Raw genomic sequence first — 57,436 nt, forward strand, 5'->3', positions numbered from 1 at the left:
AACATGATCGTGAGCGGGTTCTGCAAGGAAGTGTTCCGCGAGCTCCCGATGGAGTTCGCCGTCGAGGCGCAGAAGCTCCTCGGCATCTCTCTCGAGGGCAGCGTCGGTTAGGTCGACGCCGTCCGAGTCCCGAATCCCGAGTCCCGAACCCCGATATGTTGCAGATAACGAACCTCCACGCGCGCGTCGAAGACAAGGCCATCCTCAAGGGGATCAGCCTCACGGTGAACCCCGGCGAAATCCACGCCATCATGGGCCCCAACGGCTCCGGCAAGAGCACGCTCGCGAGCGTGCTGGCCGGCCGTGATGCCTACGAGGTGACCGGTGGCGAGGTGCTGTTCGAGGGCAAGGACCTCCTCGACATGGACCCCGAGGAGCGAGCCCGCGAAGGCGTCTTCCTCGCGTTCCAGTACCCGGTCGAGATTCCGGGCGTGAACAACAGCTACTTCCTCAAGGCCGCGCTCAACGCCATCCGTCAGCACCGTGGCCTGCCCGAGCTCGACGCCATGGACTTCGCCCGCCACATGAAGTCGAAGATGCAGCTCCTCAAGATGGACCCGACGTTCCTGCAGCGGTCCGTCAACGAGGGCTTCTCGGGCGGCGAGAAGAAGCGCAACGAGATCTTCCAGATGGCGGTGCTGGAGCCGAAGCTGGCCATCCTCGACGAGACGGACTCGGGGCTGGACATCGACGCGCTGCGAATCGTCTCCGGAGGCATCAACGCGCTGCGCTCGGCGGAGCGGAGCATGCTCGTGATTACGCACTACCAGCGGCTGCTGGAGTACGTGGTGCCGGACAAGGTGTCGGTGCTGGCGAATGGACGCATTGTGAGTACGGGCGGGAAGGAGCTGGCGCTGGAGCTGGAGAAGAAGGGCTACGCGTGGCTGGGCCAGGGCGCGGGCGGCAAGGAGGCGAGGCCGTGACGACGGACGTGGGGCTCCAGCACTACCTCGACCTGGCCGAGCGCTTCCAGGCGGAGCGGGCGGCGGGCGCCCCGGCGTGGCTGCGGGCCTTCCGGCAGGAGGGCATCGCGCAGCTGGCGCGCCAGGGTTTCCCCACGTCGAAGCTCGAGGACTGGAAGTACACGAACGTGGCGCCCATCTCCGGCCAGGCCTTCAGCCCCGTGCGCACGGTGCACGAGGCGGGGGTGGAGGCGGCGGTGGCGCGGCTGGCGCTCCCGGGCCCGGGGCCGCGGCTGGTGTTCGTGGACGGCTGGTACGTGCGCGAGCTGTCGCGGCTGGAGGGCCTGCCCGCGGGCCTCACGGTGCGCAGCCTGCGCGAGGCCTTGCAGGACGGAGAGCCGTTGGAGGCGCTGGTGGGCAGCCGGGCGCGCGCGGACGCGAGTGCCTTCACCGCGCTCAACGCGGCGCTGCTGGAGGAGGGCGCGGTGGTGCGGGTGGCGCCGGGCACGGTGTGCCCCGAGCCCGTGCAGTTCCTCTTCCTCTCGCGCGGTGACACGCACGTGACGCTGGCCAGCCCCCGGGTGGTGGTTCGGGCCGGGGACAACAGCGAGCTCACGCTGGTGGAGAGCTACGTGGGCGCGGCGCCGGGCGTCTCCTTCACCAACGCGGTGACGGAGGTGGTGCTGGGGGCCGGCGCGCGGGTCACGCACCTCAAGCTGCAGGCCGAGTCGGAGACGGCCTTCCACATCGGCGGCCTGCACGCGGAGCTGGGGCGGGACAGCCGCTTCGCCTCGCACGTCATCTCCCTGGGCGGGGCGCTCGCGCGCAACGAGGTGCACTCCGTCTTCGGCGCGGAGGGCGGTGAGTGCACGCTGCAGGGCCTGTACGTGGGCCACGGCACGCAGCACCTGGACAACTGGACGAACCTGGACCATGCGCACCCGCGCTGCTCCAGCCGCGAGCTGTACAAGGGCGTGCTGGACGACAAGGCGCGCGGCACCTTCCACGGCAAGGTGCTGGTGCGTCCGGACGCGCAGCGGACGGATGCGCGCCAGGCCAACCGCAACCTCCTGCTCTCGGAGGCGGCGATGGCGGACGCGCGGCCGCAGCTGGAAATCCTGGCGGATGACGTGAAGTGCGCGCACGGCGCGACGGTGGGCCGGCTGGACGAGCAGGCGCTCTTCTATCTGCGCTCGCGCGGCATCACCCGGGCGGAGGCGGAGTCGCTGCTGACGCACGCCTTCGCCAAGGAGGTGGTGGGCGCCGTTCCCCTGGCGCCGCTGAGAGAGCAGGTGGAGGCGCTGCTGGCGCGCAAGCTCCCGGGAGCGAAGGAGGGCAGGGCATGAGCGGGGCACCTTTCGACGTGGCGCGCGTGCGCGCGGACTTCCCCATCCTCCACCAGGAGGTGCGGGGCCGGCCGCTGGTGTACCTGGACAGCGCGGCGACGACGCAGAAGCCCCAGGCCGTCATCGACGCCCTGGTGCGCTACTACACGCACGACAACGCCAACGTACACCGCGGCGTGCACGCCCTCTCCGAGCGCTCCACGCAGGCCTACGAGGGGGCTCGCGAGCGGGTCCGCCGGTTCATCAACGCGCGCGACACGAAGGAGATCATCTTCGTGCGCGGCTGCACCGAGGCCATCAACCTGGTGGCGCAGACGTTCGGCCGCACCCGGGTGGGCCCCGGTGACGAGGTGCTCATCACCGCCATGGAGCACCACTCGGACATCGTGCCCTGGCAGATGCTCTGCCAGCAGGTGGGCGCCACGCTGAGGATGCTCCCGGTGGACGAGCGGGGAGACCTGCGGCTGGAGCAGCTCGAGCCGATGCTGACGGAGCGCACGCGGTTGCTCGCGGTGACGCACGTGTCCAACGCGCTGGGGACGGTGAATCCGGTGCGGGACATCGTCAAGCGGGCCCACGCGAAGGGCGTGCCGGTGCTGGTGGATGGGGCGCAGGCGCTGGCGCACTTCCGGGTGGACGTGCAGGACCTGGACTGCGACTTCTACGCCTTCAGCGGACACAAGATGTTCGGGCCCACGGGCATCGGCGTGCTGTACGGCAAGGCCTCGGTGCTGGAGCCGATGCCGCCGTGGCAGGGCGGTGGGGACATGATCCTCTCCGTGACGATGGAGAAGACGGTCTACAACCGGCTGCCGTACCGCTTCGAGGCGGGCACTCCGGACATCTCGGGCGCCATCGGCCTGGCGGCGGCGATGGACTACCTGGACGCGGTGGGGCTGGACGCCATCTCGGCGCACGACCAGGAGCTGCTGGAGTACGGGACGCGGGCGCTGGAGGGCGTGCCGGGGCTGAGGCTGTTCAGCCGGGCCCGGGAGCGCTCCGGGGTGCTGTCCTTCCTCATGGAGGACGTGCACGCGCATGACGTGGGCACCATCCTGGACCGCGAGGGCGTGGCCATCCGGGCGGGGCACCACTGCGCGCAGCCGCTGCTGTCGTGCTTCGGGGTGGCGGCCACGGTGCGGGCGTCGCTGGCCCTGTACAACACGCACGAGGACATCGACGCGCTGGTGCGTGGGCTGCACAAGGTGCGGGAGGTGTTCGCGTGAGCTCGGACCTGCAGGACCTGTATCAAGAGGTGGTGCTGGAGCACGGCAAGCGTCCGCGCAACTTCCGCGAGGTGGAGGGCGCCAACCGGCGGGCGGACGGTTACAACCCGCTGTGCGGAGACCAGCTCACGGTGACGCTGCGGATGGACGGCGACGTCATCAAGGACGTGGGCTTCGTGGGGCAGGGGTGTGCCATCTCCCGGGCCTCGGCGTCGCTGATGACGGGGGCGGTGAAGGAGATGTCCCGGGCGGACGCGGAGCGGCTCTTCGAGCGGGTGCACAAGCTGGTGACGGAGGGCCCCGAGGGCGTGGACATGGAGGCACTGGGGAAGCTGGCGGTGCTGTCCGGGGTGAATGAGTTCCCGTCCCGGGTGAAGTGCGCGAGCCTCGCATGGCATGCGCTGCGCGCGGCGCTCGAGGGCAAGGAGTCCTCGGTCTCGACGGAGTAGGGAGGATGCTCGGATGAGAGGATTGCTGACACCGCTCACGCGCGACTGCGAAGTGACGATGATTCCCAGCGGTGAGCGGGTGACGGTGCCCGCGGGCACCGAGGTGCGGGTGCTGCAGACGCTCGGCGGCAACGTGACCGTGCAGGGCGACTACGGGCAGCTCATGCGCATCGACGAGAAGGACGTCGAGGTGCTGGGCGCCGACTATCTCGCGCAGAACCCGAAGTCCGAAGAGCCCCAGGCGCAGGCCGCGGAGGGCGCGTTCGACGAGGAGCGCATCTGGGAGCAGCTGCGCACGGTGTATGACCCGGAGATTCCGGTGAACATCGTGGAGCTGGGGCTGGTGTACGGGTGCAAGTCCACGCCGCTGCCGGAGGGCGGTCACCGGGTGGAGATTCAGATGACGGTGACGGCGCCGGGGTGCGGCATGGGACCGGTGCTGGTGGATGACGTGCGCCAGAAGGTGTCGGGGCTGCCCGGGGTGAAGGAGGCGGACGTCCAGCTGGTGTGGGAGCCGCCCTGGGATCAGAGCCGCATGTCGGACGTGGCAAGATTGCAACTCGGTTGGATGTAGCTTCGTCAGGAGGGGATATGCGAAAGCCAGTCTGGAGTGGTCTCGTTCTCTGTGCCCTGCTCGGATGCGCGGGGCCGAAGTCCTTGATGGGGGGAGAGGAGCCCCAACCCCCGCCGCCTGCTACCGAGAGTCCCGCGGAGGCGCCGGTGGAGGCCCCGCCGGGTGAGCCGAAAGCCCCCGCCGCTCCGGACTCCGCGTCGCAGCCGCTCCAGGTGACGGCGTCTCCGGCGCCCAAGGACGACATCATCCTCAAGAGCGTCGAGCTCCAGGGCGACACGCTGGTGGCGAGGGTGATGCACTCGGGGGGCTGCAAGCCGCACACGTACGAGCTGCTCTGGAATGGCGGCTTCCAGAAGTCCGCGGCGGGCGACGCTCAAGCGGAGCTGGTGCTGGCCCACACCGCGAACGGGGACTCCTGCGAGGCGCTGCTGAACCGGACCGCGAGCTTCGACCTCGCTCCGCTCAAGCAGCGCTGGCGCGAGCAGAACAAGGGCGAGCACGGCGCGGTGGAGCTGCGCTTCTCCGGCTCGCAGGTCACCGGCCGCTACACGTTCTGAGCGGGACCGGAGCACGTCCGGTCCCCGCGTGGGCTCACGGCGTCGCGAGGTCCGGCGCCGGGGTGCCCTCCGGGGCCTCCGGGGTGACGGGCGGGAGGTTCATCGACTCCTCGCGCGGCGGCAGCCCGGTGACGGCGGTGATGAGCTTCTCCATGCCATCGAAGAAGCCGATGGCCTCCAGCGGCCGGTTGAGCCACCCGGTGGTGATGCAGTAGTGGCTGGTGTGGGGCGCGGTGTGGTGCACGTCATGGTGCGCGCGGCCGAGGATGATGCCCCGCTCCTGCAGCCAGGACACCAGGGGCGAGACGTGCTCCATGTGCGACCACTTGTGGAACTGGTTGGTCCCGAAGACGCCCAGGCACAGCATCAGCACGAAGGTGAGCGCGGCCGAGGCCCACGGCGCCTCCGGGCCCGAGGGCAGCAGCAGCGCGAGCGCCAGCACCGGCACGCTCACCAGGCAGTTGTGGCCGTTGGTGGCCACGAAGCCATGGCGGGTGATGTCGAGCGGATCCTCGTGGTGGACGCGGAAGGGCGTGACGAAGGTCTTCCCCAGCACGGGCGTGGTCCGGGAGAACCACGTGTCGAACAGCCAGTGCACCAGCCCGGACACGAGGTCCGCCGTCACGAAGCCCAGCACCGCGCTCACCGCGATCATCACCACCGTCTGGGAGCCGGCCGCCTGGAATACGCGGCGTGCGAGCATGGCGCACAGGACGAAGAAGAGGACGACGCCGAGCTTTTCCTGCCACTGGGCGGGACGGGCCTGGGTGGACGTGGTGACGGACATGCGGGTTCCTGGGGTGGAGGCCAGGTCCCGGAGTGGGCCCTGCCTTGATCGTTGACCAGCCTACACCATCAGTGGACCCGCTGTGCCGAGGACCGGCCGCTCACCCGGGTCACGAGTGGGTGTCGTAGACCTTGGGGCACCCATGACCGTCCGCATCGAGAAGAAGGGTTCCGTCACCACCGTCATCCTGCACCGCCCCGAGGTGCGCAACGCCGTGGATGGGCCCACGGCGGAGGCGCTCGCCGCGGCCTTCCGGGAGTTCGAGGCAAGGAGTCGCTCACGGGCGCGAAGCGCTTCGCGGAGGGCGCCGGCCGCCACGGCTCGTTCGAGGTCGAAAACATCGAGAGTTGAAAGCTGGTTCAGTTTTCAGCCTGTTTTGACGCGCCGCGACTTGAGCGGGGACAGCCGGTGAAAGTCTGTTCTCGCCGCGAGGCCGCCCCTCTACCCCCCCTGGCGGCCCCGGAGGCTGCATGTTCGGTCGAGGCACTCGGCGTCTTGCGTCGTTCACGTCATCTCGTGGGATGCGCTTCGCGGCGCTCCTGCTCACCACCGCCGCGGGCTGTGGTCCGCTCGAGGGAGGCGCTCCCGAGGAGCAATCCGCCGCCGAGGTGGCGCAGGTGGAGAACGGGCTCACGCAGGTCACGGGTTTTGGCACCAACCCGGGCAACCTGCTGATGTACCGGCACGTCCCCGCCAGCATGCCGGCCAGCGCGCCGCTGGTGGTGGTGCTGCACGGCTGTACGCAGACGGCCGCGGCCATGGAGAACACCGGGTGGACGGCGGCGGCGAACGTCTACAAGTTCTACGTCGTCTATGCGCAGCAGCAGAGCGGCAACAACTCCAGCAGCTGCTTCAACTGGTTCGAGCCGGGGGACATCGCGCGGGGCGCGGGCGAGGCGCTCTCCATCAAGCAGATGGTGGACAACATGAAGTCCACCTACTCCATCGATTCGGCGCGCGTGTTCGTCGCGGGCTTCTCGGGCGGTGGGTACATGGTGCCCGTCATGCTCGCCACCTACCCGGACGTCTTCTCCGCGGGCGCCGTCAACGCGGGCGGGCCCTACAAGTGCGCCACTTCCATGACGGAGGCCTTCTCCTGCATGAGCCCGGGTGTGGACAAGACGCCCACCGCCTGGGGAGACCTCGTGCGCGGTGCCTACTCCGGCTACACGGGCGCCCGTCCCCGCGTCTCCATCTGGCACGGCACGAGCGACTTCACGGTGAAGAACTCCAACGCCACCGAGGCGATGGAGCAGTGGACCAACGTGCACGGCATCGACCAGACGGCGGACTTCACCGAGACCGTCGCGGGCTTCCCCCACAAGGAGTACCGCAACAGCGCGGGCACGACGCTCGTGGAGACGTATGACCTCACTGGCATGGGTCACGCGGTGGCGATCGACCCGCAGTACGGCTTCCCGGGCACCTCCACCATGTGCGGCGCCACGGGCGCGTACCTGTCCGACGTGAACATCTGCGCCGTGTACTACCAGTCGAAGTTCTTCGGGCTCACGGGCGGCGGCGGCGGCACGGGCGACACCACCCCGCCCACGGTGAACCTGACGGCGCCGGCCAACGGCGCCACGGTGAGCGGCACCGTCACCCTCACCGCGAGCGCCTCGGACGCGGTGGGCGTCACCCGGGTGGAGTTCTACGTGGATGGCGCCCTGGCCGGCTCCGACAGCGCCGCCCCCTACGAGCTGGCCTGGACCAGCACCAGCGTGGCCAACGGCACCCACTCGCTCAGCGCCAGGGCCTTCGACGCCGCGGGCAACTCGGCCACGGACGCGGACACGTCCGTCACGGTGAGCAACAGCGGCACGAGCACCCCGGTGACGGTGAGCTTCACCAGCGTCGCCGCGGAGGATGGCTACATCAAGGCCAACTCGGACGGTAGCCTGCCGGCGCTCGGCACGCTCACGGGCCTGGCGCTCGGGCGCGGCACGGACGCCAGGTTCAACCGCTCCTTCCTCTCCTTCGACACCTCCGGCCTGCCGGATGGCGCCACCCTCACCCGTGCGTACCTCACCGTCGGCTACTCGTCCGGCTCGGGTGACCCGTGGGCGAGCCCCGCCGGCAATACGCTCGTCCTCGACGTGAAGACGGGCACCTTCAACGCCGCCACCACCGAGACGGCCGACTGGGGCGCCGCCGCCGACGCGAGCGCCGTGGCCAGCATCCCGAGGTTCACTCTGGGTACGGCCCAATCGGCGGATTTCGCCAGCGCCGGTCTGTTGGCCATCAACAAAACGGGGAAGACCCAGCTGCGGCTGCGCTTCACCCAGGATCAGGCGACGACGGCCTACCTGTTCGTCCAGGATGGGGCCAACGCCAGGCTCACCGTCGTCTACACGCCATAGTCGCGGGTTTCCAGGGCGGGAAGGCCGTGGAGGTGTTAGTGTGACCCCACGGCCACGGGTATGAAGCAAGGCCCGTTCGTACGCCTCCTCTCCCTCTGGGCGGGGGGGCGCTTCGAGGCACTCCCGCTTTGGGGGGTTGCCAGCCAGGTGGGTCGCCTGCCGTCCACGTCCCGCTGCATGCCGTACCGTAGATGCCTGCCCCATCTTCACAGGGCGTAGGCCAGGAAACCCCTTTCGGAGGAAGCGCACATCATTCGCGAACAGAGAAGTCCTCGCGGCGGAAGCCGCGATCAGAGAACGAATCGCCGTATCCGCGCTCGCGAGGTCCGCGTCGTGGGGTCCGATGGCGCGCAGCTTGGCGTCATGCCTCTCGAGGCCGCCCTGACGCTGGCGAGAAATGAAGGACTCGACCTCGTCGAGATCAGCCCCATGGCCCAGCCGCCTGTCTGCAAGGTGATGGACTATGGCAAGTTCAAGTACGAGGAGAAGAAGAAGGCCGCGGAGTCGAAGCGTGCCCAGGTCGTGGTCCAGCTCAAGGAAGTGAAGCTGCGTCCGAAGACCGAGGAGCACGACTACGAGTTCAAGGTCCGCAACACGCGCCGCTTCATCGAGGACGGCAACAAGGCCAAGGTCGTCATCCAGTTCCGGGGTCGAGAAATCACCCACAAGGAGCAGGGCACGGCCATCCTCAACGACGTGGCCAACGACCTGAAGGACGTGGCGGTGGTGGAGATGCCGCCGCGCATGGAAGGGCGCCTGATGTTCATGATTCTCGCGCCCACGCCGAAGGTCGCCCAGAAGGCCCGCGAGCTGGTGCGGCAGGCCGCTGCCAACGCCAAGAAGTCTCCTCCGCCGGCGCCGGGTGCCGGAAAGCCGGCTGCTGCTGCGGGTGCTGCCGCTCCTGAGGAGGCCTCCGGCGAGGACTCGCAGGAAGCCCCCACCCCGGCGGCTCCGTAGGCGGAATCACCCGCACGCGGTGGACGCGCTCCACCGCGTGGGGTGGCCCCTCAGCCCGGGGCCTCGAAGCGCCTCGGGCCTCCGTGGAAGTGCTGGTCGAGGAAGGCCTCGGCCCGCTCCCGCGCGGCGCTCGTCTCGGACGAGAAGCCGCCGTCCTCACCCCAGGCCGCGAAGCGGGCCCGCTCCAACACCGAGGCGGGGCCTGGGTCCGTGCCGGGCCCGAGGCTCCGCTCCACCGCCGCGAGCAGGGCGTGCGCCTGCTCCACCACCTGGAGCGATTGCTCGAATGAAACCGAGCCACCGGCCACTGCGTTGAACAGCCGGCAGGCATAGCGGCGGCAGCCCTCCGGGCGCTCCGCGTAGACGGAGCACTGCCGCCCCTTCAGCGCCGTGCAGCCCTGGCGGAGGGCGGGGGCGCCATCCGCGAGCGCCACCACCTCGAGCCCGTTCCGCCGGGCGGCGTCGGCTTCGGCGCGCTGGAGCGGAACGTGGCTGAAGAGGTTGCCGTCGCAGCACAGGCCGCAGCGACGGCACAGCTCGGACAGGGACATGGGGCCCGAGTCTACTTCACCAGCGCCAGGTCCCTCGACTGGACGAGGTCCACCTCACCGGCGAAGTGCGCGAAGTCCTCGTACTGCTTCACGGGGATGCGGGCGCGCTCCACGCGCAGGGTCTCGTCGATGGTGAGCGCGCGGCCCTCCTGCTTCTCCGTGCGCAGCAGGCGCCCGAAGGGGCCCTCCACCTTCAACTGGGCCTGTGGGTCCGACAGCTTGAAGCCCTGCGGCATCGTCAGCGTCACCACCGTGCGGTTCGTCTCCGTGTCGTCGATGTAGAGCGGCGTGGTGCGCGTGCTGAGCTGCACGTACTGACGGCCCAGGCTCGCCGGCATGGTGACGGGCGGCAGCACCAGCTTGTCCTTGTCCGCCCGGGCGAAACCGGCGGCCTTGAAGGCGTAGCGCACCGTGAAGGGGGCTCCGGCCTCCTCCGCGCGCTCCAGCTTCAGGTCCGTCAGCTCCGCCCCGCCGAAGTAGCGGCCCACCGCGCTCTGCAGCGCCTGGCGGCGGCGCTCGCCGGAGATGGCCTCGAAGGCCTCCGCCAGCTGCGCCGCGTCGAAGCCCGTGTACTGCTCCTCGCCCTTGCCCGTCAGGTGGCCGTTCCCGTCGATCTCCAGTGCCAGCTTCACCAGCTTGCCGGGCTGCTGCTTCACCGGCGGCGTCTTCACCTTCTCCAGCGGACGGCCGGGCTCGGGCAGCAGGTACGCGTCCCGCTCGCCCAGCGCCGGCTCGGGCAGCTCGCCGAAGGGGGCGAAGCGCGTGGTGGTGTCCAGCCACACCGGCCCCTCTCCCGGCACCTCCGCCCGCAGCCCCAGGTACGGCAGCAGCGACTCCTCGGGGAAGAGGTACTCCGCGGGGTCCGCCGAGAAGGTGCGCACCGCCACCAGCCGCGCCGGAATCCCCAGCGCCTCCAGGCCCGCCTTCAGCACCCACAGCCGGCTGCCGCGGTCCTGCGCGATGGAGCCCGCCGCCGACTGCGTCAGCCCCGCGTCCCGGCCGGTGAAGCGCTTCATCACCGCCGCGTACAGCGCCTTCACCGCCTCCAGCCCGCGCTTGTCTCCGGCCGCCTCGCGCGCGAAGGCCTCCAACTCCCAGTTGAGCGCGCCCTTGTCCAGGAAGGCGTCCGAGTACACCGCCACCAGCTTGTCGTTGCCCGTGGTGCCCGCGCCCACCACCACGAAGGGCAGGTACTCCTTGCCCGACGGCGGGCCGTCCGGCTCGGGGATGAGGGGCGGCACGTTGCGCACCTCGAAGGTGAAGATCTCCTCGTCTCCCTTCACCACCGGCGGCGGCGCCTTCATGTTGTGCGCGTCCACCTTCATGCCCGTGCCCTTGGGCGCCACCACCGTGTACGTGGCCCGGTGGTCCGGCAGGTTGGCCACGCGGAAGTAGAAGTCCGACGCCGTGAAGCCCGGCTGCGCCGGCCCGCGCGAGCCCTCGGCCAGCAGGTACTCCACCTCCACGTAGTCCCCCACCTGCACGCCCGGCAGGCTGACGGTGTCCTTGCCCTCGATGCTCTCCGGCTCCAGCACCGTGCCGTCCGCCTTGAGGGTGCGCAGCGCCAGCACCTGCGCGCCCGAGGGCAGGTTCACCTCGGCGATCTCCTGCACGCCACTCTGATCCAGCGCCTTCTGGATGCTGTGGATGCGGGTGACCTGCGAGCCGTCCTGCCACACCTGCGTGGCCGCCGCGTCCAGCACGTACACCGCGGCGCTGTCCTGGGGGCCCGGGTTGGCCTCGTAGTCCTTGATGGCCTGCCGGCCGTCGATGGCGTGCGCCTGCAGCAGCTCCTGTCCCGTCTTCGCGCGCACCACGGCGCGGCGCAGGGACAGATTGCTCCCGTCCAGCAGCAGCGACTGCTCGCGCAGCGCCAGCGCCCCGGCCGCGTCTCCGGCCAGCTCGCGCACGTCCGCCAGCTTCTCCAGCACCCGCGGGTTGCGCGGCCAGAGCGCGGCCAGCGTCTTCAGCGTGGCCGAGGCATCATCGAAGCGGCGCAGCGCCACGTACGCGCTCGCCAGCGACATGCCCGAGCTGATGTCACCCGGGTTGCGCACGAGCTGCTGCTGGTAGAGGGCCGCCGAGCGCTCCAGGTCTCCCCGCATCCGCGCGTGCTCGGCGGCACGGACGAGCGCGCCCGGGCAACCGGCCAGCGAGTCGATCAGCTCGTCCGTGCGAGTCACCGCGTCGCGGCGCCGGGCCAGTCCGTAGCGCAGCCCCAGCGCATCACACAGCCCCGGCTGGGCCTGGAGCGCCGCCTCCGCGCTCTCCTCGGCCGCGCTCTCCACCTCCAGCGCCATGGCCGTGCGCGCCTCCAGCAGGTACACGGGCCAGCCCGGCTGCTTCGCCGCGGCCCGCGCCGTCTTGAGCGTCTCCATCGCCGCGGCGTACTGCCCGTCGTTGAGCGACAGCTCGGCGCGCAGCAGCAGCGCCGTCACGTCGCCCGGGTCCTTGGACAGCGCCGCCTCCAAATCCCGCGTCGAGCGCCCGCGCGACACCTTGGTGGGGATGCTCCGGTCCAGCGCGGCCAGCTCGGCGCGCAGCGAGAGCACGGCGGCCGTCTGGGTGGCCTTCTGCAGGCGCGTCATCAACCGCCACGCCCCGTCCGAGTCCCGGCCCATGCCGTCGCGCACCGCGGCGAAGTCCGCCAGCAGCGGGCCCGCCTCACCGGCGAGCGCGGCGGCCAGGTCCTCGGCGCGCGGGTACACCAGCTCCGCCTTCGCGTCCCGGGGCGCCGAGCCCCACGAGGAGGGCGCGGGCCCGCTGGCCGGGCTGTAGCGGACGTTCGACGGGCGCCCATCCGCGCGCGCCAGGGCGAAGGACACGTTGGCGCCGCGCTGCTGGTCCTTCAGCAGCTTGATGAGGATGCGGTGCCGGCCCGCCGCGAGCTGCACGGGACGCGCGGCCACCGTGGACGCGGCGCGGGTGAAGTCGCGGCGCTCCAGCAGGGGCGCTCCATCCACCATCACCTTGAAGGAGGAGGCGGAGACGGCGCGCACCACGTAGACACCGGCCTCGGCCACCTCGGCGTCCACGGCCATGAGGTAGATGTCACCGCTGGCCGGCTCGCCCGCCACGTCCAGGCGGCTGTCCGGGGCGCGCAGGGTGCGCGGCACGAGCTGGCCGAAGGGGCCGGTGAAGGGGCCCGCCATGGAGCCGTCCTTCTCCGGCGGGGTGGGCTCGTCGAAGGCGAGCAGGTGCCAGGGCGAGAAGGGCCCCACCAGCGTGGCCGTGTCCACCGAGCCCATGTCCTTGAGGGCGCGAGCCTGGGCGGCCCGGTCCTCCCTCAGTCCGAGGATGGCCACCTGGCTGGCACGCAGCAGTTGGGCGGCCTCGCCCGAGGCTCCGGCGTCGAGCGCGGCCTGGAGGCCCGTGAGGATGACGTCATCCAGCGCGGGGGAGGAGCCCACCAGGTCCAGCACGTAGCGGGCGGAGGGCACCGCGAGGGGATGGCGGGGCGCGCGGGTGGTGATGGCCAGCGCGGCATCGAGCGCGCGGCGCGGATTGGCGGCGCGGCGCGCGAGCAGGTGCTGGCCGTAGAGGGCGTAGGGGTCGGCGGGGTCCTTGGCGCCGGCCTCGTCGAAGCGGGCCTGGGCGACAGCCGGGTCTCCCGTCATCAACCAGGCGTGGAAGCCGGCGAGCGCGAGCGTGCGCGCTTCACTGGTCCCCTTCTGCGCCGCGTTGGCGGCGTTTTCGAGCACCTCGGTGGGCGAGGTGGAGTGGGCACAGCCGGCCATGGCGAGGCCGGCGACGAGCAGCAGCACGGAGAAGCGGGGAGTGGACGTGCGCATGGAGCGCACAGGGATAATTCAATCCCCGGGGTGAGGCCACATCCACGTGCAGCGGTTGGCCTCTTCCCTGCTTACTTGCGTTTGCCCTTGGGCGCTGGGGCGGGCTTGGGCGCGGGCCGCTTGACGGGAGCGGGAGCCACCGTCCTGGGCGTTTCCACCCGGACGGGCGTTGACGCCTGGACGACACCGGCGGGCTTGGGCGGCAGGGGCTTCACCAGGTAGCTGAAGTTCTCGGCCTGACAGAAGCCCTCGATGCAGCCGAGGGCGGGGACGGGCGCGCTGCCGAACCGCCGCTCCTGCCAGTTCAGCCCCAGCTGCAGGGGCTCGAGGATGGGACGCTTGTTCTCCTTGGTGCCCAACGAGGCGATCAGGGCGCCTTCCTCATCCACCGTCAGCTCGAGCTCCACGGGGCCTTCGGGCGCATCGGGCCCCAGCATGGTGCCTTGCTTCTCCCCCAGGCTCCACTCGAGCCGGATGGGGACACCGGCCCCGCCATACACCAGAGCCACGAACCGCTTCTGCTCCAGATCGTGCGCCGTCAACATCAGCGCGACCTGCGCGTCCGGCCGAGGCTTTTGGAGATTCATGGCCTGGGCGAGCGTCTCGAGGAAGGTGGGCTCGTTGCTCTGGACGTTCACCCGGGCCATGAGGCGGGCGGTATCCCCCCTCATCCCCGGCAGATCCACGAGCATGAGGCCGGTGCGCGACTGACCCTCGACGGCCGGGAAGACGAGCTTCCTGTCCTTGATTTCGAAGGGACGGCCGGAGAACTGCAGCACGGGTTTGTCGGGCCCTTCACCCAGTGTCACCTTGCGCGGCTCGCCGTCCGAGGACGTCAACCTCCCCGGAGAGATTGGCCTCTGAGGTGGCCCGAGATCCTCGGTGAGTGCATTGCCCGGTGTCACCTGCACGATCTTCCGGGTGGCTTGATAGTACGCCATGCCCAACACGCCCATCGCGGTCAGCACCAGCAGCGTGGCCACGGCCTGCAGCGTGACGCGCACCGCCTTCTTCAGGGCCCGGCCCACGCGCTGCATCGTGCTGAGCTTCGCCGGCCGCATGGTGGTGTAGTGCGGGGCGAGGGGCTCCAGATCCCGGATGAGCTCGGTGACGTTCGCGTAGCGCTCCGAGGGCTGTTGCTTGAGGCAGCGCTCGATGATGCCGTCCAGCCTCGAGTCCAGCTTCGGCTTGCGGCGCGAGGGGGGCTCGAAGCTGCCCGCGGGCAGCTCGCCCACCAGCATCTCGTACAGGATGAGGCCCAGCGCGAAGATGTCCGCGCGCCCGTCCGCGTTCTTGGCGTCCACGCGCTGCTCGGGCGCCATATAGGACAGCGTCCCCATGGCCATATGGGTGCCGGTGAGGGCGAAGCGCGTGGTGGTGTCCTCGAGGAACGAGGCCAGCCCGAAGTCCGTCACCTTGGGAAGGTCACCGGCCTGCACGTCGAAGAGGATGTTCTCCGGCTTCAGGTCCCGGTGGATGACGTTGCGGCCGTGCGCGTACTCGATGGCCCGGCAGATCTGCAGCATCACCCGCAGCGTCTCCTGGTAGTCCTGCTGGGGCGCGCGCATCCGCTCACGCAGCGAGGGCCCGTCCACGAACTCCATCACCAGGAAGTACGTCGACGCGTTGCTGCCCTTGTCGACGATGGAGACGATGTTGGGGTGGTGCAGGGTGGCGAGCGCCGCGGCCTCCTTCTGGAAGCGGGCGACGAAGCTCTCGTCCTGGGCGAGCTGCTGGTTGAGCAGCTTGACGGCGACGATGCGGTTCAAGGACAGCTGGGTGGCCTTGTGCACCTCTCCCATGCCGCCGGCGCCGACGAGGCTCTCCAAGCGGTAGCCGGGGATGAGATCCGGCGAGTGCGTCCGGCTGATGGCGGTCGAAGTAGCGTCGAGCGATGACATGGGGGGCTTGGAAAGACGGCTCGCAGGCTAGCAGAACCTTCCGCTTCCGGGCGTACACGTTGATCCAGGACGCTACAGGCCCGTGCGTGTGAAACAGGTGCCGTTTTCCACCTACACCGCACGGGTGGGACTGGCTGCGTCGAAGTGGCCGGCGGCACGTTCCTCGCAGTTGTCACAGTGCCCACACTCCGCGTGCTCCGGCTCATCGAAGTACTCGCCGAGCAGCCGCCAGCGGCACCCGGTGGTCTGCCCGTAGCGCATCATCTGCTGAAGGCGCTGGCGATCACTCTGGTGGCGCGTGTCGTAGGCGGAGAGATAGCCGGCGAGCTCCTCGGCGGTCTCGAAGTCGCGCAGCTGCTTCAGCCCACGAGTACCACGCTCGAGGATGCCGGCCCCGGCGAGCTGTGCCACCAGCACCTTCACCCGGTTGGCCGGAAGGCCCGAGGCCTCGGTGAGCACCTGGAGGGATACGGGTTTGCCCTGACGGTGGGCCCACAGCTCGCGCAGCACCGAGTAGAGCGCCTGGGACTCCTCGCGCCGCGGGTACTTTCCCCCGAGGAAGTAGCTCTGGATGCGCTTGTCCTCGAGCCGGTAGAGGAGCACCGCGCGTGCTGGCTCGCCATCTCCAGCTCGGCCGGGGTTGGCCGTGATTCGCTCCTGCCGCGTCCTTGTCTCCGGAAGTGCCCATGGCGTCCCTCAAGGTAGGGGGCCGTGTTCACCCCCGGGAGCCAGCCTGGACCCTGGACCAACGAGGTCCGTCCGGGGGACGGCCGAGCACGCTCCTTCGAGTTCTCGCGTGCTTACGGCACTGGCGGACCACTCACCGGAGCGGAAGGGCTCGCCTGCCCGCCCGCCCGGAAGCTCCGCAGACCTTCGGTGTAGAGCGCGCGGTAGGCCTCCAGCGGCAAGCCGCTCAACCGGACGCCGAACGTGTCCTGCTGCCCCGCGAGCCTGCGGGTGACGCGGGCGTTGACCTCGTTGCCGTAGTGGCGTCCGTCGTAGGTGTTGCCGGTGCGCGCGGTGACATCCGAGGGCACGGCGAAGTCGTAGACCTCGTCGAGCACGGACGTGAGCGCGTGCAGGCTGCGCAGGTAGTCCGGCAACATGCCCGCGCGCTCCAGTTCGGCCAGGTGCCACGCGGACAGCGGAGGCATCCACCCGATGAAGCGGGCCTCGGGGAAGAGGCCGCGCAGCTCGCCGAAGCGTGCCACCCGGGCCGGGTCCAGCACGCGCGGGGGGAGCCACACGCCGCCCGCGGGGTCGAAGGTGCCGGCGTCGGGGCGGATCACCACCTCGAAGCGCTCGTCGTAGAACTTGGGGTAGGGCGACTGGTCCAACACCGCCAGCACCGACCAGAGGAGCGCGTCCAGGGACAGGTAGCTCTTCCAACGCGGCGGTGGGGGCTCGCTCCGGGCGACGAAGTCCGGCACGTCCACCTGCGCGTCCACGCGGGGGTCGAAGTTCACGAAGTCCGTCCCGACGATGACGAGCGAGGGCCTCGCCCCATGCGCGCGCAGCCACCGGGCATAGGCGAGGAACTCGCCCACCACGCCCGCGCTGAACGCGAGGTTGAGGCAGCGGTGCGGCGCCAGCAGCGAGGGGTGGACGATGGTGGAGGTGGAGCTGCCCAGGATGAGGCAGTCGTAGCGGGCGGGGTCCTGGAGGAAGAGGTTGGCCTTGGAGACGCGCTCGTTGAACTCGTAGTTGCGCCCGGTGAGGCGGTTGCCCCGGCCGTACCAGAGCGGATCCACGAGCAGGTTGAGCGCGAGCGCCCCCAGCACGAGCACCGCCGTGGCCACCGCCCAATGCTTGAGGTATCTGTCCATGCTCACGGGCTCGTCCGGGGGCGGAGCATCGCCGCTTCGGCGGGCAGACGGAAGGAGCCAGAGGGCCCCTGTCTTCCCGCCTGCCCGGCATGCCGCCGTGAATCAGCCCACGGACCAGGACCGCCCGCCGGGACAGAACGCCGCACAGGTACCAACGTTCTTCCAGGGCCGTCGCGGGAGAGCACCCATGAAAACCGTCGCCGATATGATGGAGGCCGGCTCGGAACAGATCTTCGAGCGCTGGTTGGAGCGGGTCCAACGGGACCATGCACCCGGGCAGCTCTCCAGGCCGGAGCTGGCGGACCACATTCCGGACTTCCTGCGGGAAGTGGTGGCGGCCCTGCGCCGGGAGGAGGAAGGGGAGGCACCCAAGACGCACCGGGTGGGCCCCCTGGGCTGGGAGCATGGAGCGCAGCGCTTCCGCGTCGGCTTCGACCTGCCGAGCATGGTGCGCGAGTACGGCGCCCTGCACGACTGCATCTACGAGTTCGTGGACGAGCAGGGACACGCGCTCGTTCGCGTGGAGGAGGTGAGGGTGCTCGTGCAGTGCTTCAACCGGGCCATCTCGGAGGCCGTCGTGCACTACACGCGCATCCGCGAGCGGGAGCTCCTGGGGGAGGACGCGTCTCCGCCTCCGGCCTAGAAGTTGTAATAGATGAACTCGCTCACCTCGCTGAGGCGGAGGAGGGCCACGGCGGCCATCGCGGCGCAGGCGAGCACCTGGCCCGGAGTGGGCTGCCAGCCCCAGCGTGACACCGGGAAGGCGCGAGGCGCGTCGTCCACCAGCGCGGGGTTGTGCGGCCCCATCCAGCGGTGCTGGCCCCCGGAGAGGAACACCACCGGCAACGCCGCGAGCAGCACGCCCGTCTTCGTCGCCGCCCGGAAGAAGCCGGAGAGGTCGTCGTTCCACACCGCGCGGAAGGCGAGCCCCGTCTTCGCGCCGTCGGCCAGGCCCGCCATGCCCCGGAGCACGCCGAGCGCGCCCTCGAGCGTCTCGGCGCGGAAGAAGACCCAGGCCACCACCACGGCCACATACGTCGCGGCGATGGCCAGGGGCCGCGTCCATCGGCCCTCCTGCCCGAGCGGCGCCAGGCCCCACCGCTCGCGCAACGCGGTCCACACGTGGGTGACGACGAGCAGGGCCCCATGCAGCCCGCCCCAGAGGATGAAGTTCCACCCGGCACCGTGCCACAGCCCGCCGAGCAGCATGGTGAGCATCAGGTTGACGTAGCGGCGGACGCGGCCCTTCCGGTTGCCGCCCAGCGCCACGTAGAGGTAGTCGCGCAGGAAGCGCGAGAGCGAGATGTGCCAGCGGCGCCAGAACTCGACGATGCTCGCCGAGCGGTAGGGCGTGTCGAAGTTGAGCGGCAGGCGGATGTTGAACATCCACGCCAGCCCGATGGCCATGTCCGAGTAGCCGGAGAAGTCGAAGTAGAGCTGCAACGAGAAGGCGATGGCGCCCACCCACCCGTCCACGAGGCCCACGGGCACGCCCTGAGCGGCGGCGGCGAAGACGGGGTTGGCGAACTGCGCGACGACATCCGCCACGGCCACCTTCTTGAACAGGCCGCGGAAGAAGCAGGTGAGGCCCACGGTGAGCCGCTCGGAGCGCAGGCGCGCCACGTCGGGCGAGGCGAACTGCGGGAGCATCTCGCGGTGGTTCACCAGGGGCCCGGCGATCTCATGCGGGAAGAAGGTGACGAAGAGGCCGTAGCGCAGGACGCTCGGCTCGCGGTGGCCGGTGCGGTAGCAGTCGACGAGGTAGGCCACTTGCTGGAAGGTGTAGAAGGAGATGGCCAGCGGCAGCCGGGGCGGCGCGTAGTCCCAGTGTGTCCCGAGCAGCGCCTGGAGGTTCTCCACGAGGAAGCCCGAGTACTTGAAGTACGCGAGCAGCCCGAGGTCAATCGTGAGTCCGGCGATGAGGAGCCAGCGGGCGCGGCGCGTGTCCACGGAGGAGAGCGCGGCGATGCGGGCGCCGAGCAGGTAGTCGAAGGACAGCGAGGCGACGAGCAGCAGCACGTAGCCGGCGGACCACCAGCCGTAGAAGACGAGCGAGGCGGCGAGGAGGGAGAACAGCGCCTCGCGCGTGCGGCCGCGGTGTCCCAGCCCGAAGTAGACGAGGAGGGCCGCGGGAAGGAAGACGAAGAGGAAGACGTGCGAGTTGAAGAGCATCCGCGAGCCGGAGGGGGGCCGGTACTTCCCAGGTTACCAAATCTCCCCTCTCCCCTCGGGAGAGGGACGGGGTGAGGGTGCCTGTCCCCGAGCTCCCCCTGTAGCCCCCCTTGTGAACTTATTGAACGTTCGTTAAGTAAAAAGCCCACGCATGGCGAGGCCGACGAAAGAGGAAGCCCGGGACACGCGCCGCCTGATTCTGGAAGCGGCGTTGGAGCTGTTCTCGGAGGGAGGCTTCGCGGGCACGTCGATGAGGCAGATTGGCCGTGCGGTGGGGGTGCGCGAGAGCGCGCTGTACCACCACTTCGCGTCGAAGGCGGCCATCTTCGAGGCGCTGTTGCAGGAGATGGGGCCGGGCCGGTTGGAGCGGCTCGAGTCGCTGGACCTGGACGCGCTGCCGCGGGAGGGCCCCGAGCCGTTGCTGCGCTCCATGGCGCGCTCCCTGGTGGAGAGCTGGAGCACGCCGCACGCGCAGAAGTTCATCCGCATGCTGATGGCCGAGGGCCCGAGGTTGAAGGACGCGGGCCTGGTCCACGCCGCCATCGTGGCGAGCCGGGGCCGGCTGGGCGTGCTCTTCTCGGAGCTGGTGCGGCGGGGAGCCATCCGGCCCGGGGACACCGAGCTGTACACCCTGGAGTTCATGGGGCCGCTGCTGATGATGCGGCTGATGTACCTGGTGCTGGCCGGAGGCACGCCGGACCTGGAGCGCCTGTTGGAGCGCGTGGACGCGCACGTGCACCATTTCTGTGAGTCCGTGAAGGCGGGGGAGACCATGACCGTGAAGTCCGTGTCGAGGAGGCGCTCATGAGGCTGCTGTCGCTCGCGGCGCGCAACCTGCTGCGCAACCGGCGCCGCACCGCCATCTCGCTCGTCGCGCTGGTGGTGGGCGTGGGCGCGATGGTGGGGCTGCGTGGCTTCGTCAATGGCCAGCAGCGCGTCATCCTGGAGAACCTCGTCTTCGGACAGGTGGGCGCGGTGCAGGTGCACAAGAAGGGCTACCTGGCCAACGTGCAGGGCTCGCCGCTCACGCTGGACATGGCGGACTCCGAGGCGTTGCGCCAGCGCATCGCGTCCGTGAAGGACGTGGTCGCCGTGTCCCCGCGCATCGCCTTCGGCGGGATGATCTCCCTGCCGGACGTGGAGGGCTCCCCGGAGGAGGACAGCGCCGGCCGGACGGGCTTCCTCCAGCTGACCGCGTTCGACCCGGCGCTGGAGCCGAAGGTGACGCCGCAGCGCTCGACGTGGCTGGGCAAGGGCGCGCACCTGTCCGGGGTGGAGGCGCCGGAGCTGCTGCTCAACGCGGACATGGCGAAGAGCCTCCGCGCGGAGGTGACGGAGGCCGGGGTGCCGTCGGAGCGCTGGCCCGCGCTGCTGTCGGGAGACCGGGACGGAGCGCTCAACGGAGAAGCGGTGCGCGTGGCCGGGACGCTGGTGAGCGCGACGCCGGGAGACCGGAGGCAGGGGTACGTCCCGCTGGGGACGGCGCAGCGGCTGTTGCGGATGGAGGGGCGGGTCACCGAGTACGCGCTGGCGGTGACGCGGATGGAGGACGCGCCGCGGGTGCGAGACGCGGTGCAGGCGCTGCTCGGGCCCGAGTACGAGGTGCACACGTGGGATCAGGTGCTGCCCTTCGTGGCGCAGCTGGTGGGCCACCAGGACTTCATCTTCGGCATCATGACGTCGGTGTTCCTGCTGACGGTGCTGTTGGGCATCGTCAACGTGATGCTGATGAGCGTGCTGGAGCGGGTGCGGGAGATTGGCACCATGCTGGCGGTGGGGACGCGGCGGCGGCAGGTGGTGTCGCTCTTCCTGATGGAGGGCGCGGTGCTGGGGCTGGTGGGCGGCATCCTCGGCGCGCTGGTGGGGTGGGCGGTGACGCTGTGGCTCGGGCAGCGGGGCATCCACCTGCCGGCGCCCGGCGCGGTGGCGGACAGTGTCATCCGTCCGCATGTGTCGGTGTTGTACCTCGTGCGCGCGGTGGGCATGGCCACGGTGGGCGCGGCGCTCGCCGCCCTGTGGCCCGCGTACCGCGCCGCCCAGCTCCGTCCGGTGGAGGCCCTGGCCCACTCATGAGCTCCCTCTCTTCCATCGCCGCGCGCAACGTGGCGCGCAACCGCCGCCGCAGCCTCGTCACCCTGGCCGCCGTCCTGCTGGGCGTCACGGCCGTGCTCGTGCTGCGCGGCTTCATCGACGGCTTCGTGCGCCTCATGGTGGACGACATCGTCCAGGGCAAGACGGGCGCCCTGCAGATCCACACCGCCGGCTACCTGGACAGCAGCGACGCGCTGCCGCTGGATCCGAGCATCCCCTACGACGACTCCGTGCTGGCCCGCGTCCGCGCCGTGCCCGGCGTCACCGGTGTCACCGGCCGCATCCAGTTCTCCGGGCTGGTGAGCAACGGTGTGTCCCAGACGATGTTCGTGGGCCGGGCGTTGGACCTGGTCACGGAGAAGCAGGCGGTGCCCCGGGCGGGCTTCGACGTGCTGCCCGGAGGCCGGACGCTCGCGGGCGGGGACCATGCCCACGCGATTCTCGGCAACGAGCTGGCGCAGTCCTTCCACGCCGTGACGCCCGCGGAGAAGGCGAAGGCGGCGGGCGCCGAGGGAGTGGTGGACCGGGTGACGCTCGCCTCGTCGAGCCCCAAGGGCCGGGCCAACTCGCTGGACGTATCGGTGGAGGGGCTGAGCGTGTCCAGCCTGCCCTTCGAGAACAAGCGGGTGGTGACGGTGCCGCTGAAGCTGGCGCAGGAGCTGCTGGGCATGGAGGGGCGGGTGACGGAGCTGGCCGTGGCGGTGGATGACCTGCGCAACCTGGAGCGCATCGCGGCGGACCTGCGCAAGGAGCTCGGCCCTCGGTACGAGGTGCACACGTGGCAGGAGCTGCAGCCCTTCGTGCGCGACATCATCAGCCGGCAGAGCTTCGTGATGGGGCTCATCTCCGTCATCCTCTTCATCATCATCCTCACGGGCATCATCAACACCATGTTGATGAGCGTGTTCGAGCGGGTGCGGGAGATTGGCACCATGCTGGCGGTGGGCATGCGCCGCAAGCAGGTGCTGACGATGTTCCTCGTGGAGGCGACGCTGCTCGGGGTGCTGGGCGGGGTGGGGGGCGTGCTGCTCGGGAGCGCCATCGTGCGAGGCATCGCGGCGCGGGGCATTCCCATGTCGATGGTGGTCAACAGCGGCTCGCAGTCCGTGCTGAGGCCGGAGCTGAATCCCGCGTTCATGGGGCTCACCCTGGCGGTGGCGGTGGTGGGAGCCCTGGCGGCGGCGGCGTGGCCGGCGTGGCGGGCCAGCCGGTTGGATCCGGTGGAAGCGCTGCGCTCGGTGTGAATCCCGTTTCCCCTTCTTCCTTTCAAGGAGCTTGCAGATGAGAGCCTTCACCCTCGCCCTGATGACGCTGCTCGTGGCGGCCCCGGCCCTGGCGGCGGAGCCTACCGCGGAGGAGTTGCTGGCGAAGTACGACGCGGTGATGGGGCCGCATACCTTCGAGACCGAGTCGGAGATGACGGCCTACCGTGAGGACGGCAGCAGCCGGACGTACGTGATGAAGCTGTTGCGCGGGGAGGACGACAAGTTCCGTGTCTGGTTCAAGGGGCCGGCGAGCGTGAAGGGGCAGGAGATGCTGCGCTCGGGCGACAACATGTGGGTGTACCTGCCCAACCTCAAGAGGGCGACGCGCATCGCCAACCGCGACAGCTTCCAGGGAGGCGACTTCAACAACGCGGACGTGATGCGGGTGAACTACACGAAGGACTACACGGCGAAGATGGTGACGTCGGAGGTGCCGGACACGTACGCGTTGGAGCTGAAGGCGAAGAACGCGGAGACGGCGTACGACAGCATCAAGCTGTGGCTGCGCAAGAAGGACGCGATGCCGGTGAAGGGGGAGTACTACGGGACGAGCGGGCAGATGCTGCGCAGCGCGGAGTTCACCGAGTACACGGAGTTCGAGAAGGGGTACACGCGGCCGGCGAAGGTGGTGATGCGCAACGAGCTGGTGAAGGCGAGGCGCTCGGAGATGGTGCTCAAGGGGATGAAGCTGAACGTGGAAGCGCCGGCCCAGCGTTTCACGCAAGCGGACCTGGGCCGCTGACCCAACCCCACTGCTCCCCATCATCCCATCCCGCCCAACCACTCCGCCCAACCACCCCGCCCAACCACCCCTCTCCCCTCGGGAGAGGGACGGGGTGAGGGTATCCGGCCCGAGGGTTCCCACCATGCGTGCCCTACTCGCGAGTCTCGTCCTCCTGACCACCGCCCCCGTGCTCGCCGCCGAGGTGACGGGCTACGTGGAGAGCCGCACGCAGTACCAGCGCTCGCGGGTGACGGGCCTGGTGCCGACGGACGCCCAACCGGAGCTGCAGCAGTTTCTGGAGCTGAACGTGCAGCCGCGGCAGGAGTACCGGCCCGGGGGCTTCATCTCCGCGGACCTGTCGCTCTTCCTCCAGGCATCCGGCCGCTACCGCGGCCTGGACGCGAACGGGAACGAAGTCTCGGTGGCGGAGAAGGAGTCGAGCGCGGCGAAGCCACTGCTCTCCCTCAACGAGCTGTACGTGAGCCACGAGGTAGTGCCGCAGCTGCACCTGCTGGCGGGAAAGAAGCGAGTCATCTGGGGAGCGGGGATGGCGTTCAACCCGACGGACCTCATCAACCCGCCGAAGGACCCGACGGACCCGAACTTCCAGCGCGCGGGCGCGTACATGGTGCGGGTCGAGGTGCCGCTGGAGAAGTACACCTTCTCGCTGCTGGCGAGCCCGGCGGTGCTGAAGCAGCAGAACGGGCTGCCGCAGGCGCTGCTCGCATACCCGAAGTGGGACAAGAAGGACGACGAGCTGCACTACCTGCTGGCCGCGCGGGCCTACACGCTGGTGGCGGACGCGGACGTCAACCTGATGCTCTTCCACTCCAACCTGTACGGGGACGCCTTCGAGGACAAGACGCGGCTGGGCTTCTCCTTCTCGCGCTACTTCTTCACGGACTACGAGCTGCACGTGGAGGGGCTGGTGGGCTTCGGCTCGGCGCGGCGCTACCCGGTGGGGGCGTGCCTGGAGGACCGGCCCTCGGCGGTGGGCTGTGTGCTCCGGGGCGAGGCCTTCTTCTCCACCAAGCGCCTGGACGAGCAGAAGCTCCGCCCGCGGGTGCTGGCCGGCACGCGCTACATGTTCAGCGACGAGTCGATGCTCTCGGTGGAGTACCTGTACCAGGCGGACGGGCTGAAGCGGGACGAGCTCCAGTACTACGTCAACGGGCTGGGCCTGCTTCGGGTGGCGAGGGAGCTCGGCCTGGACCCCTCGGGGGTGGACCCGGGCGGGAGCGTGGACACGGGGCTGCCGCAGAAGTTCAGCTTCGAGCCGATCGGGCGCCACTACGCCTTCATCAGCTACCAGAAGCCGAAGATTCACGACGACTTCACCTTCAACGTGGTGGTGATGGCGAGCCTGCAGGACCTCTCGGGCCTCATCACCCCCAGCCTCTCCTGGGCGGCCACCGAGTGGATGACGCTCACGCTCTCGGGCTTCGTGCCCTGGCAGGGCCCGGACTCGCTCGCGGTGAAGGTGCCGGAGAGCGACACGCACGTGAGCGAGCTCAGCCTGATGCCCATCGAATACCGCGGCCTCTTCCAGGTCCGCCTCTTCTACTGAAGGACGTGTGCCATGCCCTCGCAGAACCTCCTCGAGCTGAAGGCCATCACCAAGGACTACCTCCTGGGCAAGACGAAGGTGAGCGCGCTGCGCGGTGTGGACCTGGAGGTCTCCGCCGGCGAGTTCACCGTGGTGACGGGCCCCTCGGGCAGCGGCAAGACGACGCTGCTCAACATCATCGGGTGCCTGGACCGGGCGACGAGCGGCTCCTACAAGCTGGATGGTGAGGAGGTCGGAGACCGGGACTTCGACGCGCTCGCCGACGTGCGCAACCGGAAGATCGGCTTCATCTTCCAGAGCTTCAACCTCATCCCCGTGCTCAACGTGGCGGAGAACATCGAGTTCCCGTGCATGGTGCGCAAGGACAGCGAGGGCAAGGCGGCGCTGCGCCAGCGGGTGGTGGCCCTGGCCGCGGCGGTGGGGCTCGAGCCCTACCTGCACCACAAGCCGGACGAGCTCTCGGGGGGCCAGCGGCAGCGCGTGGCCATCGCCCGGGCGCTCATCACCGAGCCACGGCTGGTGCTGGCGGATGAGCCCACGGCGAACCTGGACTCGGCGACGAGCGAGCAGATCCTCGCTCTGATGCTGCGGCTCAACCGGGAGAAGGGGGTGACGTTCCTCTTCTCCACGCATGATCCGCGGGTGGTGCGGCACGCGCGGCGGGCGCTGCACATCCAGGACGGGAAGATGGTGCCGGGCGAGCTCCAGGCCGAGGCCCTGAAGGCCGCCGGGGCGCACTGAGCCCGCAAACGGCGAGGGCGCCTCCCACGAAGGGAAGCGCCCTCACCGGTGCTTCGAGACGAAGCGGAAGGACTACTTGGTCTCGGCGGCGTGCTCGGCCTTCTTCTCGGCCTTCTTGCCGGCCTTCTTCTCGGCCTTCTTCGCCTCGGGCTTGGCCTCGGCCTTCATGGCCTCCGGCTTGGCCTCGGCCTTCATCTCGGCGGCGGGGGTGGCGGCCGGGGCAGCGGCGGCGGCCGGGGCGGCGGCGGGGGCGGCCGGCTTGGCCTCGACCTTCGCGGGCTCAGAGGCAAACGCGGACATGGAGGCGGTCAGGGCGATGGCGGCGATGATGTTCTTCATGTGGATTCTCCGAGCAGCAACGAAACGTCGCGGCATTGCGGCGTTGCGTGATGGACACTGAGCACCCGCCGTGCCACGGGCCCTTGAGAGGGGCCTGCACTGCGGAGTTGCGGAGAATCTCCCCATTCCGCCTACCCGGCCTGGGGGCACCCTCCCCAGAAAGCGCTGGAGGTCTTTGACGACACGCCGCGTCTTGGGGATGCTGGCCATGTCAGCCGGAGACAGTACAGCCCGGTCTAGCCCGGATGCGCATGCCGCGTGTCCGGAGGACGGGAGCGAAGGCATGCGGTACCTCTTCATCGCGTTGGCAGCGGGTGGATTGGGAGTGGGATGCGCGACCCCGCGGGTATCCTCTGAGCCCCTGATGTCGGTGGAAGTGGAGCGGTGGCAGGGGCGGTATCAGGAAGAGCGAGAACGTGCGGAAGCACTCGCCGTGAGGCTCGCCGAAGCGGAGAGTGCGCTGGAGGCGGCGGCCCAGGAGCGGGCGGAGACGGCGCAGCTGAACCAATGGTTGGAGGACGAACTGGGCCGAGCGGTGGCGGCGCGGCACTCGCTGGTGGAGCACAACGCGCAGCTGGTGACGCGGCAGCGGGAGCTGACGGCCCTGCAGGAGGAGCTGGAGGACGTGTGGTACCAGGCGGCGCTTTCCCGGGCCCGGCGGCGCAGCCAGCCCCAGCCCACGCAGGAGCCCTCGCAGGCGCCGGCTCCGCCGATGCCCGCTGGCAGTCCGTGACCGCTCGCGCCTCCATCCGTGGTTACCGCGCCGGCTTCCTGTTCGCGGTGATGCTGCTGTCGGCGGTGGCTGGCTTCACGCTCTGGACGGAGGTGCGCACCAGCCGTCAGGTGGCCGAGCGCGTCCAGGAGGCGCTCGACCGGGCGGGGTTGATTGGCCGCATCCGGGTGGACGCGCTCTCGCTGGAGTCCGCCATCGAGGCCCACATCCGCGCCACCGATGATCCCCAGCGCCAGGCCGCCGACGAGGTGATGGAGGACATCCTCGCGGACATCCGCCAGGCCACGCAGGCGTACACGCGGGAGCTGCCCCACGGTGACACGCTGGTGGTGTGGCAGCGCTTCAACATGGCCTGCACGCGGCTGGCCGAGCAGGTGCGCGCCGCGGCCGTCTTCTCCCATCGCCAGGAGTCCGAGCAGGCGCGGCACCACCTGGTGGAGCAGGTGCGCCCGCTGGCCGAGGAGATCGATGGCCTGGCGGGGCAGCTCGCACGGGAGAACGCGGACGAGGCCCGGCTCCTGTTGGACCACCTGGCCTCGCTGCGCGTGCGCAACCTTGCTTTTGGAGGCGGGGTGACGCTGCTGGCGGTGCTGGTGTCGCTCGGGGTGGGCTGGCGCATCACCTCGGTGCTGCAGCGGCAGGAGGCCACCATCCAGGCGCAGATGGAGGAGCTGGACCGGCGCAACCAGGAGCTGGACGCCTTCACCCGGCGCGTGGCGCATGACCTGATGGGCCCGCTGTCGCCGCTCAAGGGGTACCTGACGCTGTTGCGCCGCTCGGGGGCGGTGAAGGACGCGCAGGCGCTGGAGCTGGTGTCGCTCTCCGAGTCCAGCGCGGTGCGCATGGGCGAGCTCATCGAGGCGCTGCTGCGCTTCTGCCGCGCCGGCACCCGGGGCGAGCCCGCGGTGGGCGAGCTGGACACGGCGGTGACCACGCTGCTGCTGGAGGTGAGCCAGACGGCCGCCGCGCAGGGCGTGGCGCTGGAGCGCTCGCTGGAGTCCGGTGTGAAGGTGTCCTGCCCCTCGCAGTTGTTGCAGCTCATCGCGCAGAACCTGCTGTCCAACGCGGTGAAGTACACGGCGGGCCGGCCCGAGGCACATGTCTCCGTGAAGGTGGTGCGAGAAGGCGGCGAGGCGGTGCTGGAGGTGGCCGATAATGGCGCCGGCATGAGCCCGGAGACGCAGGCGAAGCTCTTCCAGCCTTTCTTCCGGGGCCCGGAGACCCGGGGGATTCCCGGGCACGGGCTCGGGCTGGCCACCACGAAGCGGCTGGTGGAGGCCCATGGCGGCGTGCTGGGAGTGCGCTCGGAGTTGGGCGTGGGCACCCGGGTGGTGGTCCGCTTTCCCCTCGCGGCCGAGGCCGCGCCCCCTGTTCGCGGAGTCGGTACATGAGTCCCGCCCGTATCCTCGTCGTCGATGATGATCCCCACGCGCGGGACCTGCTCAAGCGCCTGCTCGGCATGCTCGGCCAGGTGTTCCAGGCCTCGCACCCGAAGGAGGCCAGCACGCGGCTCGCCGAGGAGGGGCCGTTCGACCTGGTGCTCACCGACATGGCCATGCCCAACGCGGGCGATGGGCTCACGGTGTTGAACGAGGTGCGCGCGCAGCTGCCGGACACGCCCGTCATCGTGGTGACGGCCTTCGGCAACATCGAGGGCGCGCTGGACAGCATCCAGCAGGGCGCCTTCGACTACCTCGCCAAGCCCTTCGACGTGGACGCCATCGTCCGCGTGGCGAAGCGCGCGCTGGAGCAGAAGCGGCTGGTGGAGGAGAACCGCTCGCTGCGCAAGCAGGTGGAGCGTGGCTCCATGGTGGGGCGCAGCCCGGCGCTGCTCGAGGTCTACAAGCAGGTGGCCCGGGCGGCGGCCACGTCGGTGCCGGTGTTGATTACCGGCGAGACGGGTACGGGCAAGGAGATGGTGGCGCGTGCGCTGCACCGGCGCTCGCCGCGCTCCAGTGGCGCCTTCATTCCCGTGGACTGTGGCGCCATCGCCGAGTCCCTCATGGAGAGCGAGCTGTTCGGCCATGCGCGCGGCTCGTTCACCGGAGCCTCGGGGGCGCGGCGCGGTGTGTTCGAGGAGGCCCACGGGGGCACGCTGTTCCTCGACGAGATTGGGGACGTGGGGCCCAAGGTGCAGGCGCAACTGTTGCGCGCGTTGCAGGAGGGGGAGATCCGCCGCGTCGGCGAGAGCGCTCCGGTGAAGGTGGACGTCCGCGTGGTGGCCGCGACGAACAAGGATTTGAAGGAGCGCGTGGCCGAGGGGTTGTTTCGCGAGGATCTGTTGTACCGGTTGGACGTCGTGCACCTGCACCTGCCGCCCCTGCGCGAGCGGCGGGAGGACATTCCCGCCCTGGTCGAGCACTTCGCCGCGCTGCATGCCCGGGGGGGTGTGGCTCCTGTTGTCACGGCCGAGGTGATGACGCGGCTCACCGCGTACGACTGGCCGGGCAACGTGCGGCAGTTGGAGAACGTGGTGGCCCGGGCGCTCGCGCTCAACGTCACCGGTGTGTTGGGGCCGCAGGATTTCCCCGAGCCCATTGGCGATGCGCCGAAGAAGCTCAGTGGCCTGGCCGGGGACATGCCGAGTCTGGCGGAGCTGTCACGGCGTTATGCGGCCCATGTGCTCCAGCATGTGGGCGGGAACAAGAGCGAGGCCGCGCGGTTGCTCGGCGTGGACCGCAAGACGCTCTACAAGTTGCTCGAGGCCCAGGAGCCCGCGGAGTAGGGCAAACGGGTGGGAACCCGGGGCGCTCGATACCCTCACCCCGTCCCTCTCCCGGAGGGCGAGGGGAGATTGGGGGAGATTGGGGGGCGCGGGCCTCAGCTCACCACGGAGACGGTGACTCGGCGGTGGTGCGGGGACGTCCGGTGCTCCCAGACGTAGATGCCCTGCCATGTTCCCAGGTTCGCTTCGCCTCCCTTGACCGGCACGTTCAGCGAGTTCTGCGTCAGCACCGTGCGCACGTGCGCCGGCATGTCATCCGGACCCTCCGCGTCGTGCCGGAAGAGCGGGTCTCCGTCCTTCACCAGCCTCGAGAAGAACGACTCCAGGTCCTTTCGCACGTCCGGATCCGCGTTCTCGCACAACAGCAACGAGGCGCTCGTGTGGTGCAGGAAGATGGTGCACAGGCCCTCCCGTGCACCGCTCTCCTCCACTGCTCGCTGCACCTCGCCCGTGATGTCGTAGAAGCCCCGGCCCCGCGTCGCCACCGTCAGTTCCTTCGCGCGATACATGGCTCGTCTCCTCCCGGGCCCTACGACCCTCACCCCGACCCTCTCCCAGGGGGAGAGGGAGCGTTCAACGACTCGTGAGACGGGTGTGCAGGAACTCCGCCATCCGCTCCAGCGTCTCCGGCGCGATCGTGTGCGGTCCGTTGAAGGGGAGGAACTCCACCGACAGTCCCGCGTTCGTCAGCAGATCCCTCAGCCGCTCCGCCTGCCCGTATGCCAGCACGGTGTCCACGCGCCCGTGGCTCTGCAGCACCGGCAGGCCCTTGCGCTTCTCCGCCCGCTGCTTCCACTCCTCCTGGCAGATCAGCGTCCCCGACAGGATGCACAACCCCGCCGGGGCCTCCTCCAGCCGCAGCGCCACGTCCGTCGTCACCATCCCGCCCTGGCTGAACCCGCCCAGCACCATCCGCCCATACGGCAGCTTCGTCGCCGCCGACAGCGCCGACAGCAGGCTCATCACCCCGCGCCTCGCCTGGGCCAGTCCCTCCGGGGTCGCCACCGCGAACTCGTCCCAGTCGCGCTCCTGCCCCATCAGCACCTCCTGCGGCAGGTTGAACCAGGCCCTCGCGTGCGGCATCCCCAGCGCGGACAGCGACAGCGGCGCCGCCGGGAACACGAAGCGCACCTTCGACGCCAGCTCCGGCTTCAGCTCCACCAGCTCCATCGCCAGCGGCACCAGGTCCGTCGCGGGCGCCCCGAAGCCGTGGCACAGCACCACCGCCAGCTCCGGGCTCGCTCCCTCGGGCACCCCATCCACCACCTGGCAGTCCAGCTCGCCCAGGCGCGTGCTCACACGTCGCATCGCGGCTCTCATTACTTGGGCTGCTCGGCGCTGATCGTCACCTTCTTGAGCACCACGTCCTTCAGCGGCCTGTCGCGCTCGCCGGTCGGCACCTGCGAGATGCGCTCCACCACGTCGTAGCCCTTCACCACCTCACCGAAGATGGTGTGCCGGCCCGTCAGGTGCGCGGGCGTCGACGTGGTGATGAAGAACTGGCTCCCGTTCGTCCCCGGTCCCCGGTTCGCCATCGCCAGCAGGCCCACCTTGTCGAAGCTCTTGCCGTTCTGGACCTCGTCCTCGAAGTTGTAGCCCGGCGAGCCCACGCCCATGCCCAGCGGATCTCCTCCCTGGATCATGAAGCCCGGGATGACGCGGTGGAAGATGACGTCCTTGTACAGCGGCGTGCCCTTCTTCACCTCCTGCGTCTTCGGGTCCGTCCACGTCTGCTCCCCGGTGGACAGGCCCACGAAGTTCGCCACCGTGAGCGGCGCCTCCTTCGAGAAGAGCCTCAACACGATGGTGCCCTGGTTCGTGTCCATCGTGGCGAACAGCTCCTGGCCCTCCAGCGCCTTCTTCTGCCAGGGGCCCGGGTTCTCCGCGGGAGGATTCGTCCGGGGCACCGGGCTGGAGCCGTGGACCTTGGGCTCGACGGCGAGCTGCGATTCCGGCGGAGGCGTGGCGGGCGGAGGCGTCGCGGGCGGAGGCGTCTGGGCCGCCGGGGGCGTCGTGGCGGGGGGCGTCGTGCCCTCGGCCTGCTTGTCCTTGTCCTTGGAGCAGGCGGTCAGGGCGAGAAGGAGGAGTCCGGTCTTCAGCAGTCGATTGCTCATGGGGCGGGCATCCTACAGAGCGAACGGAGGCTCGCAACCCGGGCCTTCGCGGAATGCAACGCTCTGAACCGGTGTTCAGAAGCGCGCACGTCCGCCCGGAGCGTTCAGTCCCATACCGTTGCCCTGATCCGGCTCGTGGGTAGGGAACCGTAGAATTCCCGCTATCGTCAGTTCTCCTGGAGCTCGAGCGTAGAGCGCCTGGGGTGGGTGTCCCTCTCTGGAGGAAGCAATGGCCGCCGTCATCAAGGATGTCGTCGTTCTGCTGCCGGGTCTGCTCGGCAGCGTGCTCAAGCGGGACGGCAAGGAAATCTGGGGGCTGTCGGGCAGCGCCATCTTCCGCGCGCTCTTCAGCGGCGCGGGCAGCGTGAAGTCCCTCACCCTGAAGTCCGACAGCGGGGGCGAGCTCGCCGATGACGGTGTGGAAGCCACCGCCATGCTGCCCGACACGCACCTCATCCCCGGCCTGTGGAAGGTGGACGGCTACACCCGCGTGGCCGAGACGCTGGTGAGCCAGCTCGGCCTCATCCCGGGCGCCAACTTCTTCGAGTTCCCCTACGACTGGCGGCGTGACATCCGCTTCACCGCGAAGCGGCTCGCCTGGCTGGCGCCGCGCTGGCTCCACGCGTGGCGCAACAGCCACGGCGGCCATCCCGACGCGCGCCTCATCCTCGTGGGCCACTCCATGGGCGGCGTCGTCTCGCGCTACTACCTCGAGTGCCTCGGCGGCTGGAAGGACACCCGCGCGCTCATCACCTTCGGCACGCCCCACCGCGGCTCGTTCATGGCGCTGCAGGCGCTCGCGCTGGGCTTCCGCAAGGACCTCGGGCCGGTGAACCTCTTCGACCTGACGGCCATGGTGCGCTCGCTGCCCTCGGCGTACCAGCTGCTGCCCATCTACCCGTGCGTGCAGCTGCCCGATGGGAGCCTCGTCCGCCCGGGCGAGATGAAGGGCCTCGGCGGGTTGGACCCCGTCCGGGCCGCGCAGGGCCTCGCCTTCCAGCGGGAGATCGAGAGCGCGATGCTGGCCAACTCGCGCAGCTCCGAGTACCTCGAGCGGGGCTACAACCTCCACCCCGTGGTGGGCACCTTCCAGCCCACGCTGCAGGGCGTGCGCGTCCAGGCGTCCGGCGCGGTGGAGATGCTCTACAGCGACCCGGATGGCACGGACAACGGCGGTGATGGCACCGTGCCGCGCGTCTCCGCCTTCCCCCTGGAGGAGCGGCACCACGCGCGTGTCATGTACAGCCCCACGTCCCACGCCTCGCTGCAGAACGCCTTCGAGGTGCTGGCCCACGTGCAGGGGGTGCTCACCGGCCAGGACATCAACCTCCTCAAGTACCGGGCGCCGGAGCAGGCCTCCAAGCAGCTCTCGCTGCACATCGAGGATGCGTACGCGCACGACGAGCCGGTGACGGTGCGGGTCCGCCCCTCGGCCGAGCCCGTCGCGCTCCGCGCCTTCGTCACCCACGTGAAGACGCAGCAGACCTGGTCGGCGGCGCTCGCGCGGGACGCGGATGGCTTCCACGTGGGCACGTTGCCGCCGCTGCAGGCCGGCATGTACCGCGTGAGCGTCAAGGGCGGCCCCGAGGTCATCCCCGTGACGGACGTCTTCGCCGTCTTCCACCGTGCGGGCGAGCTGCCCGTGGACGAGGAGGACGTGGTGGACGAGCTGGTGTGTTTCCAGTCCGCGGGAGCTCCGGATCCGGAGACGCAGCGGAAGGACACGAAGCCGGCGGAGCCCGTGATTCTCCAGCACAGCACCCTGGTGAAGCCCGCGCCGCAGGCCACCGAAGCCCCGGTGCCGCGGGACGAGGGGCAGGCCATTACGCGCTATCCCTCGGTGGAGCCGATCGTGCCCGCGCGGGCCGGCCAGGCGCTTCCGCTCACGGTGGACCTGTCGCTGGCCGAGGTGGGCGCGGTGACGGAGTCCGCGGGCGTCACCCTCTCCGGACTGGCGCCGGACTGGCAGGAGCTTCCCATCAAGGTCCGGCTGCTGTGCTCGGAGATGACGTTCCGTCCCGGGGCGGACACGGGCGTGGTGTTGGTGCGGCGCAACGAGGCCTCCATCGCCGCCACGTTGACCGGCACCGTCCACCCGAGCGCCTCGGGCGAGCTCACCGTGGTGGCCACCTTCGAGTACAACGGGCGGTTCTGCGGCGCGGCCCGCAGGCGCATCCCCGTCGAGTCCTCGGGCTCGGGGGGCGTGGATCCGTCCTCCTCGCGCTCCTCCTCGACACCTCCAGCGGGGATGGCGCCCGCGTCCGCCCGGGAGGCGGATGAGGGGAAGGGGACGTTCGCGCTCGAGGCCGGTGCCCAGAAGCCCCACCTGACGGTGCAGATCCACCGGTTGGACAAGGGCAACCCGCGGCGCCTGTACTGGATGCTCCACGTGTCGGTGCCGTGCAAGGGATTGCCGGCGCGGCTCTCGGGAGACCTGGACCTGGGCTCGGACCCGTCCGCCTTCTTCCAGAGCGTGGCCGCCACGGCGCGCGAGCTGCGCTCCGGCGATCACTTCCCCTGGTTCCTCGGGCTGGGGAAGCTGCTGTACCAGCGCACGCCCACGGCCTTCCGGGAGACGTTCCGGGCCCTGCGCCAGGAGTACGGGCCGGGTTTCCCCATCCAGTTCATCACGGATGATCCGCACATCCCCTGGGAGCTGATGGCGCCCGTGGATGTGCCGGACGCGGGGCTGCTGTGCATGGACCATCCGGTAGCGCGGTGGCTGCTGGACTACCAGACGTCGATGACGGCGCGCCTGTCGCACGGGGACATCCTCACCATCGCTCCGGACTACCAGTACCACGCACACCTGGCGCCCCTGCCGCAGGCGCAGGAGGAGTCGAAGCAGCTCTCCAAGCGCTTCCGGGCGGTGCGTGTGGCCGGCCGGCGTCAGCCCGTGATGAATCTGTTGGGCGGTGGTTACGCGCCCACCGTGGGGCTGGTGCACTTCGCGGGGCACGGCAAGTACAGCCCGAACAACGAGGTGTCGCCCTCCTGCGTGTACCTGGAGGACGGGGAGCTGAGGACGCTCGAGGTCCGCAACTCCATGGTGATGCTGGGGCAGAAGTCGCGGCCGCTCGTCATCTTCAACGCCTGCGAGGTGGGCACGGCCACCGAGATGCTCGGAGGCATCGGAGGCTGGGCCGAGACGTTCGTGAGCGAGTCCTTCGCGGGCTTCATCGCGCCGCTGTGGCCGGTGCAGGACGCGCACGCGCGCAACGCGGTGGAGCAGCTGGTGGCGGACCTGAGGGAGAAACACCTCTCGGTGGGTGAGGCGCTGCGGCGTCTGCGCCAGAGCGAGGCGAGGACGTCTCCCACGTACCTGTCCTACGTGTACGTGGGGGATGTGATGGCGCGCTTCGCTCCGGCGGTTGCCGCGGCCAGCACCGCCGCGGCGTGAGCCTCAGGGCCGCGTTTCGAGTGCCAGGGCGACCATCGTCTCGGTGAGGTCGCCCGGGTAGTAGTTGGAGAAGCCGGGCAGGCCCGTGAGGGCCGCCTCCGCGTGGTCCATGTCGTCCAGCCGCACCACCCGCGAGCCCGGCACCTCCGCGTCCACCGCGTTCACCAATCCATCACACGCCCACCTATAACGCTCGTGCACGTAGGCGCACAGCGGCCGCATCAGCGAGCGCCTCGACAGCCGCGACGTCGCCAGCGACACCGTGGGAATGTCCATCGGGTACGGGTGCTGCCGCACGAACTCCATCCGCCGCGCGTACGACAGGTCCTCCACCGAGCCCGCATCCCCCTGGAACAGCGACGGAAACGTCACGTCCAGCAACCGCCGCAGCGAGGGCGTCGTCACCAGATCATTCGCGATGACCGAGCCGCCAAACGGCGACTGCAGCGTCACCACCGCGCGCACGTGCCGCCTCAACTCCGGGTAGAGCGCCAGCGTGCTCATCGCCTCCACGCCCCCCTTGCTGTGCCCCACCAGCACCACCGTGCGTCGGAAGTGGATGGCGTCCAGCAGCGCCTCGCGCACCACCTTCACGTTGTTCGCGAGCCGCCCCTCCGTGTCCACCGCCACCTCGCGCGTCTCCAGCCCCCGCTTCTCCAGCCGCGCCTGGTTGTCCTCCAGGTAGCCGGGCACCTCGTCCCCCATCATCCCCTTCACCATCAGGTACTGGTACCGCCGCGCCTCGTCCGGCAGCACCGGCTCGCCCTCGCGCACACGCTGGTACACCTCGCGGAACCGGGGCGTGATGTCCGTGGGCGGCGGCGTCTCCGCCTTGAACCACCCCGCCAGCCCCGTGCTCCCGGGGCCCGGCTCGCGCACCGCCTCGGGCAGCTCGCGCAGCGACCGCAGGAGCCGCGCCACCGCGCCCGGGGCGGGCTGCTGCAACGTGTGACGGGGAGTACGTACCCCCTCGACGGGCGGGGACGGCGGGGCTGGGGAAACGAGGTCCTTCCGAGACATACGGGCCCGCAGCGTACCAGGGCCGGGCCCTTCCGTTCTCCAGCACACACCGGCGAGGGGCTCGTGATAGAAGGTGGGCCTCGTAAGGGGAGGAAGGACGCTGACGACCGGACAGGAATGGCTCGTGGATGTGTGCGGGTGCCCGCCAGAGCGCCTGAAGGACACGGCTGCGCTCGCGGCCCTGTTCGAGGAGCTCATCGTGCGGATGGAGCTGAAGGTGGTCGGTCAGCCCCAGTGGCACGTGTTCCCGGAGCCGGGCGGCATCACCGGCCTCACGCTGCTGGCGGAGAGCCACCTCGCCGTCCACACCTTCCCCGAGCACGGCTTCGCCGCGCTCAACGTCTACTGCTGCCGCACCCGCGAGCGTCCGGACTTCGAGGCGCTGCTGGCGCGGCACCTGGGCGCGGCCTCCTGCCGCGTCCGTGAGCTGCCCCGGGGGGTGGAGGCGTGACGCAGGGCAACTGTCCTTCCTGTGGAGCTCCCGTCGAGTTCTCCGCGGGCACCGCACTGGTCGTGGTGTGCAGCCACTGCCAGACGGTGGTGGCCCGGCAGGGCAACCACCTCGAGGCGCACGGGAAGATTGGCGCCATCGTCGACACCGACTCGCCCCTCCAGCTCAACGCCGAGGGCCGCATCGGCCGCGACGCCTACCGGCTGGTGGGCCACCTGCAGAAGGACCACGGCGCGGGGCCCTGGGACGAGTGGTACGTGGAGTTCGACGACGGGCGCACCGGCTGGCTCTCCGAGTCCGAGGGCGCCTTCCACCTGCTGCTCGCCTCCGGCACCGAGCCGGAGCTGGTGCTCGAGGACTTCGAGCCCGGCCACCGCTTCTCGCTCCAGGGCCACCGGCTGGTGGTGGAGGAGCGCGGGCACGGCCGCGTGGTGTCCGCCGCGGGCCAGCTCCCCAGCGACGTGGACCCGGAGGCGGACAGCCACTACGTGGACGCCACGGGCCCCGGCGGCGTCTTCCTCACGCTCGACTTCGGCACCGGGACGAGCGAGCCCGAGGTGTACGTCGGCAAGAAGCTGAAGCTGACGGAGCTGGGCATTCCCCCGGACCAGCTGCGGCCCAAGGTGCGCAAGGTGGCGCTGCAGCAGGCGCGCTGCACGAACTGCAACGGCCCCCTGGAGCTGCGCGCGCCGGACCGCACCAAACGCGTGGCCTGCCCCTTCTGCGGCGCGCTGTTGGACGCGAGCCGCGGCAAGCTGTCCTTCCTCCAGCTGCTGGAGAAGCCGGACCACCCGCCGCTCATCCCCCTGGGCGCCAAGGGCAAGCTGCGGGACGCCGAGTGGGTGTGCATCGGCTTCCTGGTGCGCTCGTGCAACGTGGAGGGCGTCCGCTACCCGTGGGAGGAGTACCTCCTCTTCAACCGCCAGCGCGGCTTCATCTGGCTGATGCAGTCCAACGGGCACTGGACCCTCCTCGAGCCGCTGGCCGCCGGTGACGTGGCGGTGGCCCCGGGCGTGGCCGCGCACCTGGACAACCGGCGCTACCGGGCCTTCCAGAGCGTCATCGCCGAGACCGAGACGGTGCTCGGCGAGTTCTACTGGGAGGTCCAGGCGGGAGAGACCGCGCGGGCCGAGGAGTACGTGGCGCCCCCGTTCTCGGTGAACGTGGACCGCACCGACAACGAGGTGACGTACACGCTCGGCGAGTACCTGGCCCCCGATGTCATCCGCGAGGCCTTCAAGCTCGAGGAGCCCCTGCCCACGCCCGAGGGCATCGCCCCCAGCCAGCCCAACCCGCACTCCAGCAAGGGAACCTGGATGTGGACGGGCGTCTGGGCCACGGCGCTGCTCTTCATCTTCCTCGTCGCCAACATCATCGCCGACAAGCGCACGGTGCTGGTGCAGGAGGTCCGCCTGGAGCCGGACGCCCAGTCCGGCACGCCCTCGGCGATGACCTTCAGCGAGCCCTTCGACATCCACAAGCGCGGCAACGTGGAGGCCATCCTGCTGGCGCCGGTGAGCAACTCCTGGCTCGGCGTCCAGGGGGACCTGGTCAACGAGCAGACCGGCGAGACCGTCAGCTTCTACGACGAGGTGAGCTACTACTCCGGCCGCGACTCGGACGGCTCGTGGAGCGAGGGCAGCCAGACGGAGACGGAGTACCTGTCCGCGGTGGCCCCGGGGCGCTACGTGCTGCGCACCACGGCCTTCTTCGACGGCCGGCCCACGCAGGGCCAGGGCTACAAGGTGACGCTCGTGAGCGACACGCCGCGCGGCTCCTGGTTCTGCTGTGCGCTGGTCCTGCTGCTCATCGCGCCCGCGTTGGCCTTCTTCCGCTCCTCCAGCTTCGAGTCGGCGCGCTGGGCGGAGAGCAACCTGGGTTCCAGCTCGGATGATTGAGAAGAGAGGGTGTCCATGAAGTACATCGGTGGAGTCATCGTCATCCTCTATGCCGTGGTGGCCTTCACGGGCTGTGAGCCCTTCACCCGTTCGCAGCGTGGCCAGGCCTCGGCGCGCGGCGGCGGCGTGCGAACCTGGACCGGCGGTTTCATGGGAGGGAAGTGATGTTCCTGGGAGTCCTGTCAGTGGTGGTGAGCCTGGACAACCTGCTGGCGAGCCTCGTGTACTCGCTCGTCGGTCTGGCGGTGTTCGTCGCGGGCCTGTTCGTCTTCCGGCTCATCATGCCCTTCGATGTGCACAAGGAGATCGAGGTGGACCAGAACACGGCCCTCGGTCTCGTCATGGGCTCCTTCATCCTCGGCCTGGCCATCATCGTGGCCTCGGCCATCTCGGGCTGACGCCCCGCGGCACAGGCCGTACCCGCTTTGAACAAGACGCTCCTCTTCTTCACCGTGCTCGTCATCGCCACGTGTGGGCTCATCTATGAGCTCATCGTCGGCGCGTTGGCGAGCTACCTCCTCGGCGACTCCATCACCCAGTTCTCCACGGTGATTGGCACCTACCTGTTCGCCATGGGCATCGGCAGCTGGCTCTCGCGCTTCATCGAGCGCGGAGTCGCCCAGCGCTTCGTGGAAATCGAGCTGGGCGTGGCCCTGATCGGTGGCCTGTGCGCGCCGATGCTCTTCCTCACCTTCGCCCTCACGGACGTGTTCCGCGTGGCGCTGTACGGCAGCGTGCTGGCCATTGGCACGCTGGTGGGGTTGGAGATTCCCCTCCTGCTGCGCATCCTCAAGGATCAGCTCAAGTTCAAGGATCTGGTCAGCCAGGTGCTGACGTTCGACTACCTGGGCGCGCTGGCGGCGAGCATCAGCTTCCCGCTGCTCTTCGTGCCCAAGCTGGGGCTGGTGCGCACCTCGCTGCTCTTCGGGCTGCTCAACGCGCTGGTGGGCCTGTGGAGCACGTGGCTGCTGGCGCCCGTGCTGGCCCACCCCGTGCGGCTGCGCGTGAAGGCCGTGGCGCTCAGCCTCTTCCTGGTGGTGGGGCTCGTCCTGGGCGACCGGCTCTCCAACTTCTCCGAGGAGCACCTCTACGCGGATGACGTGGTGCACGCGACGAGCTCGCCCTACCAGCGGATCGTGCTGACGCGCGGCAAGCGCGGCTTCTCGCTGTACCTCAACGGCAACCTGCAGTTCTCCAGCCTGGACGAGTACCGCTACCACGAGGCCCTGGTGCACCCGGTGCTGGTGCGCGCGGGCAAGCTGGAGCGCGTGCTGGTGCTCGGCGGTGGGGACGGGCTCGCGGCGCGGGAGATCCTCAAGTACCCCGAGGTGAAGAACGTCACCCTGGTGGACCTGGATCCCGCGATGACGGGCCTGGCCACGCGCTACGACGAGCTGGCCGAGCTGAACGCGCACGCGCTGGCGGATCCGCGCATGCACGTCATCAACACGGACGCCATGGAGTACCTCCGGGAGAAGCCGGAGACGTGGGACGTCATCGTGGTGGACTTCCCGGACCCCAACAACTTCTCGCTGGGCAAGCTGTACACCACGGGCTTCTACAAGCTGCTCAAGCGGCGGCTGGCGCCGGAAGGGGTGGCCGTCATCCAGAGCACCTCGCCGATGTTCGCCCGGCGCTCCTTCTGGTGCATCGACACCACGCTGAAGGCGGCGGGCTTCTGGACGCAGCCCTACCACGCGCTGGTGCCCTCCTTCGGCGAGTGGGGCTACGTGCTGGTGGCCCATGAGCCCGTGCCGCCGCGCCGCCCGCTTCCCCCGGGGCTGCGCTTCCTCACCGACGACACGCACGAGGGCCTCTTCCAGTTCCCCCTGGACATGGGCCCGCTGCCGGCCGAGGTGAACCGGCTGAACAACCAGGTGCTCGTCCACTATTACGAGGAGGAGTGGCGGCGGTGGAACTGACGCGGCGGGAGCTCGTCGCCGCGTTCCTCGGCTCGGCGGTGGCGGCCAGTGCATGCCGGCGGACGCGTGCGCGCGAGCCGGTGCCCGGCGCCATCGTGGACCGGGCGGTGGACGTGGGGCACAAGCTGCGGGGTGGGGCACTGCCTCGCGCGGCCGAGGCCCAGGCGGTGGACGTGCTGGTGGTGGGCGGAGGCGTGGCGGGCCTGAGCGCGGCGTGGCGGCTGGCGGCCGCGGGCGTGAAGGACGTGCGGGTGCTGGAGCTGGACTCGGAGCCGGGAGGCACCTCCCGCTCGGGGCGCAACGAGGTGTCCGCGTACCCGTGGGGCGCGCACTACCTGCCGGCGCCGCTGGTGGACTCGGGGCCGGTGCTGCGGCTGCTGCGCGAGATGGGCGCGGTGACGGGCCTGGACGCGCAGGGCTACCCCGCCTACGCCGAGGAGCTGCTCATCCGCGAGCCCGAGGAGCGCCTCTTCTACAAGGGCGAGTGGTACGAGGGCCTCTACCTGCGCGCGGGCGCGAGCCCGGCGGAGCTGGCCGAGCTGGAGCGCTTCGAGGCGAGGATGAATGCCTTCGCGGCGGCGCGGGATGCGAAGGGGCGCAAGGCCTTCGCGGTGCCCACGGCGCTCTCCAGCGATGACGCCGAGTGGACGGCGCTCGACCAGGTGACGATGGCGCGGTGGATGGAGGCGGAGGGTTTCCGCTCGCCGCGGCTGCGCTGGCTGGTGGACTACGCGTGCCGGGACGACTACGGCACCACGGCCGAGGGCGTGTCCGCGTGGGCGGGCATCTGGTACTTCGCCGCGCGCCAGGACGGCAAGGGCGAGCGCAGCGAGGGCTTCCTGAGCTGGCCCGAGGGCAACGGGCACCTGGTGAAGCAGCTGCTGTCCTCGCTGGCGCCGGGGCAGGTGGAGCGGGACGTGCTGGTGCACTCGGTGGAGCCCGTGGAGGGCGGCTGCCGGGTGGACGCGCTGGAGGCGGCGACGGGCAGGCCCCGGGCATACCGGGCGCGGCAGGTGGTGCTGGCCTGTCCGCGCTTCGTGGCGGCGCACGTGGTGGCCCCGTGGCGCGAGAAGCGCCCCGAGTGGCTGGGCGCCTTCCAGTACGGGCCGTGGGTGGTGGCGAACCTGACGCTCTCCGAGAAGCCGGTGTCCCACGGCTTCCCGATGGCGTGGGACAACGTCTTCTACGAGAGCCGCAGCCTGGGCTACGTGGTGGCCACGCACCAGGGACTGCGCATGGACGAGCGCGGGCCCACGGTGTTCACCTGGTACCTGCCCATGGCCGGGCTGGACGTGAAGGCCGAGTGCCAGAAGGTGCTCTCCGCCGGCTACGCCGAGTGGGAGGGGCTGGTGATGGCGGACATGCTGGCCGCGCACCCGGACATCGCCCCGCTGGCCCGGCGCCTGGAGGTCATGCGCTGGGGCCACGCCATGGTGCGGCCCACGCCCGGCTTCCTCTGGGGCCCGGCGCGCTTCGCGGCGCAGGAGAGCCTCGGCGAGTCGCTGCACTTCGCGCACTCGGACCTGGGCGGCATGGCTCTCTTCGAGGAAGCCAACTGGTTCGGCGTGAGGGCGGCCGAGAAGGCCCTCGAGGGCCTGGGCCGCGCGGACCCGAGCTGGCTGTGAGACGCGCAGGGAAGTCATTCAAACAAAGGGGGGAAGACATGCCTCGGTTCTTCGGATGGATGTTGGCAGTGGTTCTCTGCTGTGCGGCGGGCGCCAGGGCCGGCGAGGAGACGCCGGATGCGCGGCTGCGGGAGGCCCAGACCGCCTTCGACGAGGCCACGGCGCTCCAGGCCTCGGGTGCATATGCCGAGGCCCTCGCGCGGGCCGAGCATGCGCTCGCGCTGAGGGAGACCGTGCTCGGGGGCTCGCATCCAGACGTCGCCAGCTGTCTGGATTTGATGGGCGAGCTTCGGATGCGGCAGAGGGAACTGGCCCAGGCCGAGCCCCTGCTTCGACGCGCGCTCGCCATCCGGGAGGCGGCCCTCGGCAAGAACCACCCCGACGTCGCCCAGACGCTCCACAAGCTCGGCAATGTCTACCTGTTCCAGGCGCTGTACGGCCAGGCAGAGCCCCTCTACCAGCGCGCGCTCGCCATCCGGGAGGTGGCCCTTGGCAAGAACCACCCCGACATCGCCAAGACGCTCAACAACCTCGCCATCATCTCCTTGAACCAGGGGGCGTATGACCGGGCCGAGCCGCTCCACCAGCGCGCGCTCGCCATCCGGGAGGCGGCCCTCGGCAAGAAACACTCCGATGTCGCCCAATCCCTCAACAACCTCGCCAACCTCTACAAGGACCAGGGGTTGTACGGCCGCGCCGAGCCGCTCTACCAGCGCTCGCTCGCCATCGATGAGGCGAACTTCGGCAAGCACCATCCCGCTCTCGCCAACGCGCTCAACAACCTCGCCCACCTCTACACGGAGCAGGGGTTGTACGGCCGGGCCGAGCCGCTCCACCAGCGCGCGCTCGCCATCCGCGAGGCGGCGCTCGGCAAGGACCACCCCGAGATCGCCCAATCCCTCATCAACCTCGCCCTTCTCTACTCGGAGCAGGGGTTGTACGGGCGGGCCGAGCCCTTGCTCCAACGTGCGATCGCCATCCTGGAAGCGGCTTTCGGCGACACCCACCCCGACCTCGCCACGGCGCTCACGACCCTCGCCAACCTCCACGCGGACCAGGGGTCGTACGGGCGGGCCGAGCCGCTCTATCAGCGCGCGCTCGCCATCCAGGAAGCGGCGCTCGGCAGCCAGCACCCCGAAGTCGCCAAATCCCTCAACAACCTCGCCATCATCTATGAGGATCAGGGGCTGTACGCCCGGGCCGAGCCCCTCTACCAGCGCTCCCTGTCCCTCCTGGATGCGGCCCTGGGTGGGACTCATCCCCTCGTCGCCACCGCGCTCAACAACCTCGCCATCCTCTACGTGAACCAGGGGGCGTACGACCGGGCCGAGCCGCTCCACCAGCGCGCGCTCGCCATCCGGGAGGCGGCTCTCGGAGGCCACCATCGCGAGTTCGCCCAATCGCTCAACAACCTCGCTACCGTTTACGAGAACCAGGGGTTGTATGAACGGGCCGAGCCGCTCTATCAGCGCGCGCTCGCCATCCAGGAATCGGCCCTGGGCAAACAGCACCCCGATGTGGCCCGGACGCTCAACGGCCTCGCTCTGCTCCGGCTGGGCCAGCATCGCCTCGCCAACGCCCTGCCACTCTTCACACGGGCCTTCGCCATTTCCGAGCGGCGCCTGCGCCGGGAGGCGCTCGACTTCTCCGGTTCGCGTCTGGCCAGCTTCCTCCAATATCTGCGCGCGGATGAGCAGACGCTCTACGCCCTGCTGCGTGCGCACCCCGAGGACGCCCGGGTGCGGCGTCTGGCGCTCAGCGCCGTGCTCCTGCTCAAGGGCCGCTCCGTCGAGGAGACGGCCAACATCTCCCGCTCCCTCTTCCGGAACCTGGACGCCGGGGACCGCGGCCGCTTCGAGCAGCTGCGGGGCCTGCGCACCCAACTGGCCACCCTCTCGCTCGACGGGCCCGGTTCGCTCCCACCCCAGGACTACCAGAAGCGCCTCCAGGCGCTGGTCGACGAGGGTGACTCGCTCGAAGCGGCCCTGGCCAGACGCTCCGCTCCCCTCCGTGCGCTCACGGCCCTTCCTCCTCCCGCGGAGATCGCCGGCCGCGTGGCCTCCTCGCTCCCCAGGGAGGGCGCCCTCGTGGAGCTCATCGCCTACCAGGACCGGCCCCTGCGCCCCCAACCCGGTACGCCCCGCGAGAAGCTTCCTGGCCCGCTGCGCTACCTGGCGCTGGTGCTCTTCCCCGATGCCTCGACCCGTGCCGTGGATCTGGGGCCCGCAGAGCCCATTGACCGCGCCGCCTCGCGGTTGCGCAACGCCCTGGCCAACCGCGAGGCCTCGTTCCAGGCCACGGCCCAGGAGCTCCACCGGCTCGCCTTCCAGCCGCTGCTGCCCGTGCTGGGCAAGAGCCGCCGCCTCTTCCTGTCTCCCGACGGGCAGCTGGGCCTGGTGCCCTTCGCCGCGCTCCACGACGGCGAGCGCTTCCTCGTCGACACCTTCGACTTCAACTACCTCACGTCCGGCAGGGAGCTGCTGCCTCGCCCCCAGGAGCCCGGCTCCGCGTCCTCCATCTTCGTGCTGGCCGACCCGGACTTCGCGGGCTCACCTCGAGCGGACTCCCTGGCCTCCGGCGGCACTTCCCAGCGGGCCGAGCGCTCGGCCTCCCTCGAGCGTTTCTTCTCCACCCAGCGCACGGTCCTCCCCTCCAACGCGTGGATGCCATTGCCGGGCACGCGCCAGGAGGCCGAGAGCATCCAGCGCCTGCTGCCCCAGTCCCGTCTCTTCCTCGGCGCCGAGGCCACCAAGGAGCGCCTGCTCTCCCTGCCCACCCCGGGCATCCTCCACCTGGCCACCCACGGCTTCTTCCTCGGTGACAGCTCCGGCCCCACCACGGACGTGCGTGCCGTGGGCCACTTCGGCGGGCTCGCCGACAATCCCCAGGCACCGGGCCCCGAGGAGCCGCTGCTGCGCTCCGGCCTCGCCTTCGCGGGAGCCAGCGCCCCGGAGCCGGATGCCTCCTCACCTTCCGAGTTCCGGCCCGACGCCTCGCTCGTGACGGCGCTGGAGCTGGCCGGGCTCGACCTGTGGGGCACCCAGCTCGTCGTCCTCTCCGCGTGCGACACCGGCCGCGGCGAGGTTCAACTGGGCCAGGGCATCTCCGGCCTGCGCCGCGCCCTGGTGGTGGCCGGTGCGGAGATGGTGGTGATGAGCCTGTGGAAGGTGAACGACGACTCCACGGGCGTCCTCATGGAGACCTACTACCGCAACCTGTTGGCCGGCCAGGGACGTGCTTCCGCCCTGCGCGAGGCCATGCGCTCGCTGCGGGAGGCACGGCCCCATCCGCACTACTGGGCGCCCTTCATCGCCCTGGGGAGCGACGCACCCCTGCGTGCCATTGCCCCCCTCGCGCCGCGGGCGGGGGATGGGGGCTGAGCACCCGGTCCTCTCACCCCGGGGGCGTGTCCGCCCGCTGGGGATTCGGGGCGCGCGTGGCCTCCTGGCGGAGCAGGCGCACCTCGCGAAGGAGCTCCGAGGCGGCCTCCAGGAGCCGCGGGGGCGCGGGGCGCGTGGCTTCGCCCGAGGGAAGCGGGCCCTGTTCGTCGTCGGGGTCCCCCAGGCCGGAGTCACGGGACCGCCGGAGGTGGTCGAGAATGCTGGTGCGAAGCTCCGCCGCGTCGTCCACGCCGCGCAGGTAGCCCACGTGCAGCCCGCCGTCGTGTGAATGCTCGCCGGTATCTCCCTTGGCCTCTCCACCTCCCGCCGTCCACACCTCCAGGTCGGCGATGCCCAGCAGCCGCTGGAGGGGACCCTGCCGGATGCCCACGTGCTGGACGTTGGCGAAGGTCATCGTCTGCTCCCGCGTGGAGAGCACGCCCTCGCGAATGCGCAGGCCGCGGTCCGAGACCAGGTACCAGCGCAGCTCGTAGTCCAGCCGGAGCACGGTGTAGCTGACGGAGAGCTGCAGGAGGAAGCCCACGCCCGCCAGCGCTTCCATCAGAGGGATGTACTCGAGGAGGAAGGGGAGCCGGAGCGCGCGCAACCAGAAGGGCAGCAGCAGGTAGCCGGCCAGCAGGCCCACCGCGCCGCCGAGCTGGCCGAGTCCCCAGCGCACCTGGCGGGAGCGGTAGTACGCGGGCGCCGCGCGGAAGACGTTGGCGTTCCGGCGCCGCCCGGGGCGTTGGATGGTATCGGGCTGCTCCTGTACCCTGATTGCCATTGAGTCCGTGTACAGGGGGAATGGCATGAAGCTCCTGCTCGTCGAGGACGAGGAGAAGATGGTGGGCCTGCTGCGTCAGGGCCTGGGGGAGGAGGGGCACGAGGTGGACGTGTGCGGCAACGGCCGTGCCGCGTTGGCCCAGGGCGCTCCGGAGGACTACGACGTCATCATCCTCGACTGGTCCCTGCCGGACATGGAGGGGGTGTCGGTGCTGCGGCAGTGGCGTGAGTCGGGCGCGCAGACGCCGGTGCTGATGCTCACGGCCCGGGGCTCCACCGGAGAGAAGGTGATGGGGCTGCGGGCCGGGGCGGATGACTACCTGGTGAAGCCCTTCGACTTCGACGAGTTGCTGGCCCGGCTGGAGGCCCTCCACCGCCGTGGCGAGCAGCAGGGCGGGCCGGTGCGGCTGGGCTCCGCGGTGTTGGATCCCCGCCGCCGGGTGCTGCGCCGGGGCGCCCGCGAGGAGCCCCTCACCGCGCGCGAGTTCTCCCTCCTGTCGGTGCTGGCGCGCCAGCCCGGTGAGCCGCAGGTCCGCGCCCGGCTGATGGCGCAGGCCTGGGGCCTGGACTTCGAGGGCAGCCCCAACGTGCTCGAGGTGTACGTGGGCTACCTGCGCACGAAGCTGGAGCGGCTGGGCGCCGAGGACGTGTCCATCCGCGCGGTGCGGGGCGTGGGCTACATGTTGGCCGTCGCGCAGGAGCGCCGCGACTCATGACGCTCATCCGGCGCCTCTGGCTGCTTGGGGCCCTGGTGCCCGCGCTGGCCACGCTGGGCGCGCTCGTCGCCGCCGGCATGCTCTTCCGCTATGACCTGGAGGCCTCGCTGGACCGGGCCCTGCTGGCCCAGGCCGCCGTGGAGAGCGTCAGTCTCTTCGACGGCCCCGGACAGAAGGTCCACCTGCACATGGGCGTGTCTCCCCTCGTCGAGCAGGTGCGCCCCTTCGCCCCGCAGGGCCAGCTCTTCGGCCCGGACGGGCGGCTGGTGATGCACTACCCGCCGCTGCTGGAGGGCGAGTCCGTCACCGACTCGCTGGTGCCGGGAGATCCCCGCGAGCCTCCAAAGCTCTCCACCCGCGTGCTGCCGGACGGCACCCGCCTGCGCGAGGTGGTGGTGAATGTCCGCTCGCCCCATGGAGAGCGGTATGCGCTGCGCCTGTCCGCGCTGATGGCGCAGGTGGATGGCTCCGTGCGCAGCTACTACCGCATGGCCTTCTCCCTGGCCGCGGTGACGGGGCTGCTGCTGCTGGTGCTGCAGACGTTCCTCGCCCGCCGCCTGGCGCGCCGGTTGGGCGCCATCACCCGCCACCTGACGCTGCTGCGCGAGGGGGACTTCTCCCAGAAGCCCGCTCCGGATGGGAGCGAGGACGAGATTGGCCAGCTGCGCGAGGTGCTCGCCGAGGCCACGGACAAGCTGCGCGGGGCGCGCGAGGCCCAGGAGCGGCTCATCGCCGACGCGGCCCATGAGCTGCGCACCCCGCTCACCCTCATGCGCACGCGGATGGACCTGGTGCTGCGGCGCGAGCGGGACGTGGAGGAGCTGCGCGCCTCCTTCCGCGAGGTCCGGGGCGAGGTGGAGCGGCTGGCCGTGCTGGCGAGTGAGCTGCTGGACCTGGCGGCGGCGGGGCGGGGGGAGTGGGACAGGAAGAAGGCGGACCTGGCCGAGGTGGTGCTCCAGGCGGTGGAGGGCGCGCGGGCCGAGGCGGAGGAGCGCGGGCTGCTCATCCGTCTGGAGTCGCCCGGGCGGGAGGAGGCCTGGTTCGATCCGGGTGGAGTGCGGCAGGCGATGGACAACCTGCTGACCAACGCCATCAAGTTCTCCCCGAAGGGAGGAGAGATTCGCGTGCGGCTCTGGCGGGCGCCGGGCGGGTTGCGCATCAGCGTGGCGGACGAGGGGCCGGGCATTCCGCCCGGGGAGCGGGAGGCGGTGTTCGCCCCCTTCCGGCGCCTGCGTGGAGAGGTGCCCGGAGCGGGGCTGGGACTGTCCATCGTGCAGGAGGTGGCGCGGCGCCACGGAGGCCGCGTCTGGGTGGAGCCGGAAATGGCCCGGGGCGCGGAGCTGGTGCTGGAGCTGCCACGCGGCCAGGCCGCCTGATCAGGGCGAGAGGGAGATCCAGGGCGAGGCCGCCTCGAGCCGGCCACTCGCCGCGTCCAGGCGGACGAGCTGGGCGCCCTGCACGCCCACGCGCCGGTTCACCCCGAACGTCACCGGCGGCGTCACCCCGGTGTCGAAGTCGCGCAGCTCCTCCAGCCGCAGCATCAGGTCCGCCCGCGTCACGTCGGCACCCGAGCGCCGCAGCCCCTCCACCAGCACCCGGGACGCCGCGTACGCGCCGAGCTGGAAGGCCACGTGGCGCGGCTTCAGCCCATGGCGCTGGAGGAAGGCGGAGAAGGCCCGCAGATGCGCCTCCCGCCCCTCCACGCCCGGGGGATAGACGAAGAGGACGGGGAGGGTGCTGCCCGCCACCACCTGGGGCTCGGCCAGCCGGGCCGGGGCATACACGGGCACGTCGAGCCGCGGGCGCTCCAGCGCTCCCAGCAGTGCCTTCAGCCCCGCGGTAGGGCCGGCGTAGAGGATGGCCGGAGGCGGGGATTGGCGCAGGCGCTGGAGGGCGTCCGGGCCGGGCACGCCGTCCACCAGCGCGAGCTCCACGGGCGCGGGCAGCTCGCGCCGCAGGGCCTCCTCACGTGCCGCGCGAGCCCAGCCCAGGCCCGCGCCGTCCTCCGAGCGCACCACCACCAGCGGCCGGCGGTGCAGCACGTGCTCCTCCTCGTCGGCCCGGGCCAGGTGCTGCACCACCAGCCGGGCCTGCACCGGCTCCTCCGGGTAGAGGAAGAAGATGGGACTGTCCACCTCGCCCGCGCCCTCGCCGAGCGACATGGGCAGCACCAGCGGGATGCCCTCGCGCCGCAGCAGCGCGTCCGAGTCCGGCGTGCCCCTGCGCACACTGCCCACCAACGCGAGCACTCCCCGCTCCACCAGCCGCGTGGTGGCGTCCGGGCCGGGCACCGTGTCGTGCTCCACCACCAGCTCCAGCCGGCGCCGGAAGATGCCTCCGCCCGCGTTCACCTCCGCGAAGGCCGCGCGCAGCACGTCCGCCACGTCCTGTCCCGCCTCGCCCGCACGGCCCTGGAGCGGCAGCGCCGCGCCCACCGTGAGCGTGGTGGGAGTGATGCCAGGGTCCGTCGTCTCGCCCAGCGTCTCCAGGTAGGCGAGCAGCTCCTCACGCTCGGCCGGGCCAAGCACATAGCGCGGCATGGTGGTGCCCAGCGTCCGCCCGCTGGAGGACACGCCCTCGGTGATGGCGCGCAGCAGGGTGGCGCGGTCATGGGCGGGGCGCGAGCGATCCTCCACGTCCAGCGTGGCGCGCGGGTGGGCTCGCCGCAGGGAGCCGGGGCGGATGTCGGGCACCTCCACGCCTCCTTCGAGGCTGCCCCGGCCCGAGGGTGTATGGCAGCGGGCGCAGGCGGCCACGGTGCCACTCAGCTCGATGCGCTCGGGCCCGAGCAGTCCCACCAGCGGCTCGCCGCGCGCGCTCTCTCCCCGCTGGAAGAGACTCCTCCCACGCCTGGCCGCCTCGGGGTTCGCGGGAGCGGGGGCCGGGGCCGGCTCCTTGCGGCAGGCCCCCAGTACCCCCAGCAGCAGCAGCACCACCACCCGTGCGGCCCACCCTCGCCCCTTCATGCGCGCTCCCTACCGTGGATCATTGAGGTGCTCCACCGCGTACACGAGGTTGTCCACGAAGGACATGGCGGGCGCCTTGACCCACATGCCCGTGGCGGCGTCGCCGATGAGCAGCGTGGAGCTGTGGGCGTTGGGGTCATCCGTGTAGCCGCCGAGCTTCTTGAGCACGAGGGAGATGTTCTCCCGGGAGCCGGTGAGGAAGTACCAGCCGGGTCCCACGCCGAACTTCTTCGTGAAGCGCGCGAGGCTCTCCGGGGAGTCGTTGGCCGGGTCCACGGAGAGGGTGATCATCGTGATGTCCTTGCCCACGCGGCCACCGAGCTTGCGCTGCAGCTCGGCGAGGTGCTTCGTCATGGGGGAGCACACGCCCTTGCAGGAGGTGAAGGCGAAGTTGATGAGCACCTTCCGGCCGCGGATGAGGTCCTCGTAGAAGCGGTGCGTCTTGCCGTGCTGATCCACGAGCTCGGTGTTGGTGAAGTAGCGGGCGGCGGAGGCATCCCGGGCGGAAGCGGAGTCGACGTCGAGCTCGGCGGGAGGGGCGGAGGCGGCGCGCACCTCGCGGATGGCCTCGAGGATGGAGGAGGCGGAGCCGAGCCCGTCCACGCGCAGCCACTTGCCGGCGGTGGCGTTGCCCACGAGGACGAGGGGCCGGTGGGCCTCCTTGTCCGGCGTATAGCCGCCGAGCGCGGTCAGGGCCTCCTTCACCTTGTCCGGCTCGCCGGTGAGGAAGGACCAGTGGGGCCCCGGAGCGAAGCGCTGGGCGAACTGGCCGAGGCGCTCCGGGGTGTCATTGGTCACGTCCAGGGTGATGGAGATGAATCGGACGGGAGGCCCACTGGCACCCAGCTCCTTCTGGACGCGCGCCAGCGTGGCGGTCATGGGCGAGCAGATGGTCTTGCAGCGGGTGAAGATGAAGTTGATGGCGACGGTCTGTCCTCGGACGAGGTCGCTCCACAGCCGCACCGGGCGGCCGTGCTGGTCCACGAGCGGCACATCGGGCACCTGGACGTTCAGGGCCTCCTGGGCGAGCGCCAGGGAGGGCGCCGCCAGCAGCAGCAGGGCGAGGACGCGCGCGAGCAGGGTCTTCATGGATGGGTCTCGGGAGTGGTGCGGGCGGTCAGCGCGGGCTGGACGCCGAGGGTGAAGTGGGGAAGCTCCCCGAGCGCGGCGCCACGGCCCTCCACGCCCACGAGGAGCTGGTACTGGCCGGGCTCGGGCGCGGTGAGCTCGACCTCGAAGAGGCCGTCGCCGACTCGCTGGGGCTCGGGGCGCTGCTGCCAGTGGCCGGAGGGCGGGCGGAACACCAGCACCTGGAGCTCCTCCGGTGACAGCGGGCGTTGATCCTCCAGGTGCGCGGCGGGCGCGAGCTGGAAGCGCAGCCGCGCGGGCACCCCGGCGGTGAGCAGCTGGGAGGGATTGAACTCCGGCTTCAGGGTGAAGGGCAGCTTGCGGAAGGCGGAGGCGTCCTCGGGGACTCCGGCCACCTTCCACTCGAGACACGCCGAGGTGCGCGGGTTGTCCAGCAGCACGAAGACGTCATAGGTGCCGTTCTCGCGCACCACGGCCTCGGAGGTGAAGACGCCGGGCTCCACCTCGCGCAGGGAGCGGTCCAGCACCAGCACGGCCTTGGGCTCGCGGCCGTAGTTCAGGTGGGTGCCGCGCGGGGCCATCATGCCCTCGGAGTACAGGTAGAGGGCGCGGTCCGGAGTGCCGGCCACGAGGACGGTGTTGCCCTCGGGCAGCACGGCGACGGGCGCGGAGCGTCCGAGGTCCTTCGCCAGCGAGGGCCGCTTCTGGCCCATGGTGACCTGCACCACGGAGGGCTTGCCGGACTTCTCCAGCGAGGCCAGCTCGATGAGGGACATGCGCGCGTCCCCGGTGTTGCGCACGTAGGCGAACGCCCGGGTGAAGAGAACGCGATCCGGCTCGGAGAAGCCGGTGAGGGAGTGGGCCACCTGGCTGGAGGCGGCGTCGAGGATGTCCACGCGGTTGCCGCGTGGGTAGAGGACGAAGGCCCAGCGGCCGGAGGGCTCGAAGCGCAGCTCTCCGGGCGCGGTGGCCAGGGAGATGCGGCGGGACACCTCGCGGCTCGCGGCGTCCACCACCCACACCTCGCCGGTGCGCTCCTGCACCGCGTAGAGGGCCCGCGCCACCTCGCTGTAGGCGATGGAGCCCAGGCCCTGGCCCACGTCCACGCGGCCCAGCACCTCGCGCGAGGCCACGTCCACCGCGGCGAGCACGCCCGCCTCGCTGCTGGAGATCCACGCCGTGCGGCCGCCCTCGCCGAAGGCGAACTCGTGCCGGCCCTCGCCCACGTCCAGCGTGTCCAGCACCTCGCGCGAGCCGGTGTCGATGATGGAGACGGTGCCATCTCCCTCGTTGCTCACCCAGACGGAGCGCCCGTCCGGGCTGACGGCGAGCCGCCCCGGCTGCCGGCCCACGGGCACGTTGCGCACCACCACGAAGCGGCGCAGGTCCACCACCGACACCGTGCCCTGCACGGGGATGGAGACGTAGAGGGCCTTCATGTCCGGCGTCAGCGCCCAGTCCGCGGGCGCGCCGCCCAGGGACACCAGGTTCTGCAGCTTGGTGCGGCTCAGGGCGATCTGCGGATCGATGACGGAGAGGGTGTGGTCGTGGTTGAGGGTGAGGAAGAGATAGGAGTTGAGGTTCACATCGGGCCGGGCCGACAGCAGGCCGCCCAGGTACGTCTGGATGCGCTCCTTGCAGGCCTTCTCGTCCGGAGCCGGCTGGCCCTCGGGGCGCAAGGCCATCCACCCCAGGGGACGCACGCCGCGCAGGGGCTGGCCGGTGCGGGGATCCGTCAGCGTGAAGTGGGTGGTGGCCTCCAGCGGAGAGCCCCGGGCGGCGTCCGGCGTACGGGCACGCAACTGAAGGTCGAACGACACGGCCAGCTCCGCCTTCTTCACCGACACGGGCGGAGGCGCGGGCAGGACCACGGGCTCGGGAGGAGCCGGAGGCGGTGGGCTGGACGGAGTCCGCAGGCCCGCGGCGGCGAGGAGCCCCGCGAGCACGACGCTCGCGGCGAGGAGGAGGTGCTTTCTCATGGGAGTCATCTGGAACCGGGGAGGGCGGGGACTGCTCTACTTCACGCGGAACACGCCCCAGAGACCGCCACCGCTCCACTGGAAGCTGGCCAGGTCGCGGTAGAGGTAGTCACCGGGGGCGGCGAAGCGGCCACCGGCACCGTACTCGGGGATGAAGTTCCACGACTGCATGACGGACATGCCGCCCTGGGTGGAGATGACGGGCGAGAACGGGTTGGGGCCCATCCTCCGGGACGAGGCGCCCGCGGCCCAGGCGTTGGTGTACCACTCGGCGCCGTGGAGCGCGAAGGCGTGCTGGCGCCCATGGCCCGAGGGGTGGCCCACGCGGATGCGCAGCGGCTCACCCGGGCTCGCGGTGAAGAGGGGCGTGGCCGGATCTCCATGCGCCGCGGAGCTGAGGATGTCACCCAGGTCCTTGTCGTTGATGTCCTCGGGATCCGTCTGCGGCGGCAGACCCAGGCGGGCCCAGAGGGGCTCGGTGCGGTAGTTGAATGCCTTCAGGCCGGTGTCCTGGGAGTCATCCACGCCCTTGATGTTGCGCAGGGCGGTGCCGCTGTCGAGCCCGTCCGTGTCCCACCAGGTGGCGTTGTCCGAGTGCAGCCCGAGATCGTCCTGGAAGAGCAGGACGGCCTCGCGGAACACCTGCTCCTGGCCGCTCACGCCCGTGTACTTCACGCGGGCCTGGGCGTCGGTGCCCGGGTCCGTGCTCCAGTCGGCGTCGGGCGGCTCGATGATGAGGGCGCCGATGCCGCCGTGCATGCCGTGGTTCACCACGTCCGCCATGTTGCGCAGGTTGACGATGCCGTACTCCACCGGCGTGTAGATGCCGCGGCGGAGGGGCGAGCTCCAGGCGAAGCTGCGGAAGTCACCCGTGTACCAGCGGTAGACGCGCCTGCCTCCCGGCGGCACCGTCTGCCGGGCGTTGAGGCCCACGTTGGCGCCGTCATCCGTGTTCACGTCGTAGTGGACGAGTTGCGGATGCAGCGAGACGTGATTGGAGGGCCGTACCTGGTTGACGTTGAAGTACGGGGTGATGGGCGCGTGGTGGGCCCACTGCGGCGTCTTCTTCAGCACGGACGGCAGGCGGTTGGTGAGCACCACCTGCACGCACTCGCCGGCCCGCGCCCGGAGGATGAGCGGCTCGGGCTCGCGTGCTCCGCTCCTCAGGTCCGCCAGGTACTCGTCCCGCGCGAAGAGGATGGCGTCCGGGTCATACAGGTCGTACTTCTTGTTGTAGACGAGCCGCTTGTCCGGCAGCCAGTTGAGCGCGTCGATGGCGGACACCCGGTAGAGCCGCACCACGCTGCCGCGCGGGCACGAGTCCACCTGCACCGGCTTGATGCCGAACCACTGGAGCTTCACCGCGTCTTCCACCAGGGCCGGCTCCAGCTGCCGCATCTCCTCGGGGTACACCATGGCGTAGTCCACGGTGCGCTGCTCCAGCTGCTTGCCGCTCTCGTCCACCTCGAACGACGCCTGGATCGTCTCTTCCTTCGTCGGATCCAACTTCACGAGGACGGACTCCTCGGGCATGTCCAACAGGGGGAGCGGCTCCCAGGCGCGGATCTTCTCCCTGTAGGAGAGGGCGGCGGAGTCCAACGTGACCACGTCCGCGGCCTGGAGCGCCACGTGGCCGAGCGTCTTCAGGTTGGACTGGCGCTTCTTGTACGTCCGCATGATGCCCCACATGCCGTTCCACAGGTCGCCGGTGGCGGCGCTCTGGTACATGTAGTCGGCCGTCTCGTAGGAGCCGCCGATGGGGGGCAGACCGTTGGTGAGGTTGAACTCGAAGTGCTCGGACATGCCGATGGGCTGCGCGTTGAAGTAGCCGCTGTGCGGATCCGCGCCTTCACGCAACCACTTGTGCCCGTGCAGGGTGAAGGAGTGCTGCTCCTCCTGCGAGCCCTGGATGAGGCGGATCTTCACCTTGTCACCCTCGTAGCCGCGCAGCAGCGGGGTGTACGGATCTCCGTGCACGTCCGAGCGGAAGACGTTGGCCATGTCTCCGCGCGAGTCGGTGCGCTGCACGCGGTTGGCGCACCGCGAGGGCCGGCTGGCGATGCGCAGGGGGATGGGCTCGTTGCGGTAGTTGATGAGCATGGTGCCGGGGTCCGCGGCGCTGATGGCCTCGGGCATGGGCACGTTCTCGAACTCCACCGCCCACGGCAGCTTCGCCTCCTTGTAGTTGGGCGGGTTCACCGGCTGGCCGCACTCGTCATACGCGATGGCGTAGTCGCCGAAGGCGAGCGCGAACTCGCGGAAGCTGTTGGCCGCGTCCTGGGTGATGACGTCCGCCCGCCAGCTCGTGGGGCCGCCGTCGCTCAGGCGTGAGCCGTAGTAGACGCCCGTCTGCGGATCCCTCCACTTCGAGCCCCGGGGCTCCACGATGAGGCCGCCGTAGAAGCCGTGCTGCTGGTGGCTCGAGGGCCCGAAGTGGTCGTGCGTGAAGACGGTCTCGATGGTGCGGTCCCGGCCCGAGGCGTCCTCGAGGGGATCCGCCCACCAGCGCTGGGTGGTGGTCTGCGCGCCCTCCACGCCCAGCAGCGGGTGCTTCACGGGGTGCAGCTGCACGCGGTTGCCGGTGGGCTCCAGTGAGCCGTCGGCCTCGAAGGCGCCGCCCGCGGCGGTGATCTTCTCGATGCGGTGCACCACCTCCTGGAAGGAGAAGGTGCCGTCCTCGTAGTTCCATCCGTTGCCCGCGCCGTCCGCGGACGTCACGTCGAACTTCACCAGGTGGATGTGCTGACCGATGGTGTCGGTGGGCGTGTAGATCTGGTAGTCGTCCGCCTGCAGATCCTTGGGGATGAGGTTGGTGGCGTAGAAGTTGATGCACTCGTTGGACTGCGCCCGGAAGAAGAAGGGCTCCGGAGGCCGGGCACCGCTGCTCGTGGCGGCCACGTCGTCGTTGAGCACCATGAGGCGGGCCTGCCGGTCATGCCAGCCGGCGCGGTTCATGTTCTGCAGGTCGATCTGCAGATAGGCGGCGCGGTAGTTGCGCACGGGCACGCCCTCGGGGCACGGGTCCGCGAAGGGCGCACCGGGCCTCGGCTTGCGGCCGTTGACGTAGAAGGAGCCCGGCGCACCCGTGGCCGTGTAGCCCGGGTAGGCCGCGACGATGTCGCTCGTGTAGTAGGGCCGCGGGCCATGGGAGGCGCCGGGGAACTCACCCGCGTGGAAGGACATGGCCTTCTTCTCCGTGGGCGTGCCGTCCTGGGGCAGCAGCTTCACCTCCAGCGCGTGGTGGTCCATGTAGAAGCGCTTGCCGGGCAGCCCGTACGTGGAGGGCCCGATGGCCTGGGTGACGATGTGGCGCGGAAGGCCGCCGTCCTGCTCGAGGTCCAACGGCGGCTGCGGCGGGCGGTGGCCGGCCTTGCCGGCGATGTAGAAGGGGAAGCCCGGGAAGGCGGGCCGCATCACCGTGTTGCCCGTTGCGTCCACCACGAGCGTGTCCGCGTAGGTGGGCATGGGCGGCATGGCCCGCTCGGGGATGGGGATGACGGCGGGGTTGGGCGTGCCACCGGTGATCTCCGCGTCCGGCAGACGGCGATCCTTCGTGCCGTCCTCGAAGACGTCATGCACGCGCCACAGCGCCCACATGCCCTGGGCGAAGTGCGGGTAGAGGTGGCAGTGGTGGATGGAGTCGCCCGGCGTGAGGTTGCGGTTGCCGGAGCCACCGAAGTTGATGTCGTAGGTGAAGGCCGAGCCCGGTCCGATGGTCTGCGAGTCCAGGTAGTTGGAGTTGTCCTCGCCCGGCGACAGCTTCCACTGGTGGGCATGGAGGTGGAAGACGTGCGTCTCGGCCGGGCCCGCGTGGATGTTGCGGATGCGCACCGGGTCTCCCAGGTAGCTGTGGTGCACGTTGGACGGATCATCCGGGTAGAGCGCGCGCACGGCCTTGCCCGTCCAGTCCTTCTCCACGTTGAGCGCGGGGTCTCCGTTGGCCCAGGACTCGAGGAAGAACTCCTCGTACATGCAGTCGGCGCAGTCCTTGGTGGGGCCGATCTTCGCCCGGTTGGCGAGCAGCTCCGCGCCCAGACCCGCCACGCCGTAGTTCACCCCGAAGCCGTCTCGCACGCTGTGGAAGGTGGGGTTCCACTCCAGCTCGTCGAAGGCCTGCACCGCCTTGATCTGATCATGGTAGATGGCGGTGATTTCGCGGAAGTGGCCCTGGTCCTTCGAGGTGTGGGTGCCCACGCTGGTGCGGGAGTAGCCGGTGATGATGGCCTCCAGGTCCCCGTGCCAGAGCTCATTCGTCTTCGTGTCGAGGATGTTGAGCAGGGGCCGGCCGTCGGAGTCCCGCGCCTCGTAGTCGAGCAGGGGCGTGCCGTCCGGGTTGGACAGGGGATTGCCCAGGCCGTCCTTCCGCATGGCGGCGCGCAGCACGGCGTTGGAGACCTTGGAGCGGTACCAGCTCGAGCCCTCGGGCTCGACGTTGACGGCGCCGAAGAGCCCCTGGGCGGTGGAGCCGCCGTCACCCTGGCCGCCGAACGAGGCGCCCATGCTGTACAT

Annotated in this window: 45 protein-coding genes (1 of these 45 cut by a window edge); 28 read left to right on the forward strand and 17 right to left on the reverse strand. The window is 70.3% G+C overall.

Features of this window, described 5'->3' with window-relative positions; translation table 11 throughout:
* Window positions 1–155: 155 nt before the first annotated feature.
* The 6 genes from sufC to VFZ09_RS10085 are packed head-to-tail and all read left to right on the forward strand — an operon-like array spanning window position 156 to window position 5,054.
* Window positions 156–923, forward strand: a complete 768-nt coding sequence (gene sufC / locus VFZ09_RS10060; protein WP_329727300.1) for a Fe-S cluster assembly ATPase SufC — start codon at window positions 156–158, stop codon at window positions 921–923.
* The gene (gene sufD / locus VFZ09_RS10065) at window positions 920–2,248 is read left to right on the forward strand and encodes a Fe-S cluster assembly protein SufD (protein ID WP_329727301.1); all 1,329 of its coding nucleotides are present in this window, start codon (window positions 920–922) and stop codon (window positions 2,246–2,248) included. The genes sufC and sufD overlap by 4 nt, the downstream gene beginning before the upstream one ends.
* Window positions 2,245–3,474, forward strand: a complete 1,230-nt coding sequence (locus tag VFZ09_RS10070) for a cysteine desulfurase (protein ID WP_329727302.1) — start codon at window positions 2,245–2,247, stop codon at window positions 3,472–3,474. The genes sufD and VFZ09_RS10070 overlap by 4 nt, the downstream gene beginning before the upstream one ends.
* A complete protein-coding gene (gene sufU, locus VFZ09_RS10075) occupies window positions 3,471–3,923 on the forward strand; it encodes a Fe-S cluster assembly sulfur transfer protein SufU (RefSeq protein WP_329727303.1) in 453 nt (150 codons plus the stop codon). The genes VFZ09_RS10070 and sufU overlap by 4 nt, the downstream gene beginning before the upstream one ends.
* Before the next feature lie 13 nt (window positions 3,924–3,936).
* Window positions 3,937–4,497, forward strand: coding sequence for a putative Fe-S cluster assembly protein SufT (sufT, locus tag VFZ09_RS10080; RefSeq protein WP_329727304.1), 561 nt, complete (start codon window positions 3,937–3,939; stop codon window positions 4,495–4,497).
* A 17-nt stretch (window positions 4,498–4,514) separates the two neighbouring features.
* Window positions 4,515–5,054 (forward strand): hypothetical protein, encoded by a 540-nt coding sequence (locus VFZ09_RS10085; protein ID WP_329727305.1) that lies wholly within the window; start codon window positions 4,515–4,517, stop codon window positions 5,052–5,054.
* A 34-nt stretch (window positions 5,055–5,088) separates the two neighbouring features.
* Here VFZ09_RS10085 and VFZ09_RS10090 read toward each other — a convergent pair whose 3' ends face one another.
* Complete coding sequence (locus tag VFZ09_RS10090) at window positions 5,089–5,841, reverse strand: fatty acid desaturase family protein (RefSeq protein ID WP_329727306.1); 753 nt, start codon at window positions 5,839–5,841, stop codon at window positions 5,089–5,091.
* Window positions 5,842–6,362: 521 nt separating this feature from the next.
* Between VFZ09_RS10090 and VFZ09_RS10095 the strand changes: the two genes are divergently transcribed.
* Complete coding sequence (locus tag VFZ09_RS10095; RefSeq protein ID WP_329727307.1) at window positions 6,363–8,201, forward strand: PHB depolymerase family esterase; 1,839 nt, start codon at window positions 6,363–6,365, stop codon at window positions 8,199–8,201.
* Between the two features lie 249 nt (window positions 8,202–8,450).
* A complete protein-coding gene (infC, locus tag VFZ09_RS10100) occupies window positions 8,451–9,158 on the forward strand; it encodes a translation initiation factor IF-3 (protein ID WP_414640690.1) in 708 nt (235 codons plus the stop codon).
* 50 nt (window positions 9,159–9,208) lie between these two features.
* On the opposite strand, the gene VFZ09_RS10105 is transcribed toward infC, so the two are convergent.
* From VFZ09_RS10105 to VFZ09_RS10125, 5 genes are all read right to left on the reverse strand, one after another.
* Entirely contained in the window at window positions 9,209–9,709 is a 501-nt protein-coding gene (locus VFZ09_RS10105) for a YkgJ family cysteine cluster protein (protein WP_329727308.1), read from the reverse strand.
* Between the two features lie 11 nt (window positions 9,710–9,720).
* A complete protein-coding gene (locus tag VFZ09_RS10110; RefSeq protein WP_329727309.1) occupies window positions 9,721–13,500 on the reverse strand; it encodes a DUF3857 domain-containing protein in 3,780 nt (1,259 codons plus the stop codon).
* A gap of 71 nt (window positions 13,501–13,571) precedes the next feature.
* On the reverse strand, window positions 13,572–15,401 hold the full coding sequence (locus VFZ09_RS10115; RefSeq protein WP_329727310.1) for a serine/threonine-protein kinase: 1,830 nt from the start codon (window positions 15,399–15,401) through the stop codon (window positions 13,572–13,574).
* Window positions 15,402–15,512: 111 nt separating this feature from the next.
* Entirely contained in the window at window positions 15,513–16,004 is a 492-nt protein-coding gene (locus tag VFZ09_RS10120; protein WP_329727311.1) for a RecQ family zinc-binding domain-containing protein, read from the reverse strand.
* Window positions 16,005–16,201: 197 nt separating this feature from the next.
* Window positions 16,202–17,227: a hypothetical protein gene (locus VFZ09_RS10125; protein ID WP_329727312.1), complete on the reverse strand. Its 1,026-nt coding sequence runs from the start codon at window positions 17,225–17,227 to the stop codon at window positions 16,202–16,204.
* Window positions 17,228–17,414: 187 nt separating this feature from the next.
* Between VFZ09_RS10125 and VFZ09_RS10130 the strand changes: the two genes are divergently transcribed.
* A complete protein-coding gene (locus VFZ09_RS10130; protein WP_329727313.1) occupies window positions 17,415–17,870 on the forward strand; it encodes an RsbRD N-terminal domain-containing protein in 456 nt (151 codons plus the stop codon).
* Here the strand turns inward: VFZ09_RS10130 and VFZ09_RS10135 are convergent.
* Window positions 17,867–19,399, reverse strand: coding sequence for an MBOAT family O-acyltransferase (locus VFZ09_RS10135; protein WP_329727314.1), 1,533 nt, complete (start codon window positions 19,397–19,399; stop codon window positions 17,867–17,869). The genes VFZ09_RS10130 and VFZ09_RS10135 overlap by 4 nt on opposite strands.
* Before the next feature lie 151 nt (window positions 19,400–19,550).
* Here VFZ09_RS10135 and VFZ09_RS10140 point away from each other — a divergent pair, with 151 nt between their 5' ends.
* The 6 genes from VFZ09_RS10140 (at window position 19,551) to VFZ09_RS10165 (ending at window position 25,787) form a co-directional block, all read left to right on the forward strand.
* The gene (locus VFZ09_RS10140; protein WP_329727315.1) at window positions 19,551–20,207 is read left to right on the forward strand and encodes a helix-turn-helix domain-containing protein; all 657 of its coding nucleotides are present in this window, start codon (window positions 19,551–19,553) and stop codon (window positions 20,205–20,207) included.
* Window positions 20,204–21,472, forward strand: a complete 1,269-nt coding sequence (locus tag VFZ09_RS10145) for an ABC transporter permease (protein ID WP_329727316.1) — start codon at window positions 20,204–20,206, stop codon at window positions 21,470–21,472. Before VFZ09_RS10140 ends, VFZ09_RS10145 begins: the two co-directional genes overlap by 4 nt.
* Window positions 21,469–22,734 (forward strand): ABC transporter permease, encoded by a 1,266-nt coding sequence (locus VFZ09_RS10150; RefSeq protein ID WP_329727317.1) that lies wholly within the window; start codon window positions 21,469–21,471, stop codon window positions 22,732–22,734. The genes VFZ09_RS10145 and VFZ09_RS10150 overlap by 4 nt, the downstream gene beginning before the upstream one ends.
* A gap of 37 nt (window positions 22,735–22,771) precedes the next feature.
* Entirely contained in the window at window positions 22,772–23,497 is a 726-nt protein-coding gene (locus tag VFZ09_RS10155) for an outer membrane lipoprotein-sorting protein (RefSeq protein ID WP_329727318.1), read from the forward strand.
* 124 nt (window positions 23,498–23,621) lie between these two features.
* Window positions 23,622–25,046, forward strand: coding sequence for a hypothetical protein (locus VFZ09_RS10160; RefSeq protein WP_329727319.1), 1,425 nt, complete (start codon window positions 23,622–23,624; stop codon window positions 25,044–25,046).
* 12 nt (window positions 25,047–25,058) lie between these two features.
* On the forward strand, window positions 25,059–25,787 hold the full coding sequence (locus VFZ09_RS10165; protein WP_329727320.1) for an ABC transporter ATP-binding protein: 729 nt from the start codon (window positions 25,059–25,061) through the stop codon (window positions 25,785–25,787).
* Between the two features lie 72 nt (window positions 25,788–25,859).
* On the opposite strand, the gene VFZ09_RS10170 is transcribed toward VFZ09_RS10165, so the two are convergent.
* On the reverse strand, window positions 25,860–26,126 hold the full coding sequence (locus tag VFZ09_RS10170) for a hypothetical protein (protein WP_329727321.1): 267 nt from the start codon (window positions 26,124–26,126) through the stop codon (window positions 25,860–25,862).
* Window positions 26,127–26,559: 433 nt separating this feature from the next.
* Between VFZ09_RS10170 and VFZ09_RS10175 the strand changes: the two genes are divergently transcribed.
* The 3 genes from VFZ09_RS10175 to VFZ09_RS10185 are packed head-to-tail and all read left to right on the forward strand — an operon-like array spanning window position 26,560 to window position 29,584.
* Window positions 26,560–26,859, forward strand: a complete 300-nt coding sequence (locus VFZ09_RS10175; protein WP_329727322.1) for a hypothetical protein — start codon at window positions 26,560–26,562, stop codon at window positions 26,857–26,859.
* 50 nt (window positions 26,860–26,909) lie between these two features.
* Window positions 26,910–28,250 (forward strand): sensor histidine kinase, encoded by a 1,341-nt coding sequence (locus VFZ09_RS10180; RefSeq protein WP_414640691.1) that lies wholly within the window; start codon window positions 26,910–26,912, stop codon window positions 28,248–28,250.
* On the forward strand, window positions 28,247–29,584 hold the full coding sequence (locus tag VFZ09_RS10185; protein WP_329727324.1) for a sigma-54 dependent transcriptional regulator: 1,338 nt from the start codon (window positions 28,247–28,249) through the stop codon (window positions 29,582–29,584). Before VFZ09_RS10180 ends, VFZ09_RS10185 begins: the two co-directional genes overlap by 4 nt.
* Window positions 29,585–29,679: 95 nt before the next feature.
* Here VFZ09_RS10185 and VFZ09_RS10190 read toward each other — a convergent pair whose 3' ends face one another.
* From VFZ09_RS10190 to VFZ09_RS10200, 3 genes are all read right to left on the reverse strand, one after another.
* Window positions 29,680–30,093 carry a secondary thiamine-phosphate synthase enzyme YjbQ gene (locus VFZ09_RS10190; protein ID WP_073563030.1) on the reverse strand — a complete coding sequence of 138 codons (414 nt, stop codon included), beginning with the start codon at window positions 30,091–30,093 and terminating at the stop codon, window positions 29,680–29,682.
* A 64-nt stretch (window positions 30,094–30,157) separates the two neighbouring features.
* Window positions 30,158–30,892, reverse strand: a complete 735-nt coding sequence (locus tag VFZ09_RS10195; protein WP_329727325.1) for a phospholipase — start codon at window positions 30,890–30,892, stop codon at window positions 30,158–30,160.
* A gap of 11 nt (window positions 30,893–30,903) precedes the next feature.
* Window positions 30,904–31,698 (reverse strand): peptidylprolyl isomerase, encoded by a 795-nt coding sequence (locus VFZ09_RS10200; protein ID WP_329727326.1) that lies wholly within the window; start codon window positions 31,696–31,698, stop codon window positions 30,904–30,906.
* A gap of 229 nt (window positions 31,699–31,927) precedes the next feature.
* Here VFZ09_RS10200 and VFZ09_RS10205 point away from each other — a divergent pair, with 229 nt between their 5' ends.
* The gene (locus VFZ09_RS10205; protein ID WP_329727327.1) at window positions 31,928–35,098 is read left to right on the forward strand and encodes a lipase/acyltransferase domain-containing protein; all 3,171 of its coding nucleotides are present in this window, start codon (window positions 31,928–31,930) and stop codon (window positions 35,096–35,098) included.
* Window positions 35,099–35,101: 3 nt separating this feature from the next.
* Here VFZ09_RS10205 and VFZ09_RS10210 read toward each other — a convergent pair whose 3' ends face one another.
* Window positions 35,102–36,043, reverse strand: a complete 942-nt coding sequence (locus VFZ09_RS10210; protein WP_329727328.1) for a lipase — start codon at window positions 36,041–36,043, stop codon at window positions 35,102–35,104.
* Between the two features lie 199 nt (window positions 36,044–36,242).
* Between VFZ09_RS10210 and speD the strand changes: the two genes are divergently transcribed.
* Genes speD through VFZ09_RS10245 form a run of 7 tightly spaced genes read left to right on the forward strand, consistent with a single transcriptional unit; the run spans window position 36,243 to window position 45,394 of the window.
* Window positions 36,243–36,569 carry an adenosylmethionine decarboxylase gene (gene speD, locus VFZ09_RS10215; protein WP_329727329.1) on the forward strand — a complete coding sequence of 109 codons (327 nt, stop codon included), beginning with the start codon at window positions 36,243–36,245 and terminating at the stop codon, window positions 36,567–36,569.
* Window positions 36,566–38,467 carry a DUF4178 domain-containing protein gene (locus VFZ09_RS10220; protein WP_329727330.1) on the forward strand — a complete coding sequence of 634 codons (1,902 nt, stop codon included), beginning with the start codon at window positions 36,566–36,568 and terminating at the stop codon, window positions 38,465–38,467. Before speD ends, VFZ09_RS10220 begins: the two co-directional genes overlap by 4 nt.
* Before the next feature lie 15 nt (window positions 38,468–38,482).
* Window positions 38,483–38,632, forward strand: coding sequence for a hypothetical protein (locus VFZ09_RS10225; RefSeq protein ID WP_329727331.1), 150 nt, complete (start codon window positions 38,483–38,485; stop codon window positions 38,630–38,632).
* A gap of 5 nt (window positions 38,633–38,637) precedes the next feature.
* Window positions 38,638–38,865, forward strand: a complete 228-nt coding sequence (locus VFZ09_RS10230; RefSeq protein WP_329727378.1) for a DUF350 domain-containing protein — start codon at window positions 38,638–38,640, stop codon at window positions 38,863–38,865.
* Window positions 38,866–38,892: 27 nt separating this feature from the next.
* Complete coding sequence (locus VFZ09_RS10235; protein WP_329727332.1) at window positions 38,893–40,389, forward strand: polyamine aminopropyltransferase; 1,497 nt, start codon at window positions 38,893–38,895, stop codon at window positions 40,387–40,389.
* Window positions 40,380–42,014 (forward strand): FAD-dependent oxidoreductase, encoded by a 1,635-nt coding sequence (locus VFZ09_RS10240; RefSeq protein WP_329727333.1) that lies wholly within the window; start codon window positions 40,380–40,382, stop codon window positions 42,012–42,014. Before VFZ09_RS10235 ends, VFZ09_RS10240 begins: the two co-directional genes overlap by 10 nt.
* Window positions 42,015–42,052: 38 nt before the next feature.
* Complete coding sequence (locus VFZ09_RS10245; RefSeq protein WP_329727334.1) at window positions 42,053–45,394, forward strand: CHAT domain-containing tetratricopeptide repeat protein; 3,342 nt, start codon at window positions 42,053–42,055, stop codon at window positions 45,392–45,394.
* A 13-nt stretch (window positions 45,395–45,407) separates the two neighbouring features.
* Here the strand turns inward: VFZ09_RS10245 and VFZ09_RS10250 are convergent, their stop codons facing one another.
* On the reverse strand, window positions 45,408–46,178 hold the full coding sequence (locus VFZ09_RS10250) for a PH domain-containing protein (protein ID WP_329727335.1): 771 nt from the start codon (window positions 46,176–46,178) through the stop codon (window positions 45,408–45,410).
* A gap of 25 nt (window positions 46,179–46,203) precedes the next feature.
* Between VFZ09_RS10250 and VFZ09_RS10255 the strand changes: the two genes are divergently transcribed.
* The gene (locus VFZ09_RS10255; RefSeq protein ID WP_329727336.1) at window positions 46,204–46,893 is read left to right on the forward strand and encodes a response regulator transcription factor; all 690 of its coding nucleotides are present in this window, start codon (window positions 46,204–46,206) and stop codon (window positions 46,891–46,893) included.
* Window positions 46,890–48,269: a HAMP domain-containing sensor histidine kinase gene (locus tag VFZ09_RS10260; RefSeq protein ID WP_329727337.1), complete on the forward strand. Its 1,380-nt coding sequence runs from the start codon at window positions 46,890–46,892 to the stop codon at window positions 48,267–48,269. Before VFZ09_RS10255 ends, VFZ09_RS10260 begins: the two co-directional genes overlap by 4 nt.
* Here VFZ09_RS10260 and VFZ09_RS10265 read toward each other — a convergent pair whose 3' ends face one another.
* The 4 genes in view from VFZ09_RS10265 to VFZ09_RS10280 are tightly spaced (at most 36 nt apart) and all read right to left on the reverse strand, a layout consistent with a single transcriptional unit that may run on beyond the window.
* Window positions 48,270–49,859 (reverse strand): ABC transporter substrate-binding protein, encoded by a 1,590-nt coding sequence (locus VFZ09_RS10265; RefSeq protein WP_329727338.1) that lies wholly within the window; start codon window positions 49,857–49,859, stop codon window positions 48,270–48,272.
* A gap of 9 nt (window positions 49,860–49,868) precedes the next feature.
* On the reverse strand, window positions 49,869–50,948 hold the full coding sequence (locus VFZ09_RS10270; protein WP_329727339.1) for an SCO family protein: 1,080 nt from the start codon (window positions 50,946–50,948) through the stop codon (window positions 49,869–49,871).
* A complete protein-coding gene (locus VFZ09_RS10275) occupies window positions 50,945–52,927 on the reverse strand; it encodes a hypothetical protein (RefSeq protein ID WP_329727340.1) in 1,983 nt (660 codons plus the stop codon). Before VFZ09_RS10275 ends, VFZ09_RS10270 begins: the two co-directional genes overlap by 4 nt.
* 36 nt (window positions 52,928–52,963) lie before the next feature.
* A protein-coding gene (locus tag VFZ09_RS10280) for a copper oxidase (protein ID WP_329727341.1) crosses the window boundary here: on the reverse strand, window positions 52,964–57,436 show its 3' portion. 684 nt of this gene lie beyond the right edge of the window; the window shows 4,473 of its 5,157 coding nt (coding positions 685–5,157); the start codon falls outside the window, past its right edge; the stop codon is at window positions 52,964–52,966.

Origin of the sequence: Archangium sp. (genome assembly GCF_036277355.1) — a bacterium.
Taxonomy (GTDB): domain Bacteria; phylum Myxococcota; class Myxococcia; order Myxococcales; family Myxococcaceae; genus Archangium.

Bases quoted from the DNA above. Each gene is read 5' to 3' on its own strand.
- VFZ09_RS10125 (WP_329727312.1), bottom strand. From the start codon at position 17,227: ATGGACAGATACCTCAAGCATTGGGCGGTGGCCACGGCGGTGCTCGTG.
- VFZ09_RS10155 (WP_329727318.1), top strand. From the start codon at position 22,772: ATGAGAGCCTTCACCCTCGCCCTGATGACGCTGCTCGTGGCGGCCCCG.
- VFZ09_RS10270 (WP_329727339.1), bottom strand. From the start codon at position 50,948: ATGAAGACCCTGCTCGCGCGCGTCCTCGCCCTGCTGCTGCTGGCGGCG.
- VFZ09_RS10135 (WP_329727314.1), bottom strand. From the start codon at position 19,399: ATGCTCTTCAACTCGCACGTCTTCCTCTTCGTCTTCCTTCCCGCGGCC.
- VFZ09_RS10195 (WP_329727325.1), bottom strand. From the start codon at position 30,892: ATGCGACGTGTGAGCACGCGCCTGGGCGAGCTGGACTGCCAGGTGGTG.
- sufC (WP_329727300.1), top strand. From the start codon at position 156: ATGTTGCAGATAACGAACCTCCACGCGCGCGTCGAAGACAAGGCCATC.
- VFZ09_RS10115 (WP_329727310.1), bottom strand. From the start codon at position 15,401: ATGTCATCGCTCGACGCTACTTCGACCGCCATCAGCCGGACGCACTCG.
- VFZ09_RS10070 (WP_329727302.1), top strand. From the start codon at position 2,245: ATGAGCGGGGCACCTTTCGACGTGGCGCGCGTGCGCGCGGACTTCCCC.
- VFZ09_RS10085 (WP_329727305.1), top strand. From the start codon at position 4,515: ATGCGAAAGCCAGTCTGGAGTGGTCTCGTTCTCTGTGCCCTGCTCGGA.
- VFZ09_RS10165 (WP_329727320.1), top strand. From the start codon at position 25,059: ATGCCCTCGCAGAACCTCCTCGAGCTGAAGGCCATCACCAAGGACTAC.
- VFZ09_RS10095 (WP_329727307.1), top strand. From the start codon at position 6,363: ATGCGCTTCGCGGCGCTCCTGCTCACCACCGCCGCGGGCTGTGGTCCG.
- VFZ09_RS10110 (WP_329727309.1), bottom strand. From the start codon at position 13,500: ATGCGCACGTCCACTCCCCGCTTCTCCGTGCTGCTGCTCGTCGCCGGC.
- VFZ09_RS10140 (WP_329727315.1), top strand. From the start codon at position 19,551: ATGGCGAGGCCGACGAAAGAGGAAGCCCGGGACACGCGCCGCCTGATT.
- VFZ09_RS10130 (WP_329727313.1), top strand. From the start codon at position 17,415: ATGAAAACCGTCGCCGATATGATGGAGGCCGGCTCGGAACAGATCTTC.
- VFZ09_RS10200 (WP_329727326.1), bottom strand. From the start codon at position 31,698: ATGAGCAATCGACTGCTGAAGACCGGACTCCTCCTTCTCGCCCTGACC.
- VFZ09_RS10255 (WP_329727336.1), top strand. From the start codon at position 46,204: ATGAAGCTCCTGCTCGTCGAGGACGAGGAGAAGATGGTGGGCCTGCTG.
- VFZ09_RS10245 (WP_329727334.1), top strand. From the start codon at position 42,053: ATGCCTCGGTTCTTCGGATGGATGTTGGCAGTGGTTCTCTGCTGTGCG.
- VFZ09_RS10250 (WP_329727335.1), bottom strand. From the start codon at position 46,178: ATGGCAATCAGGGTACAGGAGCAGCCCGATACCATCCAACGCCCCGGG.
- sufT (WP_329727304.1), top strand. From the start codon at position 3,937: ATGAGAGGATTGCTGACACCGCTCACGCGCGACTGCGAAGTGACGATG.
- VFZ09_RS10260 (WP_329727337.1), top strand. From the start codon at position 46,890: ATGACGCTCATCCGGCGCCTCTGGCTGCTTGGGGCCCTGGTGCCCGCG.
- VFZ09_RS10225 (WP_329727331.1), top strand. From the start codon at position 38,483: ATGAAGTACATCGGTGGAGTCATCGTCATCCTCTATGCCGTGGTGGCC.
- VFZ09_RS10160 (WP_329727319.1), top strand. From the start codon at position 23,622: ATGCGTGCCCTACTCGCGAGTCTCGTCCTCCTGACCACCGCCCCCGTG.
- VFZ09_RS10180 (WP_414640691.1), top strand. From the start codon at position 26,910: ATGCTGCTGTCGGCGGTGGCTGGCTTCACGCTCTGGACGGAGGTGCGC.
- VFZ09_RS10265 (WP_329727338.1), bottom strand. From the start codon at position 49,859: ATGAAGGGGCGAGGGTGGGCCGCACGGGTGGTGGTGCTGCTGCTGCTG.
- VFZ09_RS10275 (WP_329727340.1), bottom strand. From the start codon at position 52,927: ATGAGAAAGCACCTCCTCCTCGCCGCGAGCGTCGTGCTCGCGGGGCTC.
- VFZ09_RS10150 (WP_329727317.1), top strand. From the start codon at position 21,469: ATGAGCTCCCTCTCTTCCATCGCCGCGCGCAACGTGGCGCGCAACCGC.
- VFZ09_RS10145 (WP_329727316.1), top strand. From the start codon at position 20,204: ATGAGGCTGCTGTCGCTCGCGGCGCGCAACCTGCTGCGCAACCGGCGC.
- VFZ09_RS10090 (WP_329727306.1), bottom strand. From the start codon at position 5,841: ATGTCCGTCACCACGTCCACCCAGGCCCGTCCCGCCCAGTGGCAGGAA.
- VFZ09_RS10190 (WP_073563030.1), bottom strand. From the start codon at position 30,093: ATGTATCGCGCGAAGGAACTGACGGTGGCGACGCGGGGCCGGGGCTTC.
- VFZ09_RS10185 (WP_329727324.1), top strand. From the start codon at position 28,247: ATGAGTCCCGCCCGTATCCTCGTCGTCGATGATGATCCCCACGCGCGG.
- VFZ09_RS10170 (WP_329727321.1), bottom strand. From the start codon at position 26,126: ATGAAGAACATCATCGCCGCCATCGCCCTGACCGCCTCCATGTCCGCG.
- VFZ09_RS10105 (WP_329727308.1), bottom strand. From the start codon at position 9,709: ATGTCCCTGTCCGAGCTGTGCCGTCGCTGCGGCCTGTGCTGCGACGGC.
- VFZ09_RS10205 (WP_329727327.1), top strand. From the start codon at position 31,928: ATGGCCGCCGTCATCAAGGATGTCGTCGTTCTGCTGCCGGGTCTGCTC.